At 41.1% G+C, this 57,259-nt stretch carries 64 protein-coding genes and 1 riboswitch (2 of these 65 running past the window's edge); of the genes, 18 read left to right on the top strand and 46 right to left on the bottom strand.

Features of this window, described 5'->3' with window-relative positions; all coding sequences use genetic code 11:
- The 3 genes from MUO14_RS18705 to MUO14_RS18695 all read right to left on the bottom strand — a co-directional run.
- On the bottom strand, window positions 1-389 hold the 5' portion of the coding sequence (locus MUO14_RS18705) for an NUDIX hydrolase (protein ID WP_244752075.1). Its footprint begins 88 nt before the window's first position; 389 of the gene's 477 nt are visible here — the first part of the coding sequence; its start codon is at window positions 387-389; the stop codon falls past the left edge of the window.
- A 109-nt stretch (window positions 390-498) separates the two neighbouring features.
- Window positions 499-915: a GNAT family N-acetyltransferase gene (locus tag MUO14_RS18700; RefSeq protein WP_244752074.1), complete on the bottom strand. Its 417-nt coding sequence runs from the start codon at window positions 913-915 to the stop codon at window positions 499-501.
- Between the two features lie 450 nt (window positions 916-1,365).
- Window positions 1,366-1,773: an HIT family protein gene (locus tag MUO14_RS18695; protein ID WP_244752073.1), complete on the bottom strand. Its 408-nt coding sequence runs from the start codon at window positions 1,771-1,773 to the stop codon at window positions 1,366-1,368.
- A gap of 1,521 nt (window positions 1,774-3,294) precedes the next feature.
- On the opposite strand from MUO14_RS18695, the gene MUO14_RS18690 reads away from it, so the two are divergent.
- Entirely contained in the window at window positions 3,295-4,548 is a 1,254-nt protein-coding gene (locus tag MUO14_RS18690; RefSeq protein ID WP_244752072.1) for a dicarboxylate/amino acid:cation symporter, read from the top strand.
- A gap of 583 nt (window positions 4,549-5,131) precedes the next feature.
- Here the strand turns inward: MUO14_RS18690 and MUO14_RS18685 are convergent.
- Entirely contained in the window at window positions 5,132-5,452 is a 321-nt protein-coding gene (locus MUO14_RS18685; RefSeq protein WP_244752071.1) for a DUF2399 domain-containing protein, read from the bottom strand.
- A gap of 182 nt (window positions 5,453-5,634) precedes the next feature.
- Here MUO14_RS18685 and MUO14_RS18680 point away from each other — a divergent pair, with 182 nt between their 5' ends.
- Complete coding sequence (locus MUO14_RS18680) at window positions 5,635-6,120, top strand: DinB family protein (RefSeq protein ID WP_244752070.1); 486 nt, start codon at window positions 5,635-5,637, stop codon at window positions 6,118-6,120.
- Between the two features lie 203 nt (window positions 6,121-6,323).
- Here MUO14_RS18680 and MUO14_RS18675 read toward each other — a convergent pair whose 3' ends face one another.
- The 9 genes from MUO14_RS18675 to MUO14_RS18645 all read right to left on the bottom strand — a co-directional run bounded on the left by MUO14_RS18675 (window position 6,324) and on the right by MUO14_RS18645 (window position 14,662).
- Window positions 6,324-7,679, bottom strand: a complete 1,356-nt coding sequence (locus tag MUO14_RS18675) for a GntP family permease (RefSeq protein ID WP_244752069.1) — start codon at window positions 7,677-7,679, stop codon at window positions 6,324-6,326.
- Window positions 7,680-7,683: 4 nt separating this feature from the next.
- Entirely contained in the window at window positions 7,684-8,814 is a 1,131-nt protein-coding gene (locus MUO14_RS18670; protein WP_244752068.1) for a glycerate kinase, read from the bottom strand.
- A gap of 120 nt (window positions 8,815-8,934) precedes the next feature.
- Entirely contained in the window at window positions 8,935-10,005 is a 1,071-nt protein-coding gene (locus MUO14_RS18665) for a CdaR family transcriptional regulator (protein WP_244752067.1), read from the bottom strand.
- Window positions 10,006-10,163: 158 nt separating this feature from the next.
- Window positions 10,164-10,490 (bottom strand): hypothetical protein, encoded by a 327-nt coding sequence (locus MUO14_RS24635; RefSeq protein WP_318035982.1) that lies wholly within the window; start codon window positions 10,488-10,490, stop codon window positions 10,164-10,166.
- 2 nt (window positions 10,491-10,492) lie between these two features.
- Entirely contained in the window at window positions 10,493-11,233 is a 741-nt protein-coding gene (locus MUO14_RS18660; RefSeq protein WP_318035981.1) for a YkvI family membrane protein, read from the bottom strand.
- Between the two features lie 167 nt (window positions 11,234-11,400).
- Complete coding sequence (lhgO, locus tag MUO14_RS18655; RefSeq protein ID WP_244755665.1) at window positions 11,401-12,606, bottom strand: L-2-hydroxyglutarate oxidase; 1,206 nt, start codon at window positions 12,604-12,606, stop codon at window positions 11,401-11,403.
- Between the two features lie 22 nt (window positions 12,607-12,628).
- Window positions 12,629-13,705 (bottom strand): Nramp family divalent metal transporter, encoded by a 1,077-nt coding sequence (locus MUO14_RS18650; RefSeq protein WP_318036048.1) that lies wholly within the window; start codon window positions 13,703-13,705, stop codon window positions 12,629-12,631.
- A 5-nt stretch (window positions 13,706-13,710) separates the two neighbouring features.
- Window positions 13,711-13,908 carry a hypothetical protein gene (locus tag MUO14_RS24630; RefSeq protein ID WP_318035980.1) on the bottom strand — a complete coding sequence of 66 codons (198 nt, stop codon included), beginning with the start codon at window positions 13,906-13,908 and terminating at the stop codon, window positions 13,711-13,713.
- A 61-nt stretch (window positions 13,909-13,969) separates the two neighbouring features.
- Window positions 13,970-14,662: a FadR/GntR family transcriptional regulator gene (locus MUO14_RS18645; RefSeq protein WP_244752066.1), complete on the bottom strand. Its 693-nt coding sequence runs from the start codon at window positions 14,660-14,662 to the stop codon at window positions 13,970-13,972.
- Between the two features lie 782 nt (window positions 14,663-15,444).
- Between MUO14_RS18645 and MUO14_RS24410 the strand changes: the two genes are divergently transcribed.
- Genes MUO14_RS24410 through MUO14_RS18635 form a run of 3 tightly spaced genes read left to right on the top strand, consistent with a single transcriptional unit; the run spans window position 15,445 to window position 19,543 of the window.
- On the top strand, window positions 15,445-16,452 hold the full coding sequence (locus MUO14_RS24410) for a sodium:solute symporter family protein (RefSeq protein ID WP_255822132.1): 1,008 nt from the start codon (window positions 15,445-15,447) through the stop codon (window positions 16,450-16,452).
- Between the two features lie 20 nt (window positions 16,453-16,472).
- Complete coding sequence (locus tag MUO14_RS24405; protein ID WP_255822131.1) at window positions 16,473-17,030, top strand: sodium:solute symporter family transporter; 558 nt, start codon at window positions 16,473-16,475, stop codon at window positions 17,028-17,030.
- Window positions 17,031-17,083: 53 nt separating this feature from the next.
- Window positions 17,084-19,543: a penicillin acylase family protein gene (locus MUO14_RS18635; RefSeq protein WP_244752065.1), complete on the top strand. Its 2,460-nt coding sequence runs from the start codon at window positions 17,084-17,086 to the stop codon at window positions 19,541-19,543.
- A gap of 629 nt (window positions 19,544-20,172) precedes the next feature.
- Here MUO14_RS18635 and MUO14_RS18630 read toward each other — a convergent pair.
- The 11 genes from MUO14_RS18630 to paaA are packed head-to-tail and all read right to left on the bottom strand — an operon-like array spanning window position 20,173 to window position 28,678.
- Window positions 20,173-20,412 carry a 4Fe-4S dicluster domain-containing protein gene (locus MUO14_RS18630; RefSeq protein WP_163527305.1) on the bottom strand — a complete coding sequence of 80 codons (240 nt, stop codon included), beginning with the start codon at window positions 20,410-20,412 and terminating at the stop codon, window positions 20,173-20,175.
- A 50-nt stretch (window positions 20,413-20,462) separates the two neighbouring features.
- Window positions 20,463-21,662 (bottom strand): thiolase family protein, encoded by a 1,200-nt coding sequence (locus tag MUO14_RS18625; protein ID WP_244752064.1) that lies wholly within the window; start codon window positions 21,660-21,662, stop codon window positions 20,463-20,465.
- A gap of 16 nt (window positions 21,663-21,678) precedes the next feature.
- On the bottom strand, window positions 21,679-22,533 hold the full coding sequence (locus tag MUO14_RS18620; protein WP_244752063.1) for a 3-hydroxyacyl-CoA dehydrogenase: 855 nt from the start codon (window positions 22,531-22,533) through the stop codon (window positions 21,679-21,681).
- Between the two features lie 21 nt (window positions 22,534-22,554).
- The gene (locus tag MUO14_RS18615; RefSeq protein WP_244752062.1) at window positions 22,555-24,081 is read right to left on the bottom strand and encodes an aldehyde dehydrogenase family protein; all 1,527 of its coding nucleotides are present in this window, start codon (window positions 24,079-24,081) and stop codon (window positions 22,555-22,557) included.
- Window positions 24,082-24,099: 18 nt separating this feature from the next.
- Entirely contained in the window at window positions 24,100-24,882 is a 783-nt protein-coding gene (locus MUO14_RS18610; protein WP_244752061.1) for an enoyl-CoA hydratase/isomerase family protein, read from the bottom strand.
- Window positions 24,883-24,885: 3 nt separating this feature from the next.
- Window positions 24,886-25,659, bottom strand: a complete 774-nt coding sequence (locus tag MUO14_RS18605) for an enoyl-CoA hydratase-related protein (protein WP_244752060.1) — start codon at window positions 25,657-25,659, stop codon at window positions 24,886-24,888.
- Entirely contained in the window at window positions 25,652-25,957 is a 306-nt protein-coding gene (locus MUO14_RS18600) for an EthD family reductase (RefSeq protein ID WP_244752059.1), read from the bottom strand. The genes MUO14_RS18605 and MUO14_RS18600 overlap by 8 nt, the downstream gene beginning before the upstream one ends.
- A 17-nt stretch (window positions 25,958-25,974) precedes the next feature.
- Entirely contained in the window at window positions 25,975-26,478 is a 504-nt protein-coding gene (gene paaD / locus MUO14_RS18595; RefSeq protein WP_244752058.1) for a 1,2-phenylacetyl-CoA epoxidase subunit PaaD, read from the bottom strand.
- 23 nt (window positions 26,479-26,501) lie between these two features.
- A complete protein-coding gene (paaC, locus tag MUO14_RS18590) occupies window positions 26,502-27,317 on the bottom strand; it encodes a 1,2-phenylacetyl-CoA epoxidase subunit PaaC (RefSeq protein WP_244752057.1) in 816 nt (271 codons plus the stop codon).
- Window positions 27,314-27,673: a 1,2-phenylacetyl-CoA epoxidase subunit PaaB gene (paaB, locus tag MUO14_RS18585; protein ID WP_244752056.1), complete on the bottom strand. Its 360-nt coding sequence runs from the start codon at window positions 27,671-27,673 to the stop codon at window positions 27,314-27,316. Before paaB ends, paaC begins: the two co-directional genes overlap by 4 nt.
- A 24-nt stretch (window positions 27,674-27,697) precedes the next feature.
- Window positions 27,698-28,678, bottom strand: coding sequence for a 1,2-phenylacetyl-CoA epoxidase subunit PaaA (gene paaA, locus MUO14_RS18580; RefSeq protein WP_244752055.1), 981 nt, complete (start codon window positions 28,676-28,678; stop codon window positions 27,698-27,700).
- 244 nt (window positions 28,679-28,922) lie between these two features.
- On the opposite strand from paaA, the gene paaK reads away from it, so the two are divergent.
- Window positions 28,923-30,257: a phenylacetate--CoA ligase PaaK gene (gene paaK / locus MUO14_RS18575; protein WP_244752054.1), complete on the top strand. Its 1,335-nt coding sequence runs from the start codon at window positions 28,923-28,925 to the stop codon at window positions 30,255-30,257.
- A gap of 204 nt (window positions 30,258-30,461) precedes the next feature.
- Window positions 30,462-31,313, top strand: a complete 852-nt coding sequence (paaX, locus tag MUO14_RS18570) for a phenylacetic acid degradation operon negative regulatory protein PaaX (RefSeq protein WP_244752053.1) — start codon at window positions 30,462-30,464, stop codon at window positions 31,311-31,313.
- Window positions 31,314-31,377: 64 nt separating this feature from the next.
- On the opposite strand, the gene MUO14_RS18565 is transcribed toward paaX, so the two are convergent.
- Window positions 31,378-31,908 carry a gamma carbonic anhydrase family protein gene (locus tag MUO14_RS18565; protein ID WP_244752052.1) on the bottom strand — a complete coding sequence of 177 codons (531 nt, stop codon included), beginning with the start codon at window positions 31,906-31,908 and terminating at the stop codon, window positions 31,378-31,380.
- Between the two features lie 68 nt (window positions 31,909-31,976).
- On the opposite strand from MUO14_RS18565, the gene MUO14_RS18560 reads away from it, so the two are divergent.
- From MUO14_RS18560 to MUO14_RS18525, 8 genes are all read left to right on the top strand, one after another.
- Window positions 31,977-32,936: an NAD(P)H-dependent flavin oxidoreductase gene (locus tag MUO14_RS18560; protein WP_244752051.1), complete on the top strand. Its 960-nt coding sequence runs from the start codon at window positions 31,977-31,979 to the stop codon at window positions 32,934-32,936.
- 357 nt (window positions 32,937-33,293) lie between these two features.
- A complete protein-coding gene (locus tag MUO14_RS18555) occupies window positions 33,294-34,301 on the top strand; it encodes an NAD(P)/FAD-dependent oxidoreductase (RefSeq protein WP_396265718.1) in 1,008 nt (335 codons plus the stop codon).
- Between the two features lie 98 nt (window positions 34,302-34,399).
- Window positions 34,400-35,176: an enoyl-CoA hydratase-related protein gene (locus MUO14_RS18550; RefSeq protein WP_244752050.1), complete on the top strand. Its 777-nt coding sequence runs from the start codon at window positions 34,400-34,402 to the stop codon at window positions 35,174-35,176.
- Window positions 35,177-35,206: 30 nt separating this feature from the next.
- Window positions 35,207-35,596, top strand: a complete 390-nt coding sequence (locus tag MUO14_RS18545) for a thioesterase family protein (protein ID WP_244752049.1) — start codon at window positions 35,207-35,209, stop codon at window positions 35,594-35,596.
- Between the two features lie 90 nt (window positions 35,597-35,686).
- Entirely contained in the window at window positions 35,687-36,133 is a 447-nt protein-coding gene (locus tag MUO14_RS18540; protein WP_244752048.1) for a PaaI family thioesterase, read from the top strand.
- Window positions 36,134-36,193: 60 nt separating this feature from the next.
- Window positions 36,194-36,664, top strand: coding sequence for a GyrI-like domain-containing protein (locus tag MUO14_RS18535; protein ID WP_244752047.1), 471 nt, complete (start codon window positions 36,194-36,196; stop codon window positions 36,662-36,664).
- 282 nt (window positions 36,665-36,946) lie between these two features.
- A riboswitch (SAM riboswitch) is annotated at window positions 36,947-37,055 on the top strand.
- Between the two features lie 128 nt (window positions 37,056-37,183).
- On the top strand, window positions 37,184-37,729 hold the full coding sequence (gene ssuE / locus MUO14_RS18530) for an NADPH-dependent FMN reductase (RefSeq protein WP_244752046.1): 546 nt from the start codon (window positions 37,184-37,186) through the stop codon (window positions 37,727-37,729).
- A gap of 226 nt (window positions 37,730-37,955) precedes the next feature.
- Window positions 37,956-38,054, top strand: a complete 99-nt coding sequence (locus tag MUO14_RS18525) for a YjcZ family sporulation protein (protein ID WP_244752045.1) — start codon at window positions 37,956-37,958, stop codon at window positions 38,052-38,054.
- Window positions 38,055-38,569: 515 nt separating this feature from the next.
- Here MUO14_RS18525 and MUO14_RS18520 read toward each other — a convergent pair.
- The 5 genes from MUO14_RS18520 to MUO14_RS18500 all read right to left on the bottom strand — a co-directional run bounded on the left by MUO14_RS18520 (window position 38,570) and on the right by MUO14_RS18500 (window position 44,059).
- A complete protein-coding gene (locus tag MUO14_RS18520) occupies window positions 38,570-39,637 on the bottom strand; it encodes a C45 family autoproteolytic acyltransferase/hydrolase (RefSeq protein ID WP_244752044.1) in 1,068 nt (355 codons plus the stop codon).
- A 164-nt stretch (window positions 39,638-39,801) separates the two neighbouring features.
- Window positions 39,802-40,539 carry an amino acid ABC transporter ATP-binding protein gene (locus tag MUO14_RS18515; RefSeq protein WP_244752043.1) on the bottom strand — a complete coding sequence of 246 codons (738 nt, stop codon included), beginning with the start codon at window positions 40,537-40,539 and terminating at the stop codon, window positions 39,802-39,804.
- 12 nt (window positions 40,540-40,551) lie between these two features.
- Entirely contained in the window at window positions 40,552-41,259 is a 708-nt protein-coding gene (locus tag MUO14_RS18510) for an amino acid ABC transporter permease (protein WP_244752042.1), read from the bottom strand.
- Window positions 41,237-42,052, bottom strand: coding sequence for an amino acid ABC transporter substrate-binding protein (locus MUO14_RS18505; protein ID WP_244752041.1), 816 nt, complete (start codon window positions 42,050-42,052; stop codon window positions 41,237-41,239). Before MUO14_RS18505 ends, MUO14_RS18510 begins: the two co-directional genes overlap by 23 nt.
- A 630-nt stretch (window positions 42,053-42,682) precedes the next feature.
- The gene (locus MUO14_RS18500) at window positions 42,683-44,059 is read right to left on the bottom strand and encodes a Glu/Leu/Phe/Val family dehydrogenase (RefSeq protein WP_244752040.1); all 1,377 of its coding nucleotides are present in this window, start codon (window positions 44,057-44,059) and stop codon (window positions 42,683-42,685) included.
- A gap of 315 nt (window positions 44,060-44,374) precedes the next feature.
- On the opposite strand from MUO14_RS18500, the gene MUO14_RS18495 reads away from it, so the two are divergent.
- The 3 genes from MUO14_RS18495 to MUO14_RS18485 all read left to right on the top strand — a co-directional run bounded on the left by MUO14_RS18495 (window position 44,375) and on the right by MUO14_RS18485 (window position 48,591).
- On the top strand, window positions 44,375-45,094 hold the full coding sequence (locus MUO14_RS18495; protein ID WP_244752039.1) for a C39 family peptidase: 720 nt from the start codon (window positions 44,375-44,377) through the stop codon (window positions 45,092-45,094).
- 195 nt (window positions 45,095-45,289) lie between these two features.
- Window positions 45,290-46,351, top strand: a complete 1,062-nt coding sequence (locus MUO14_RS18490; RefSeq protein WP_244755662.1) for an NAD(P)/FAD-dependent oxidoreductase — start codon at window positions 45,290-45,292, stop codon at window positions 46,349-46,351.
- Between the two features lie 581 nt (window positions 46,352-46,932).
- Entirely contained in the window at window positions 46,933-48,591 is a 1,659-nt protein-coding gene (locus tag MUO14_RS18485) for a peptide ABC transporter substrate-binding protein (RefSeq protein ID WP_318036047.1), read from the top strand.
- A gap of 305 nt (window positions 48,592-48,896) precedes the next feature.
- Here the strand turns inward: MUO14_RS18485 and gvpU are convergent, their stop codons facing one another.
- From gvpU to MUO14_RS18405, 16 genes are all read right to left on the bottom strand, one after another.
- Window positions 48,897-49,307 (bottom strand): gas vesicle accessory protein GvpU, encoded by a 411-nt coding sequence (gvpU, locus tag MUO14_RS18480; protein WP_244752038.1) that lies wholly within the window; start codon window positions 49,305-49,307, stop codon window positions 48,897-48,899.
- Between the two features lie 32 nt (window positions 49,308-49,339).
- Entirely contained in the window at window positions 49,340-50,182 is an 843-nt protein-coding gene (gvpT, locus tag MUO14_RS18475) for a YtxH domain-containing protein (protein WP_244752037.1), read from the bottom strand.
- Between the two features lie 17 nt (window positions 50,183-50,199).
- A complete protein-coding gene (gene gvpJ / locus MUO14_RS18470) occupies window positions 50,200-50,526 on the bottom strand; it encodes a gas vesicle protein (protein ID WP_244752036.1) in 327 nt (108 codons plus the stop codon).
- A gap of 45 nt (window positions 50,527-50,571) precedes the next feature.
- Complete coding sequence (locus MUO14_RS18465) at window positions 50,572-50,856, bottom strand: gas vesicle protein K (protein ID WP_244752035.1); 285 nt, start codon at window positions 50,854-50,856, stop codon at window positions 50,572-50,574.
- Window positions 50,822-51,100: a gas vesicle protein gene (locus MUO14_RS18460; RefSeq protein ID WP_244752034.1), complete on the bottom strand. Its 279-nt coding sequence runs from the start codon at window positions 51,098-51,100 to the stop codon at window positions 50,822-50,824. Before MUO14_RS18460 ends, MUO14_RS18465 begins: the two co-directional genes overlap by 35 nt.
- Before the next feature lie 18 nt (window positions 51,101-51,118).
- Complete coding sequence (locus MUO14_RS18455) at window positions 51,119-51,928, bottom strand: GvpL/GvpF family gas vesicle protein (protein ID WP_244752033.1); 810 nt, start codon at window positions 51,926-51,928, stop codon at window positions 51,119-51,121.
- A gap of 7 nt (window positions 51,929-51,935) precedes the next feature.
- Entirely contained in the window at window positions 51,936-52,196 is a 261-nt protein-coding gene (locus MUO14_RS18450; protein WP_244752032.1) for a gas vesicle protein GvpG, read from the bottom strand.
- Window positions 52,196-52,963, bottom strand: a complete 768-nt coding sequence (locus MUO14_RS18445; RefSeq protein ID WP_244752031.1) for a GvpL/GvpF family gas vesicle protein — start codon at window positions 52,961-52,963, stop codon at window positions 52,196-52,198. The genes MUO14_RS18450 and MUO14_RS18445 overlap by 1 nt, the downstream gene beginning before the upstream one ends.
- Window positions 52,964-52,989: 26 nt before the next feature.
- Window positions 52,990-53,901 (bottom strand): gas vesicle protein GvpN, encoded by a 912-nt coding sequence (gene gvpN / locus MUO14_RS18440; protein ID WP_244752030.1) that lies wholly within the window; start codon window positions 53,899-53,901, stop codon window positions 52,990-52,992.
- A gap of 24 nt (window positions 53,902-53,925) precedes the next feature.
- Entirely contained in the window at window positions 53,926-54,186 is a 261-nt protein-coding gene (gvpO, locus tag MUO14_RS18435) for a gas vesicle protein GvpO (protein WP_244752029.1), read from the bottom strand.
- 68 nt (window positions 54,187-54,254) lie between these two features.
- Entirely contained in the window at window positions 54,255-54,515 is a 261-nt protein-coding gene (gene gvpJ, locus MUO14_RS18430) for a gas vesicle protein GvpJ (RefSeq protein WP_079526327.1), read from the bottom strand.
- A gap of 31 nt (window positions 54,516-54,546) precedes the next feature.
- A complete protein-coding gene (gvpQ, locus tag MUO14_RS18425; protein ID WP_244752028.1) occupies window positions 54,547-55,005 on the bottom strand; it encodes a gas vesicle protein GvpQ in 459 nt (152 codons plus the stop codon).
- A gap of 40 nt (window positions 55,006-55,045) precedes the next feature.
- Window positions 55,046-55,546 (bottom strand): GvpT/GvpP family gas vesicle accessory protein, encoded by a 501-nt coding sequence (gene gvpT, locus MUO14_RS18420; RefSeq protein WP_244752027.1) that lies wholly within the window; start codon window positions 55,544-55,546, stop codon window positions 55,046-55,048.
- A 47-nt stretch (window positions 55,547-55,593) separates the two neighbouring features.
- Entirely contained in the window at window positions 55,594-55,854 is a 261-nt protein-coding gene (gene gvpA / locus MUO14_RS18415) for a gas vesicle structural protein GvpA (protein WP_244752026.1), read from the bottom strand.
- Window positions 55,855-56,218: 364 nt separating this feature from the next.
- Window positions 56,219-56,563: a YflT domain-containing protein gene (locus MUO14_RS18410; RefSeq protein ID WP_244752025.1), complete on the bottom strand. Its 345-nt coding sequence runs from the start codon at window positions 56,561-56,563 to the stop codon at window positions 56,219-56,221.
- Between the two features lie 149 nt (window positions 56,564-56,712).
- Window positions 56,713-57,259: the 3' portion of a YihY/virulence factor BrkB family protein gene (locus tag MUO14_RS18405; protein WP_244752024.1), read on the bottom strand. The gene runs 293 nt beyond the window's last position; 547 of the gene's 840 nt are visible here — the last part of the coding sequence; its start codon lies beyond the right edge, outside the window; its stop codon occupies window positions 56,713-56,715.

Below are 57,259 nucleotides of genomic sequence, written 5' to 3'. Positions count from 1 at the left end.
GCTGCAGGATTTAGGAAACAACATTGAATGGACTCTTCAAGGTCCACCTGTAAACAACCTGTGTAAGAAGAAGTTACATAGGCCATAGTCACAGAGTAGAATTCATCACCATTCTTTGCTATTGTAAAATAGTCCTCTCCAGAATAAACGTTGAGCAGCTCCAAATGATGGACATAAAGCTGAGTTTCCTCAAATACTTCCCTCTTCGCTGCATCTTCTGTTGACTCGCCAAGTTCCATTAACCCCCCGGGGAGCCCCCATGCCCCTTCAGGAAACCATCTCTGCTGAAGAAGAATTTCTCCCTCATTATTCACGATCACTACAACAGAACCGACAAGTATTAGCGGGCGGTGTCCAACCAGTTTTCTAAGGTTTTCTACATAGCTCATAACCAATCACCTCGTATGTCGTCCTCTCTATTTTAAACGATTATGTAATTATATGATTGGTCCCCGGCGTCCGGCAACACACAACTCCACTTCCTTTCAAAACTAATCCTCACAAACCTTTTACCATGGTATAAAAGCTTGACCCTGGTGGATAGTCCTTCAATTCACCAACGATTTTATACCCTTTCTCTTCATAAAAAGCTCTGGCCTGAAATTCAAATGTCGTAATCATTGAATAATCAGCTCCCCTTTTTCTGGCTATAGACTCTACTTTATTAAGTAACTCTGTTCCAATCCCTATCCCACGATACGACTCGGCAAACCAAAAGTCGACAATTTCAAGCCAGTTAGAATAGAGTTCTGCCGACATCCCACCAACCCATTTATTATGTCTATTCATCACAATCATATTAATCGGCTGGGTCGAGTCTTGACGTTTTATAAGACTATGATGCAAAGAAAATTCTTTGTTGTATTCCATAATCTTCTGATGAAGGTACTCCGTGAATTCATCGTTTCTTTCCATTACTACTTTCACCTTGTATTTCAACATGTCACCTCTATTTAGCTTGACCTTCTCGACTCCTTCGTCACGTATTATGCCTTAATTATACTGAAGATTCTCACCCTTTCCCCTGAATGACTATTCACTCAATAAATAAACACTACTACATTCTAACGAAAGTCGTTTGTAGAAAAAAAGCGAATTTTGTAATTAATCTAATATTATCTGTTGTTAAAATTTTACTGACACGTCAATGATCGTTTTTTGGGTAAAAGTGTGTGTTCAAACCCCTCCTATGCGTGCAAGAAGTTCGAGGCGCGAACGTTTTGAGGACCACAGCGTATGCCTTTTCTACGTGAGGACCGGAAAAACCGAGCAACGAAGACATTCGCCGTTTATCATTTGGTGACTTTTGAACATCCTCTAAAAAAAGATTACGAGCCCTTCTTGCTCGTAATCTTTATAGGGAGCTTATTTTGTCAAGTTTCGAGCGTTGCCGAATTGCTTAATCCAATAGCGAATTCCTTTACCTGCATAAGGTTCATCTTGATACCTTGGTATAACATGTAAATGAGCATGGGGGATCGATTGTCCCCCTGTTTCACCTGTATTCCATCCTACACTGTAGCCGTCTGGAGAATGTAGCTCGTCTAACCTATCTTTTGCTTTTTTCAACATTTCCTGTGAATCGGTCCACTGCTTAGCAGATAGGTCAAATACTGTTTTTGTATGTATCTTGGGAATAATTAACCCACTTCCCTCTAAAACACTTTGCTCTGATTCCTTCTGAATGAAGTAACATGTCTCATTTTCAAAAATGATCTGCTGCTCTGCATCATTTGTAAGTTGACAAAACGGACAAGTATTTTCCATAGCCATAACAATCACCCTTTCTTATTGAATGTCATACTATATGATTTTTTTCATTATGTATACGCATCATTCCACAGATAGTTTCACAAGATTTTAATAATTGAATCAATTTCATAATTTAAGCCCCTTCTGCCCCAAGGGATTCAAGACGCAAAAAAGGAAGTACCTCCCCAAATCTAGTCAAGTAGGAAATTTGAAATCATTTTTATTAGGTTAAAGGCAGTAATCTGGAAGACTCCATCTCGAGATAGGTTTCCGTTTCCTTGGGTGGAGAAGAACGGAAACACTCCAGGTGCACAAGTCCACCCAAAACGACATAATAACCGTGTCACAGAGAGCTGAAAATCTCTCTGTGACACGGTTATTATGCCACATCATGATGGATGAAACATTGGAGACTCATTCGGAATACGAATGGCTCCGTTCATCACAAAACAGGTGGGGTGGCTGGGGAAACGGCGAGCCCCCGGAAGGCTTCGCCTGAGGAGGCTTGCTGTTTAGAGGATGTTCGACTAAGTTCGGCACGTCTGTGGGGCCGCAGGAAAGCGAGTCGTTTCTCAGCCACCCCGAGCCATCATACCGTAACGGACCTAAGTGTCTCGGAGCTGAGTCTCCAGGATAAGGGGGGATGTGAAGCAACATGGATAGAAAGTGATAAAACTTCTTTATAAAACGGAAACTAAAATCTGCTGGATAAGAATCCAGTTTGAACCTTTTCAGAAAAGAGCCTTATATTCTGCCAATCTTTGACGTTTTAAAAAAAGCAATTATGAAATTGATTCAATTGTATTATTTAAAGAGGATGTTCAAAAAGTCACCAAATGATAAAGTGAAACTTCCATCATTCGGGTTTTCACTGATGATTCGTTGAGACCTACACGACGTGGGTCACACAGACATTGCCACAGGGAACTTCTTGCGACGCACAGGACGTGTTAGCGTCGTCTTTGTCACAGGATGTGACGATCTTTGTCGACGTTCTCTTTCGTCAACTTTTTGAAGACACACTTAAAGAGATAAAACTATCTATTCATAATACAAATCATAGAAGTATATACTCATATTTTATAAGAAAAATGTGGTTTTATGAGGAAAGATATAACTTTGGAAATATTTTTGTCTTTATCTAATAGATTACTTATGGTAAGTTATAAAAAGGGATAGTGTCGATAAGTTGTGTTTGCAGTCATTATTCTATACTTGTATGATTGTGAATCTATGTGAGTTAATTTGGAAAAATTATTTTTTGTTTATTATTTATATACCGTTTATAAAAGTTGCATCCTACAGGGATCAGTCGCAGAAAATATTGGCATCTGAAAACCACCTATACTTTTATAAGTATAGATGCCAACCCTCGCTGCGTCGTCCACTTTACATGTTTTTCCTACATTGGAACCACTAGTCAAGCGGTTTACTTTTAACAAAATATTTAACTTAACTCCATGACACATATAACCAGCCGAGAGACAGTATAATCGGGATAAGTAAGCGCTCTCATTAATGATACCTAAGGGGGTAAAATGTATGAAATTAACATCAAAGATTTTGATTGGACTTGTTCTTGGTGCTATTGTCGGTTTAGCTTTACATTTCTTAGCTCCGGACTTATTTGATATTTTGGATGCATACGTGTTTGGTCCACTTGGAACAATCTTTCTCAACTTAATTAAGATGCTTGTTGTTCCTATTGTATTCTTCTCCATTACTCTAGGTGTGGCTGCATTAGGAGATCCAAAAAAATTAGGACGTATAGGTGCAAAAACAGTTGCATTCTTCTTAGCCACTACCACTATCGCTATCTCAATCGCCATTGGTTTGGCTTATCTTTTCCAACCAGGTAATACTGGGATAGACCCATCTGGTGCTGAATACGAAAGTGAGGCAGCTCCTTCAGTAGTTGAAACGTTTACAAATATTATTCCTACGAACCCTATTCAGTCCATGGCTGAAGGAAATATGCTGCAAATCATTGCCTTCTCTATTTTCATTGGATTTGCACTTACGATGCTTGGTAAGAAGGTTGAGGGTGTAACGAAGGTGATTGAACAAGGTAATGAAATTATGATGTTCCTTGTTAATTTAATTATGCGCTTCGCTCCTTATGGCGCCTTCGGTTTACTAGCTTCTGCCATCGGTGAAATGGGGCTTGACGGTGCAAAAGCTATGGCAGCCTATATGCTTGTCGTTGTCCTCGGCTTGTTCCTGCATGCTTTTGTCGTATATGGTGGGGCTGTGTCTTTAATTGGTAAAATGAATCCGATTCGATTCTTCAAAGGATTCTTCCCCGCTGCAACAGTCGGATTTAGTACATCAAGCAGTAGTTCAACATTACCGATTTCCATGAAAACGGCACAAGAAAACTTGGGTGTACCTAAACCGATTAGCGGCTTTGTCCAGCCATTAGGAGCAACCATAAACATGGATGGTACAGCGATCATGCAAGGGGTTGCAACGCTTTTCATTGCTCAAGTATATGGCAGTGATCTAGCATTCACACAGCTTATTATGGTTGTCGTTACAGCGGTGTTAGCAAGTATTGGTACAGCAGGTGTACCAGGTGTTGGCTTGATTATGCTTGCCATGGTGCTTAACCAGGTATCTCTGCCAGTAGAAGGGATCGCTCTTATTATTGGGATCGACCGTGTCCTCGACATGACCCGTACAGCCATCAACATTACAGGTGATGCAGCTTGTGCAGTTGTTGTAGCAGAAACAGAGAAGAAACATGGTTTACCTGAAGAAACACCGGAAACGGACATTAGTCACGTAAGCAGCTAAGTACAACCTACGAAGGAGCAGGCCACTTAAGGTCTGCTCTTTTCTTTTACTTTTTTTACAAAAAGAACCTGACCTTTATGGATCAACTCGAGCAGCACAACTTTATCGAAAGCTATTTATTCCAAATCCTTTATACGCGGGAGCTAACCGTTTCGTACACTTTGTTTGTTAAATAAAGATGACCATGATCATTGATTTTACCAACACCCAGTTCAGCGACCTCACCTTTGATTTTGGAGGATTCTATTGGCAGCACGGCGGCCGTTTTTACAAAAGAAATGCTAGACCATTATGATACATATGAATGGACGACCCGCATTTATAAGCGGGTCCCTAAATTTTTATGGCCTGCAATCGATTTTTCATGACATGTTGTACGCCTCGATAATCACTTGGAAAAAAGCAGGATAAGGAAACCCATAACAAGGATAATGAGTCCATCTCTTCACCCCATAAAAAAACGAACCCACTGTTCACTTAAATGAACAGTGGGCTCGTTGCTATTATCATGTTTGGTATCCTGCTAAATCTGCAACCATATCACCGACAAGTGCTTCCTGATAGCCAGCCTTTTTGTTGAAGCTCATTCTATCCAATACAGGTTGTAAAAGACATCGTCAATCGATGCAAGCTTATTCAACCGCTCCCCATTCAAGTGTACTTCTGACAGGGATTTTTCATAGGCCGTGACATCCATCCTCCAATAATGAACGGAATTTGGATAGCGGTTATAGAGTCGATTTGCCATTCGCAGCCCTTCTGGATCGAGGTCACTGGAGTAATAAATGGTACAGCCATTTCGTACAAGCTGGTCCAATAATTGTAGGGCCGCCAACTTGAATTGGCCATGAGTACAAATCAACGGTGCGTTCGGTACTTGATCCAGTAAACTTGAATAGAGCAAGAGACCATTCATCGCAGCTGGTTCGATGTTAATATATGATCTTCGAGGATTTTCGTGGAAAATTTTGAGTTTTGCTAGTAAGGGGGAAAGTTCTAGTGAAATCTATTCGTATGGCTCTGAAAGGAAACGCTCTCTTTTTTATGGTAAAATGAAATTATCCTCATATTAGAAAGGATGTAAATATGTACGGATTAGATGAAAAGAGACAAGAAATTCTTGATTTCGTTGACAACATTTCAAATGAACAAGCGAGCGTAAAACCTGATGAAGAGTCCTGGTCGATTCTAGAAGTACTTGAGCACCTATACTTAATGGAACAGCTAGTCGTTTATCAAATAGGGAAAGCCCTTAAAGAAGGCGATGAACAAGATGTGAGCGAGAAGCCGATCCACCGAACTCCTGACCGCAGCCGTAAAGTAGCAGCACCTGAAGCGGTCCAACCTAAAGGTGAATTCAAAACATTGGAAGAGGCTAAGGACGGATTAGCAAAAAGCAGGGAAGCAACGATGTTTTTAGTTCATAACAAAGAGGAAGAAACATTAAAAAACCGAGCTTTTCCTCATCCTGCTTTCGGGGATATGAATCTAGTACAATGGGTTGAGTTTATTGGCTGGCATGAGTTGCGCCACTTGGATCAAATGAAAGAAGTACAAGAAAGCATTTCCTAGCTTAAAAGGACCGGGCATCTAACAGCCCGGTCCTTTTAAGTGCTAATTGTAGTTCATGTTTCTCGTAGTAAACTTCTGACGACAGTCTAGAAAAAATAATTGCACGATTTCAGCCATAATTGCATGAAACTTTCAATATATGCATATTTAGGGCCTTATTACACCTTTGCAAGCTCCAGGTGTCTCTGACCAATCCCACTCGATCACACGAAAATCAGCCACAGAATAGATGTTACTAGAATCGCCACAACCCCTTGCAGAAGAGTTGCCATTGTTTGCGCTTTGTATGCTTGTGTGATCGACATGCCACTGAACTCTTTGACTACCCAGAAGTAGCTGTCATTCACATGTGAGACAACCATTGCTCCCGCACCAATAGACATGACGACAAGAGATAATGGAACTGCCCCTTCAATCCCAAGCTGCGGCAGTAACGGTGCAATCAATGTGGATGTGATCACAATGGCTGCTGTCGAAGATCCTTGCGCACTCTTCAATGCAGCCGCAATGATAAATGGGATGAAGATAAATAGGGCACCCGTAAATAGCTCACTTCCCGCCATTCCTTTAATGAGGTCAGCAATATTTGTTGAACTGATGACCGATCCAAATGCACCGCCTGCCCCTGTGATTAACAAAATTGGCGCCGCTTCCTTCAAGGCAACTCCCACCCAGTCAGTTAGTGTTTCCTGACTAAATTTTGGAAGCAATAAGAAGGAAAAAAGTACACCCACTAATAAAGCAACAACTGGTGAACCGAGGAAGAGGAAGAAGTCAAACAAGCCTCCGGACCATCCAGCAAAAGTGATGATCGAACTGAACCCGATTAATAGAATAGGCACAACGATCGGTGCGAACGATTTAAAGGTTGATGGCATTTCACCGAAGCCTTTAATAATTTCATCGTAATCATAGTCTTCTTCGTCACCCTCCTCTATTTCAATCTTTGTCCCAGCTTTCATAGCCCAAATATATCCGGTGATGATAACAGGTATGGCAACAATTAGTCCAAACAGAATAACCGTACCTAGATAGTCATCCGCTCCAATGTTTCCCGCTGCTGCGATCGGTCCTGGTGTCGGCGGTACAAGGGTATGCGTCGCAAACAAGCCTGTGGAAAGAGCGATAGCCATCGATGCGACAGTCACTCCAGTCCTCTTCGCAAGCGCTTTCTTAAGGGACGATAAAATAACGTAGCCTGAATCACAAAATACAGGGATACTGACAATACTCCCAATTGCACTCATCGCGAGCTGTGGTCTTTTTTCACCGACCATTCTTAACACAACCTCTGCCATTCTTAGCGCCGCTCCCGATTTTTCTAAAATAACCCCGATAATCGTACCAAAAACGATCACCAGTCCTATGCCGCCCATCAGACCACCGAAGCCGCTATTTACCGCTTCAACGACATCAGCAAGTGGCAGTCCCGCTAGTATTCCGATAGCAAAAGCGCCAAAAAGCAAAGATAAGAACGGGTGAAGATTAAATTTTGCCGTTGCTAGAATAACGAATAATACCCCTAACACGATCACGAGAATTAATCCCATACCATCCATGGTCTCACTCCTTTTTTAATCTTATCAATAGATGGGTTAATTGCCTGCATGCCTCATACAGATACACCTCGCCTTCAGCCATACATTCTGCTAATGTCTTCGGGCCCGGCACGATCGAGAAACAGCCGGAAAACATTTCGTTCATTTCTCTTAAGTCCCCGTCAAGACTCCCAGATAGTAGAATCACAGGCTTATCAAAAGTTTCAGCCAGCTTAGCCACATAACCTGGGGCCTTGCCATACAACGTCTGAACATCGCTTTGCCCCTCACCCGTTATAACGAGATCGGCTTGTTGAATGGCGTCCGCAAGCCCAATGGCATCCGAAACTAGCTTCGCACCTGAATGCAGTTCAGCCCCGATCGCTAGGAAGGCAAATCCTAATCCGCCGGCTGCCCCAGCGCCTTCTTCATCAGCAAATTGCCGCCCACAGGCCTGTTCGATTAGCCTGCCATATTTCCCTAAAGCTTCATCGTAGGCTGCAATTTGATCAGGAGTTGCTCCTTTTTGCGGACCATACACGTGACTGGCTCCACGCTCTCCTGTTAACGGATTATCGACATCGCAAGCAACCTTGATCGTGACATCCTGTAACCGAGGATCCACAGAGGTAAGATCAAGAGCATCTACTTGGAAGATATCTTTTCCAAAAGACCCCACAGGTTTACCGTTTGCATCGAAGGCTTTCATCCCCAAAGCTTGCAGCATCCCGAAACCGCCGTCGTTGGTCGAACTGCCGCCAAGACCGATGACAAACTCCTTATTCCCCTTATCTAATGCATAGAGAATCGCCTCCCCGATTCCATAGGTTGTCGTCAGATCAGGGTTTCTTTTTTCGCGTGGAACCATGGGCAAGCCAGAAATGTTCGCCCCCTCAATCACAACCCCATCGTTTTCTATTTCAACAAAACTACTTTCTGAATCATCACCTAAAGGGCCACGACATGTAAATGAAACACGTTTTCCTTTTGTAGCTTTTAACAATGATTCAAGAGTTCCTTCTCCTCCATCAGCCATCGGTTTAATGATAGTTTCAATGCTAAAATCAACGGAGTAAATCGCTTTTGCCATAGCTTCAGATGCTTGAGCAGATGTTAGACTTCCTTTAAATGAATCTGGTGCAAGTACAATTTTCATAAAAAAACTCCTCAAACTTTTGTTACTTCTATTCAATCGAAAAATGACAGATAATACAATTGGCTGTCTACACGAAATTTTCTGATTAATGAAAACGTTTTCTAGTGCAAATGCACAATTCTAATTTTTTACTAACAAAGCTTGAAGAATAATCGCGTCCTTAAACACTCTTGGATCCAGTCCTACTTTTTTATGAACTTGCTCTAAACGATAGACAAGGGTATTCCGATGTATATGCATGTCAGCACTTGTCCTATTCACTTTCAAATTGGAGGCAAAATAACATTCAAGTGTAGCCACGTAGATATCTTCAAGCTTCCCGAGACAGGTTTGATATTCTTTCGTCAACTCTTCGAATATCATCGGATCAATGTGATAGAGCAACCGTTTCATTTGAACTTGTTCACTATAGGAAAACTTGTCACGACCTAACTTTATCGCATCAACCGCTTGGAAATAGGAACGACGCAGGCCAGCGAGTCCATATTCATAACCTCCCACCCCTACAGACACGTTGGTTCCCTCCAATTCTTTGAAAACCTCTTCCACGACTATAGTCTTACCTTCATGGGGAAAAGCCACAATCACCTCGTACTCTTGATGCGGAACAACAAACAGTGGTTGATAGCCCTGGGTGTTCAGAATTTGCCGAACCCGCTCACTCCATTCAAAATGATTAGTCAGATGGAGAATAACCACCTGCCAGTTGACATTTACGTTAACGCCAAGCGTATAAGTTGCTTCATTAAGTAAATAGTCCTCGTCCATTTTTATTGGGTGAAGCAGCTGTTGAACCCAATTGTTCCACTGTCTTTCTTGGTAAAAAGCTTGACGTTGAATGTATATTTGCTCAAGGGCAATCTCAACAGATCCTCGCGTCATCCCGGCCGCCTGCATAACTTCATCTGGATTTCCTGTCAACCCTACAACCCCTGCTAAGAATCCTCTATGAAAAATCGGTAAGTTTACCCCAGGTTTAACATTGGAAAGTCGCTCCACGTCATCGTCATGTATGATTTGGGGCTCTTGGCTTTCAATCACATTCTGAGCGCCCCCATGCAACTGATATAGACGAGAGTCATCGGTGCTGGCTACGATTTTTCCACTGGGGTCCATCAGGTTTACGGGGACATCGATATATTGTGAAAGCCGGGCAATGATTTCTTCTCCGAGTTGCTTTGTAAGCTCCATACCTTACTCCTCCTAATGCTGGATCTTCATTTTAACGTATTAAACTAAAAGGAAAGCCAGAGAACGGTGCCCCGTCGTTCTGGCTTTCCCCCATAGGTTTATAAAAAGCTTTATCGAAAATTCTCTTCCAACACTTTTATACTCAAGCGAACGGAACTCTATTCTTCGCCCAGTACGAGTGAGGATTTTTTCTTAGACCTGAGCCAGGAGACAGTTACTGCTCCAATTAACACGAACCCGAGATAGCCCATTAATGGGTAAACAGTGCTGACTAGATCCGTAAAGCCTACAAGACTTGCTCCAAACGAGAGAAGTCCGACGACAACTACTGCCCCCTTGAACCTGGTTGTATCTGGTTGTACAAAACGGGCTGTAAAAGAATATAGCATGCCTACCGCCGTATTAAAGATCATCGCAAGCAACGCAATCGTCATCAGAATGCCTACTAAAGGTGAAATATCCGAAGCCAATATCAGTGTCGGCATATCTATCCCTGCAATTTATTTATATTTGCATAGATACCTAGATTAATGAGTACAACTAGAATTCCAAGACAAACTCCGCCGATGATAGCCCCTTTGCCGGCAGATTTTTCATCCTTGGTGGTTGCGCCGATAAGTGTCATCATCGAAAAGCCGACCCCGATGTTAAAAGCAACATACAACAACGCACTTAGCAGCCAGTTTGAAGCGGCAGATGCTTGTGTCAAAGCAACGCTCTCTAATTCAGCTAAATTTGCATCACTAGTGAAAAAGGAATAAATGGTGATGATAATAATCAGCGCTAACATATAGGGACTAATTAAACTTATCACCGAAATTACCTTGTCTGTATTAAGACAGAGCGTTAATATTGCTAGAATCACCAAAAGGATGTTGCCGATAAGAGGTGCAATGCCAAATTGCTGCTCAAATATCGACCCACTGCCTGCGACCATGATCGTCGCTACCCCAAATAAAAAGAAGGTCAGCATAATATCAACAACGGGTCCTAAATATTTACCGCAAATATGGCGAATGACTTTTTTATGGGAGGTAACTTGTAAATGTGCCCCTAGTTGTATAAGTTGCATCCCAATAAAGGCAAACAAAAATATCGTGATTACCGCACCGAAAATCCCCCATAAACCAAAGCTTGTGAAAAATTGAACAATTTCCTGCCCTGAAGCAAATCCTGCTCCAATAATGATGCCGACATAAGCACCGGCAATTCGCAAAGTGTTTTTCATAGTTGACGTTCTCTCCTTTGAAAGGCCTTACATCTATTATCACGAATTAAGTTTATCAGACTTATCATTTTTCGACAAAATTAATACGTCTCGTAAGCCTTTTTTTCCGAGAGCACACCTCTTGATATTCCGGTGCTTGTTCTATATTACCAATAAGTGCATCAATCTTAATTACTCACAGGGCTATCATAATTTTCCATACGATTGACGATTTCCTTACCAATTTCTATTGATGCCGTGGCAGCTGGTGAAGGAGCATTACACACATGGACAGCTCGTTTATCTTTAATAATCATGAAATCATCGATTAAACTTCCATTTGAATCAAGTGCTTGAGCGCGAACCCCTGATTTTCCGGGAACAATATCTTCCGCTTCAATTTCAGGAATAAACCGCTGGACGTCTTTAATTAGTGCCTTTTTGCTATAGGAACGGTACATTTCCTTTAACCCTTCCGATAGATTTCTGCCTGCTAGTTTAAGAAAACCAGGATAAGTCGTCGCTTCCATAAAATCCTTGATTTGAAAGTCCGTTTTATTATAACCTTCCCGTTTAAAACTCAGAACGGCATTAGGTCCGATTAGTACTCTACCATCCATCATCCTTGTAAAATGAACACCCAAAAATGGAAAGTCAGGATTAGGAACGGGGTAAATCAAGTTCTTCACGAGGTGGTGTTTCTCCGGCTTCAATTCAAAATATTCACCACGAAACGGGACAATCTTCATGTCGGTCTTAATATTGGCCATTTCAGTAATACGATCACTAAACAAGCCACTGCAATTGATTAAAAAACGACTTTTGAACACTCCGCGAGTTGTCTTTAGCTCCACGCTCTTCTTCTCCGTATTAATGTCCTGAACCTCCGTATTTAGGGAAATCTCTCCTCCATTCTGTTGAATCTTATCGGCGAAAACTTCTGCAACTTGCCGGTAGTTCACAATTCCTGTACTTGGAACGCGAATGGCCGCAACCCCTCTTACATGCGGCTCGATTTCGTTAAGCTCATCCATTGAAACCTTTTCTACATCCAGTTGATTTTGCACGCCTCTGTCATAGAGATTTGCAAGTAAGGTCAATTCATCCTTATTAGTCGCAACAATCACCTTGCCGCAAATGTCATGTTCAATCCCATGTTCTTTACAAAATTCAACGATTTGCTGATTTCCTGTACGAGCCAATTTTGCCTTTAGGCTTCCAGGTTTATAATAAATACCAGAGTGGATCACGCCGCTATTTCTACCAGTCTGGTGAAGTGAAAGTTCCGATTCTTTTTCAACGATAACAATTTTAGCATTTGGATAACGCCTGCTAAGCTCCATCCCAACTGATAGACCGACGATCCCGCCTCCTATAATAGAATAATCATACATCATTGCCATTTAGCTCCCTTTTTTAAAACAAATTAACCAATTCAATAATGCCTAGATACGTGAATAATAAAAGGCTGCCTATTAGGACTCCATTCGTTATCCACCCATTTTTATACATGTTATCTACTCGTTTAGAGTTCAATAAAGTCAGTAAAGATATCGCCAGGAAAGGCATAAATATAGCACCTAGGGCCCCGTAGGCTATAACAATTCCTACTGGCTTGTCCATGAACAAAAGCAGCATCGGCGGAAAAGTCAGCCATAACAGGTAGAAGCGATAAGCAGGCTCCTTCTCAGAAACCGGCTGATCCATATTCCGTTTGCGAACAAGCCTCATAAAATCAGCAAATAAGTACGGCACCCCATTCCAGACACCTAACAATGAAGAAAAGGCGGCTGACCAAGCGCCAATTAGGAATAACCAGCGAGCTACACTTCCAAATTCTTCACTAAACATCGTTCCAAGTGTAACGAGTCCCTCTTCCCCATTAATTTCAATACCTGTACCGTATAAAAATTCTGCACCGATAATCAGTAAAGACAACGTGAAAATCGCTGTAATTAAATAAGCAACAGATGTATCAAGTTTCATCATCGACACCCATGACTTGCCATGCCAATTCTTCTCACGAATCCAATATCCGTACGAGGCCATCGTAATGGTTCCACCAACTCCGCCTAGCAATCCTAGAACCAGCAGAAATGAACCGCCATCCATACGCGGAATAGTTCCGCTCATAATATTACCGAGGTCAGGTGTTAGCATAATGGCCGATCCGACAACGGTGACAAACATAACCCCAACTAACACGGTCATAATACGTTCAAATACATTGTAACGACCCGTCAAAACAAGCAGAAGCCCGACGACCCCGTGAATCATGGCCCAGGCCCATAAAGGCATAATGGGAAACATAGTGACCATCATCAATGCTGAGGTTGTCATTGCTGCAGCCCCATAACTGAATCCCCATAAAAGAGAATAAACTCCAAAATAGCCTGTTGCCCACTTCCCCATGGACCGCCATCCTTCTAGAATCGTTTTGCCCGTCGCCAGCTGCCATCGTCCCATCCCTTCCGTCAAAAAGAATTTAAGAATAGAACCTACGATAATAGCCCAAATAAGTGTTGTTCCAAAAGAAACCCCGCAACGAGCGCCGCAACTAAGTCCCCAGTACCGACGCCCGTAGCCGCTGTAACAATACCCGGTCCGACAGTTTTTAATTTTCCGCCGAATGTAGTTGGTGGTGTGGGAGTCTGCGTTTGAACTGACTCTTGAGGTTGTACTTCTTCAGTATTCACAATAACTACCTCCTATGAAAGCGTTTTAAAAATTTCCTATATAAACAGAAATGAGATGAAATCATAAATACCGCTGTTTGACATTTTGAAGATGTTCTCTCATCGCCTTGCCCGCTAAATGAGGACTGCCATCCCGAACTGCCTTGTAAATGTTTCGATGTTCCTCCAAGATCTCCTGGCTTTTTCCTGGGACAGCCAACGATTGAGCACGGCTATCCTCTAGTCCAACTAAAACTTGATCGGAAACCATGTTCATCACTTGAGCAATGACCCGGTTCCTCGCTGCTTTAGCAATTAACATATGGAAAGCCAGATCCTCCTCAGCAGCCAAACTTTTCTTTGAAACGGCTTTTTCAAGTTGATGAAAGGCTCTGTCCAATTGTTCAATATCCTGCTGCTCTCTTCTAAGGGCTGCATAGTAAGCTATATCGACTTCCACAGCCTGCCTTAATTCCATAAGTTCAACCATATCTACCGTTTGCCCGCGGATGATCGCATTAAGTTTCGAAATGATATCCTCTGTATCATTTTTTAACAGATAAACCCCGCTTCCTTGTCTAATTTCTACAATTCCAGCAGACTCTAGAACACTATAAGCCTCTTTAATAGATGTTCTTGACACAGCCAATGTTGAAGCTAAAGTCCTTTCAGAAGGCATTTTCCCCCCTGGAAGAACCTCTCCTTTTTTGATCGTCTCTTTGATTTGATGGACAATCCCATGATATATACGTTTTTTTCCGACATTAGATAACATTAGCTTAATTCCTCTTCTTTTATGAATTTGACAGACAAGTGGTTGGTCCAGTTAAGCGTACAATAAATGTTTTTTTAATTCAATGATTTTTCTGAATAATACAAGTTTTTCTATAAAAGTGGTAATTTCATATTTCGGAGCTTTAAGGAAAAGAAAAATTGATGAATACCCTCCTTAAGGACAAGGAGTTACGTATGTTTCCGAATTCAACTAATTAAACCCGTGAAAATTATCAGAAAATTCTTTGCACTTAATGTTGCTTTATGATAATATAACGTTTATAATACGTAATTTTATTTTTCGTACCATAAAGAGAGGGGGGCTAGGAAATGAATAACCAAAAGATATTTAATAATTTTAATAAACCTTAATGGAATTGTTAGAAAGAAAAGGATCCATATTGTTTTAAATCTGCTTTGGATGTGACAACCCTTTTACTTATTACATCACCGACAGCACACGACAGCGCCACCATTATATAACATAATTTCAGCCAACGTTTATTTAACGTATAAACATAAGTGTAAGGGCTTACACCATAATACCGTGGATGCTATTAGTCCAGAATAGAACTCCTTTTAAAAGAAACAATCAAGAGTTAAAGATCAAATTTATTTGTGTTGAATATCCTTTTATATTTTTTAACATGGAAATGAGGAGATAACAGTGTTAGAAATGGATGGTATCATTATTGAACTTGCCTGGATTGGAACGGTATGCGCCGCTCTCTGCTGCATCATCTTTGGAGTGATCACGTGGAATAAGGGGGGAGATGATTCTAAATGAATCTGTCAGTGCTTATTCCACTGTTAATCGTTTACATCGCCATCATGTCCGGACTTGCCTATTACGGTTACCGAAAAACAAATACGGAAGCGGACTACCTAGTTGCAGGACGTAATATTAACCCAGTTGTAATGGCACTTTCCTATGGTGCTACTTTTATCAGTACATCTGCTCTTGTAGGTTTTGGCGGCGTTTCTGCTATATACGGATTTGGCATGCTATGGTTGGCCTTTTTAAATATTGTTTTGGGAATTTTTGTAGCGTTTGCCCTATTTGGCACAAGGATCAGAAAACTTTCAGCTGATATGGATGTGTTTACTTTTCCTTCTTTTTTAGGGGAGCGATTTAATTCTAAATTCATCACTGTATTTTCAGGGATTATGATTTTTGTGTTCATGCCGGCCTATACGAGTATTGTTCTAATTGGCGGCGGTCGATTTTTAGAAGAAACACTGGCGATTGATTATAATATAGCCCTGTTAGTATTGGCGTTTATTGTAGGAGTTTATGTAATCAGCGGCGGACTTAAAGCCGTTATGTACACGGACGCATTTGCGGCAGTCGTTATGTTGGTCATGATGGTCATCTTTTTGTTTGGAACTTATCAGGCAGTTGGCGGTTTGACAGCAGGACACAGTGGGTTAACAGCCTTGAAAGAACTCGTTCCTGATGCACTGGCAGAGCAAGGGCATCAGGGGTGGACATCTATGCCGGTCTTGGGTTCGTCAATCTGGTGGACGTTGGTCAGTACATTGATCATGGGGGTTGGCATTGGTGTATTGGCCCAGCCGCAGCTTGCGATGAGATGCATGACCGTGAAAGATGATCGCGCCTTATATCGTTCAGTACTTGTTGGGGGTATTTTTATATTTTTTATGACAGGTGCTGTCTTTATGATTGGTCCGCTCAGCAATCTTTATTTTTACAATGCGACGGGTGAGATCGCTTTGAGTGTTGCGGGGGAAATGTTGATCTTGTCATCCCGACATTTATCAATAACATGATGCCGGATTGGTTTGTTTATTTGTTTACATTAACGGCGTTGTCAGCGGTCATTTCAACGGTAAGTTCGTTGATTCACGTCCAGTCCGCTTCTTTCAGTGAAGATATCTTGAAAAACATCGGGGTCACCTCAATCTTCGGCAACAAGATCAGCTTATCTCGGTTTGGTGTGATCATCGGTATGTGTGCTGCCGTCATATTGGCCTATATCTTACCAGGCGGGGTTATAGCTCAGGCAACTTCTTTTTGGTTTGGTATCTGCGCAGCCGGTTTTTTACCGGTGCTCGTCGGTGGATTATATTGGAAAAACGCCTCAAGGACTGGGGCCATTGCAAGTATCGTTGTCGGCTTCACAGTAAGTATTATTGGTTTTCTATTTTTCCATCTAAAAGAAGCTGCAGCAATTGGGTTATCCAACGCATTGTTCGGAGTGGATACTTTACTAGGATTTCCGACGACTCATATTAATCCGTTATTTTACGCTTTGCCCCTTTCAACCGTTGTATTTATCCTTGTAAGTTTGAAAACGGGCGAGCAGGTGGATGTAGAAGTAACCGAGGAATCCGTAGTTTCAAAATAAATGAGATGTAAAATGGATGAGGATTGAATATAAAAAAGATGGGAGGATCTCAATTGCTATTGAAAAAAACGATCTTATTTTTATTGATGAGCGTCATGTTTTTTTCGTCAAGTCAAGTAGAAGCTAAACAACAGACAAAAGACAAAAACGTAACCGTTAAAAATGGTACCGTAAAAATTGTTAGAGATGATTATGGGGTCCCGCATATTTACGCAAAGTCTACGGATGACTTGTATCGTGCTTATGGCTATGTTACAGCTAAAGACCGCTTATTCCAACTTGTTATGTTTCGCCGCAGCAACGAAGGAAATGTATCGGCCATTTTTGGTAACAAGTATTTAGAGCACGACATGAGAATGCGGAGAGACGGTTATAGTGATAAAGAAGTAAAGAACATGATTTCACAAATGGACCCCTTTTCCCAAAAAGTAATTAAAAATTATGCCAAAGGGATTACCAAATATATCAAAGAAGCTAATCAAGAACCCAATCGTTTACTATCAAAAGAATTCCACAAATACGATATCAAACCTAAATCTTGGACAGGTGTTGACGTACTAAGGTTATACATGGCTTCTATGACGGTCTTTATGGATCAGGAGCAAGAGTTAAAGAATGCGGCAACCCTGGCGAATTTAAACCAGCAACATGGAGCTGATAAAGCTAAAGAAATATTTAATGATATTTTCCCGAAAAATAATCCGGCCTCTCCTACTAGCATTATGAGTGATGAAGAAACAGGTCAAAAACAACAATATGGTAACGGAAAGGTCAGACAAATCTCTGAAGCCGCGATTGAAGCTGCTGACCAAATCACGGATAGACGTAAAGAATTCGAGAAAACCTCTCACGAGTTAGGGGTCCCGTTAAAAGTCGGCAGCAACGCCCTAATTGTTGGCTCAGAAAAATCTGAATCTGGTAACGCCATGGTGTTTGGAGGTCCACAGGTCGGGTTAACCGCTCCGGGTTTTATGTATGAGGTGGGACTGCATGGTCCAGGGATTGATATTGAGGGATCTTCATTTATTGGATACCCATTCATTATGTTTGGGGCAACCAATAAATTCGGCTTTTCATCCACTGCCGGCTATGGCAATCAAGTCGATATATTTAAAGAGACCCTAAACCCAAATAACCCTCACCAATATCAGTATAAAGGCGAATGGGTAGATATGAAAAAACGCGTCGAAGAGTTTCAAGTCCGTGATGAGAACGGAGACATCAAAGAGGTTGAAAAGGTGTTTTATGAAACTGTTCACGGTCCTGTAATTTACCTGGACGAGGAAAAGCAAGTAGCCTACAGTAAATCGTGGAGTTTTCGTGGAACAGAAGGGCAAAGCTGGTCCGCTTATTTACAAACCAATTGGGCACATAATCTAAATCAATTCAAGAAAGCAGCCCGAAATTTTACGATGTCACTGAATTGGTTCTATGCTGATAAACAAGGGAATATTGGTTATTTCCATGTAGGTCAATACCCTAAACGGGATCAGAGACTTGACTTTAGACTCCCAACTCCTGGAACCGGTCAATATGAATGGGACGGATTCAAAGATACAGCAAATAATCCGTCTGAGATCAATCCGGACGTCGGCTTTGTTGCTAATTGGAATAATAAACCTTCTCCAAATTGGCAGAATGCTGAATTAAGCTTTAATTGGGGAGCTGACCATAGAGTCCAACAGTATATTGATCAGGCGAAAAAAGCTGACAAATTAAACTTACAGGAGATCAACGACATTAATTACCACGCAAGCCTTGTTAATTTAAGAACAAAATGGTTTAAACCTTACCTACTAGATACTCTGGAGGAGAACATTGACAAAAATCCAGAATTAAAAGAGGTTTACCAGTATTTGAAAAACTGGAATAACCTCAATGAAGATCTAAATGATGATGACTACTACGACAGTCCAGCTACAACTATTTTCGAAGCTTGGTGGTCCAACGTTCCAGCTAATCTATTAAAAGACGACCTTGGCAAAAGCTACGGAGACCTAAAAGGAACTATTGACCATCGCTATGGCTGCAGTTTATGTTTAAGAGTATTTCGCGGAGATGAAGCACAAAATGCTGTTCAATATGATTGGTTAAACGGAGAAAGTCGTGAGCAAATTATAATGGAAAGCTTACATCAGGCGCTAAACGAACTAGAAAAAGATTATAACGGAAATATGGATGACTGGTTGACAGAAGTGAGGACAACAACGTTCGGAGCACAGTCACTGATCGGAGCACCACATGGATTAGGATCAGATATACCAATCCCCGTTATGAATCGAGGAAGTGAGAATCATTACGTGGAATTAACAAAAAAGGGACCAGAAGGCTTTAACATCACTCCTCCAGGTCAAGTTGGTTTTATTAGTAAAGACGGTTCTGTTCACCAACATTACAATGACCAAATCAAGATGTACGCCAACTGGGAGTTTAAACCGATTCTTTTCACAAGACAGGACGTTATCAATAATACGGAATCGACCCATTACCTGCAATTCCCGAAAAAGAACTAATGGAAAAAAGCGGCTGCCTCAAGTGGGCAGCCACTTTCTATTACTCTATAAATTAGTATTTTTTTCAAGTGTTATATAATAGAAATAAGGAAGTTAAATTATACGTAAAGTAGTGAAAAAACGAACTATAAAAGTTGAATAGTATAAATGCAGATCATTAGCGTAGTCAAAATACGTAGACTCCTGCGGGAACAGCGCGAGCCGAAGATCCCACAAGAAAGCGTCCTTTGCTTTCCGAGGAAGCTCGTTGTTTAGAGGATGTTCGGTTAAGTTCGGCACGTCGTGTGCCAACACCGAACGACCCCACGTCCTGCGGGGCCGCGGAAAGCGAAGTTTTTTGACGGAGCGATGGTAGACACCCTTTCTTAGCACACAAATAATCCGAACTGACCTCAATAAAATCGTTCGGATTATCGTATGCTTTAATCAGTTTCGTTCTCGTCCCAGCACCTTTCCTGAATGGTGGTCATTAAATTGTCTGCGTTTAGATATAGCTTCCTAACTTGAAGCGATAACGCCCTGTCTCAAAAATATATCGACCGATCTCAGGCATATACCTTCCTAACTCACAGTCATTACGATTTAACGAACAACCATTACGCCCTAACGAAGAATTCCTTCGTTTACAGTTACCCCGCTTCAAAAAACTTACGATTTAATTGAATATAGTCATTTTCTTCCTCAGGAACTTCGTCTTCCATATAGATCGCTTCTACGGGACACGCTGCCTCACATGCCCCGCATTCAATGCATACTTCCGGGTCAATATGAAACATGTCTTCCCCTTCTTCAATACAATCTACCGGACAGACTTCGATGCATTCGCCTGCCTTTTCATCTTTGCAAGGTGATGTAATCACAAAAGCCACGGTGAAGACCTCCTTCTTAAGAAAAATAGTCGAAACCCAAAGAATTCACTTTAATCCCTTTTTACAATCATCGAAATACCTTGACCTACGCCGATACACATCGTAGCTAAGCCGCGTTTACTACCCCTCTTTTTCATTTCATGCAGCAATGTCGTTAGAATTCTTGCTCCGCTGGCTCCTAATGGATGACCGTAAGCAATCGAACCTCCATTGACATTGACAATATCCTGATTCAAGTCCAACTCACGGATACACGCGAGCGACTGGGAGGCAAATGCTTCATTTAATTCGATCAAGTCAAGATCATCAACATTCATGTCAGCCCGTTTAAGCGCTTTTTGTGTGGCATGAATGGGACCAATGCCCATAATTTTGGGTTCCACTCCAGCTGTAGCTGAGGTAACATAAGTAGCAAGCGGTTCTAAGCCAAGTGCCTCTGCCTTTTTCCGACTCATTAATAAAACAGCCGAAGCTCCATCATTTACCCCGGATGCATTGCCAGCTGTAATACTTCCATTTGAAAATATCGACGGGAGTTTATTTAATTTTTCCAGTGTAGTGGACGGTCTTGGGTGTTCATCTTCAGCCACCTCATATGTACCTGCCTTCCTGTCATGAATCGATATGGGTGTGATTTCTTCCTTTAATCGTCCACTTTCCATCGCTTCTTTGGCTCGCATTTGACTTTGAAACGCAAACTCATCTTGATCGGCACGGGAAATGTTATAGGATTCAGCCACATTTTGAGCTGTTTCAGGCATCGAATCCGTTCCATACATTTCATCCATGGACGGATGAGTAAAACGCCAGCCGATTGTCGTGTCCTGGAGTTGTTGATCACCGCGTTTAAATCCTTTGTCTGGTTTCCCCATAACATAAGGCGCGCGCGTCATACTTTCTGTTCCTCCGGCGATCATCACGTCTCCCTGCCCGACAGCAATCGCCCGGGCAGCGTACGTTACCGCGTCCAATCCGGAACCGCACAACCGGTTAATCGTCGTGCCCGCTACTGTAGTTGGATATCCAGCAAGTAATGTGGCCATCCGGGCAACATTTCGGTTCTCTTCCCCTGCCCCATTGGCATTTCCAAGGATGACCTCCTCGATTTCGTCAATCGGAAGCTTTGGATTGCGTTCTCTTAAGGAACGAAGAACATGGGCACCCAAGTCATCCGGGCGAACGCTTTTTAAAGCACCATTATATCGTCCAATCGGGGTTCTCACTGCATCCACAATCACAACTTCTTCCATGAACGTTTAGCCTCCCTTACTCTTGATAGTTATATATGCCGCGGCCGCTTTTTCTCCCTAACCTGCCTGCTTGAACAAGTTGTTCCAATAACGGAGCGGGACGGTATTTTTCACCTAACGTTTCGTGTAAGTACTTTAAGTTATTCAGGCGTGCGTCTAATCCGACTAAATCTCCAAGCTCAAGAGGTCCCATTGGATAGTTCAAGCCTAGTCGAACTGCTTTATCAATATCTTCTGCAGTAGCCACGCCTTCCTGCAGCATCTGAAACGCTTCATTTCCGACAAGGGCACTGATTCTACTCGTCACAAAACCAGGAAACTCATTCACTTCAACGGTTTCTTTCCCCATTTTTTCTGAAGAATCTCGAATAAGGTCAACCGTTTGATCACTCGTTTCCAACCCCTTCACAATCTCCACAAGCGGCATACGATGGACAGGGTTGAAAAAGTGCATGACGACTACTTGCGGCGCTCGTTTTGTATACGAACCGAGCTCTGTAGGACTGATCGTCGACGTATTCGAAGCAAAAATCGTATGCTCCGGTGCATGTTCATCCGCCGTCTCAAGGATTTGTTTCTTCAACTCACGCTTTTCCGGCACAGCTTCTATTAACAGATCAGCCGTACTTACAGTCGACTCAAGTTGTGAAGATGTGTAGAGATGATCCAGTAGTTCACTCGCCTGCAGTTCCGTGATTTTTTCCTTTTCAATCCCTTTTCGCGTCGTCTTTTCAGCAAACGTATAAGCTTCCCGCAACTGATTTTCCGACACATCGATTAATGTGGTATGAAAGCCGGCAAGGGCGGAGACATACGCAATGCCTCGCCCCATCACACCAGCCCCTACCACGGACACATTTTGTACAGCCATGGTATAAGCCCTTCCTTTCTTTTACACCCCAAACGGATTTAAAGGTTTTGGTCCGTAATAGGAAAGAACACTTTTATCTTCCATATAAAGATCTAGCGTTTCTACACAAAGTTCTCTGCCGAATCCAGATTGTTTATATCCTCCGAATGGAGTACCAGGAAATGCCGAGAATGGAGTATTGACCATCACGATTCCGGCTTCAATCTGATGGGATACGCGAGTAGCTCTGCCCTGGTTTGTCGTCCATACCGCCGACCCTAATCCGTACTCTGTGTCGTTGGCACGTTGGATAACATCTTTCTCATCAGTAAATTTTTCTACCACAACGACCGGCCCGAATATTTCTTCTTTCACAGCTTTCATATCTGGTGTTACGTCTGTAATAACAGTAGGTTCATACCAGTGACCGTTTTCAAACCCTTCAATATTCATTTCTTTACCACCTGTAGCAATGGTAGCTCCTTCTTCTCTAGCGGACTGGACATATCCATCGATGACCTCTAGTTGGTTACGGCTGATAATCGAACCAAGGTGCGTTCCTTTGTCAAAAGGATCACCGGACTTCAACTTCTCTGTTTTCGCAATAAATTGTTCCATAAATTCATCATAAATCGATTCATGGACAAACATGCGTGAACGCGCTTCACAGGATTGACCCGTGTTAAAGAAAATACCAAATAAAGAACCTGGTACAGCAGCGTCTAAATCTGCATCTTCAAAAACGATATTTGGTGATTTTCCGCCAAGCTCGAGGGTAAGGCGTTTTAACGTCTCTGAAGATTTACTCATAATATCTCTTCCAGTCGGCGTTGAACCTGTAAAGGCAACCTTGTTGATGTCTTTGTGTTCGACGAGATAGTCCCCGACAACTTTACCTGACCCCGGAATGGTGTTAACGACGCCTTCTGGCACACCCGCTTCATGGCAAATTTCATTAAGAATGATAGCTGTAATTGGTGTCAGACTAGCTGGTTTGATGATCACCGAGCATCCAGCAGCAATAGCCGGGGCTATTTTCCAAGCTGCCATCATCATCGGATAATTCCAAGGGATAATTTGTGCACAGACTCCAACAGGTTCTTTATGTGTATAGTTAAAGAAACCATTAGGCATATTATTTACTGCACCACGGTGACCTACAATCGCCCCAGCATAAAATTCAAAATCCTCGATGGACTGATTAATTTGAACTTGAGCCGCTCCCACTGATTTACCACTGTTTAGAACTTCCATTTCCACTAGTTCATTAAATCGTTCACGCATTATTGCTGCAATTTTATTTAGCACCCTTGAACGTTTACCTACAGGATACTTATTACGCCATTTTCCTTGATCGAATGATTGCCTCGCCGCTTGTATGGCTTTCTCTGCATCTTCTTGATTCGCCTTTGCAACCGTTGCTACTCGTTCACCTTTTGCCGGATTATAGGTTTCCATTGTTTCATTTGAACGGCTTTCCACACGCTCACCATTAATAATCATCGCATAATGATCACGTTTCATTGCTCCAACTTCTGTTACTGCTTCTGCTGTTACTGTATTTGTCATGTTTCCACACTCCCTTTATTAGTTTCCAATAAAATCTGGTTTGCGTTTTTCTTTAAAAGCCTGCAGTCCCTCTCGATGATCATGGGTCTTCCCAGCTATACGCTGTGCTTGCGCTTCTTTTTCAAGCATTTCTTCAAATGTTAAGTTCATTCCATCCATCATATAACGTTTAATTAATGCCACAGATTGAGTTGGAAGGGACGATAGTGTTTCGGAAAATCGGCTTACTTTCTCCTCCCATTCAGACGGATCGATCACTTCGGTTGCAAGCCCCATTTCATGCGCTTCTCTTCCAGTAATAGGCTTACCGAGCACAGCTACCTCCAGTGCTTTCGCATAGCCGATAAGACGGGGCAGAATATATAGGAAACCCGAATCAGGTATTAAACCTATATTAATAAAGGCACTTACAAATTTGGCTTCTGGCTGCACTAAACGAAAATCAGCCGCTAACGCTAAACTCATTCCTGCCCCCGCTGCAGTACCATTAACTGCAGCAACAATGGGTTTAGGTGTCTGTTTAATCGCTTTCATCATGGGATGATAGCGATTACGGAGAAAGGTAGCATGATTGGTATGTTCATTCACTCCACCCAAATCTTCTCCTGCACAAAATGCTTTTCCCTCTCCAGTGATAACGATACTTCTCACTTCATCATCTTTGCTTGCTATCCTTAGAGCTTTGATCATCTCTTTATTCATTTGCTCTGTAAATGCGTTGTAGGCAGATGGACGATTTAATCCAATTCTAGCGACACCCTTTTTCAGATCGTAAGAGATTGTTTGAAATGTATTTCCCATTCGTTACACCCCTTTGAAAGAAGGGTTCCGCTTTTCTGTGAAAGCTCGCATTCCCTCTTTTTGGTCTTGAGAGGCAAAGGCCAAATAAAAGTTTTTTCGTTCTAATTTCAATCCATCTATTAAAGGTGCATCCACAGCCTCGTGGACTGCCTCTTTTATAAGCCGAATGGCTACAGGTGCCTGTTCAACGATTTGACTGGCAAGCCTCATTGTTTCCTCTTCTACTAACTCAGGTGCAACAACCCGATTAATTACACCGTACTGCAATGCTTCCTGGGCATTCATTGTTTGACCTAGCCAAATCCATTCGAGTGCTTTAGCTCGCCCCATTGCTTTTGTTAAAAGTTGTGTCCCCCCTGCTCCGGGCATGACTCCTAATGTAACCTCCGGAAAGCCAAATTTTGCATTCTCAGCAGCGACAATGAGGTCACAGTGAAGGGCTAGTTCAAAGCCTCCCCCTAGAGCAAATCCATTTACCGCTGCGATAATCGGTTTTTTAATCAGTGTTATGCGATCCCAGACGGCAAAAGGATTTGTAAGCTCCAACGATAACGGGGAGTCTTCCATCATTTCCTCAATATCAGCTCCCGCAGCAAACGCCTTTTCGTTTCCCTTCAATACAATAGCTCGAAGCGAATCATCCCGGTCAAACGCTTCCATTTGTTCGACTATTTCATCAACCATTTTCCGATTCAGAGCATTAGCCACCTGAGGGCGGTGAAGCTGAATGACCCCTGCTTTATTTTCTGTAAAAGCTCTAATATAAGTGTTAGTCATTCAGTTCCTCACCGATCATTAACGTAACAATGTCACCCGCGAATTTCATTACGTCTTTTCCGGAGGCCTTCCCCTCATCCGTCTTCATTCCCTTTTGGAGAGATTCATGGTCATCGTAAAACATTTCACAAAGCAGGTAATACTCACTCTCTCCCATTGGTGAGCCGACAATTTTTGTTACTTTCATATCTCTTAGACCAGGGATCTCCTTTGTAATCGGGGTATGTGTATTAAAATAGTGCTCATCAAACGCCTCTTTATCCTCGGGTTGTTTGTATAATGCAATTAGTTTTACCATATTAAAAACTCCTTTCTTTAGTAAACAATAGAATAATTAACCACTGGTTTCATGGCTTCAAATGGATTCTTACAGGATCCGCAATATAAAATGCTGCGGCAAGCCGTAGGTCCAAACACGTTTTCCATAGATGTAAAAGCTGATCCACAATAAGGGCAATTTACGGACCACTCCTCCCCGGGTCGATAGTTTTCAGGGGGTGGCGAGACTCCATGTTTTTTTAATTGTTCTTTTCCTTCATCTGTAATGGCATCAGTTGACCACTTCTTCTGAAAGGAAAAAGCAACCAGACAGTCCTCTACCCAATCAATATTCCCAACCGCTGATTTTACATTTTTCTCTATGAAATCAAGGGCAGGGCACCCTGCGAAAGTCGGCACCATGGTAATTGATACCTTGCTTTGATCTATCGTAACTTCATGGACCATCCCGAGATCTACTACACTAACCGAGGGAAGCTCTGGATCATCAACTGTTTTTAAAATAGCATGAATCTCCTCGTGCTTTTGTTCATCATTCACGTCGATCCCCTCCTTTAAAGGACTTACCACACCGCATTCCGGTCGCTATCATACACTTCAGCAAGGGTTTGTAAAGCCTGCTCTAAATCAACGGTATGCTCGCCGTCTCTCCCACTACCAAACTTTTTATCTAGTGGTTGTGACGGTGGAGTTTTTATCGTAGCCTCTACTTCCTTCAACCATTGCTTCTTCAAAAAGTCTTCCCCAGCGATTAAACGATATTGTTCCATCTCTTTTGCTTTAGGTCCCAATTCTAAAACGTCTTTACATTCTTTCCACGCTTCCTCTAAACGTAATTGAATTTTTGTTTGAGCCTCTTCCGTGGATTCCTGAAGTTGTGCAATCCACATTTTCCAATGCGCCAGATGATAGGGCTGTTCCATTAATACTTTTTGAGCGGTATTTGCCAGTGGTTCAAAGGAGCTTGTCGCAAGCGCCTCTAATTTAACTTTTTTCATAGTTTCATATAAAAATTGACGGACGACAGTTAGTGCCCAATCGTAATACGGCTCTTCTAAATATGACCCATCTCCATTTCTCTTCTCAAAATAGACGGCATTTCGTCTATTCTCAGGAGGGCGTTCGTGAGCAAGCGTATCAATCTCACCTTCCCCTAACTCTTCTAACAATTGATAATAGAGAAATGCGTGACCCATGGTGTTTTGTGTAATAGATGAATAAGCAACATCCGCTTCAATATGAGGGGCTAGCCCCAGCCATTCAGACCCTCGGAATGAAATGATAAAGTCATCATCGGCTAACTGATAAAGTAATTCAGCTAATGCATTATAATAAGAAGTGTCTTGTTTCGCTTGGTCCGCTGTTTCTACAGGTTTCATGATTTTTTCACCTCTTTCCAGGACATGATTTCTTTTTCATCTAACATCCCCTGTTCTTTTTCGCCCCATTTTTTCCTTAAGTAACCATAACCTTTTGTGTTGCGGTAATCTTTATTATTTAAACGTTTGGTCCATTGTTGTCGTTCTTCACTAGTCATCGAGCGAATATTATCGCGCTGAACCACCCAGACATCGAGCACTTTTTCCCGACGCATGAAGTTTTCCTGCGCCATATTCAGCGCCATCTCCTCATTTGGAGCCAGTAAGCTAAACTGGTGTTGGATTGGCGACTTTTCATTTTTTTTACTGAACACTTCATATTCTTGGTAAAAGTTAGATTCATCCTGTTTTTCCATCATCATTCTCTCCCTTCCTATACCCTATGAGACGACAACCTGTGGAGCCAATGCCTGCCTGACCCAACGATTGTTTTCATAGGCAATTTCCCTTAAACGCAAACGTTCCTTTGATCGTGGTCCTTTATTGCTAATAATTTGCTTAAATTCATTCCAATCAGGCTGTTGGTACAACCAATGGCCTTTTGTTTCGTCGTAGTGGACGGTTTCATCTGGAACAGTTAATCCTAAGGAAAAAACCCGCGGTAAATATTTGTCTAAAAAAGCCTGACGCAATTCTTCATTGGAACTCTTACGAATGCGATATTTAGTTGTAACCTCTTGCTTTGAGGAACCTGTGGTTGATGCAGACTCAGGACCAAAAAACATTAAGAGTGAAGGCCACCAACGATTAAGTGATTCTTGTAATATTTTCCTTTGCTCCTCAGTGCCTTCGGCTAACGCCATAATAATCGCTTCACCATGTTGAGCGTGAAATACTTCTTCTTGACAAATGCGTTTAAGAGCCCTTTGGTATGGTCCATATGAGGCGTCTAACATATTTGTTTGCGAAATAATCGCTGCCCCATCCACCAACCATCCAACCATGCCAGCATCTGCCCAAGTTTTAGTTGGCATATGGAACACGTTATGGAATTTCAAATCTCCATTTAATAGATCCTCCATTAAGTTTTCTCGGGTTTTCCCATAAGGTTTCATTAAGTCCTCAGCCACTCGCAGAAGAAGCTGTCCGTGTCCCATCTCATCCTGTACTTTAGCCATAATTCCCAGTTTTCTTTTTAAAGTAGGTGCTTTAGGCACCCATTCCTTTTCGGGCAACGCTCCCATAATTTCACTTATACCATGCATGGAGATGAGTTTAATAAGCGTTTCACGGTACTCTTTCGGCATCCAATCATCCGCTTCTATCTTTTCACCTGCTTCAACACGCCGCATAAACTCAGCATATTTATCTTTATCTTCATCAATATTCTCTGTGGCTAAGGTTCCTCCATAGTTATACATCATATCATCCTTTAATTACGTTTGTTTAACGTCATTATAAATAAACGTTATATAATAATCAAGACTTAAATATTTATCCATTTGGATTCCACTGCTTAAAACGCTCTAAATACAGTGTATATAATGAGTTAAACTTATTTGTGAATTTTCCTAATATATTGACAGCGTTTTCATAAACAGATATCTTATATATGACGGTTTTTAATCTTACGTATTTTATATATCATGAAAAGGAGATGCTTACATGTCCACTTTTTCACAAGAAGAAAACTGGAATCGCTCAAAAATGGAACGATTGCAACAGGAACGTTTGAAAGAGACGATAGAGCGCGTTTATCACCATGTCCCTTTTTATCGCAAAGCTTTTCAGCAATTGAATGTCACCCCTGACGACATTCAATCATTAGAAGATATTCAACAATTACCGTTTACAAAGAAACGTCATTTACGTGAGAATTATCCTTTTAGTTTGCTTGCTACTCCTATGGAAGAAGTTGTCCGAATACACGCCTCTTCTGGTACTAGCGGAAAACCAACCGTAGTGGCCTATACAAAGAATGACATGGAGCATTGGGGTGAAATTGTGGCCCGTTCTATCTTCATGGCCGGAGGACGAAGAGGTGATATTCTTCATAATGCTTTCGGTTATGGTTTATTCACGGGCGGATTAGGCATCCATAATGGCTCTGAACATCTAGGATGTGCCACCGTTCCTATTTCAGGAGGAAATACAAGTAAACAGATCACACTTATCCAAGATTTCTGCCCGCGTGTAATCTGTTCTACTCCTTCTTATCTATTAAACATTGGAGAAACTATGAAAAGTAAAGGGATTGATCCTGCTTCCACTTCCTTAGAATTTGCTATCCTTGGTGCTGAACCTTGGTCCGAAGAAATGAGGAATAATATTGAGGAAATGTTCGGTATTAAAGCAGCAGACATTTATGGCCTAAGTGAAGTGATGGGGCCCGGGGTAGCCATGGAGTGTATCGATTGCCAAGAGGGCCTTCATATAGCAGATGATCATTTTCTTGTTGAAGTCATAGATCCCGAAACCTTAAGACCTGTGCCAGACGGAGAAGATGGAGAACTAGTATTCACAAGCCTTACGAAAGAAGCACTGCCCATTATCCGGTACCGTACAGGTGATATTTCCTCTATTACACGTGGCAAATGTGCTTGTGGCAGAACAACGACAAAAATGAGTCGTGTAAAAGGCCGAATTGATGATATGTTGATTATACGCGGAGTAAATGTTTTCCCCTCTGAAATTGAGCGTTACATCTGTGACATGGACGAACTCGCCCCTCACTACCAAATTCATCTGCAAAAAAAAGGAGTGATGGACCATGCAGAACTGCATGTCGAGGTTTGTGAAAACTTTTTTGAGTTACTGCCTATGGAGGATTTCAACCATCCAACAGCTCAAGAACTTACAAAAAGAATTCAAAGGTCTATTAAAATGGAGGCACTTGTATCCATGGATGTATACTTAGAGAAGCCTAAAGCCATTCCTAGATCGGAAGGAAAGGCCAAACGTATTGTTGATTTGCGTTCAAACGTTTCCACTCCCCTTTAAAAAGATAATATTTTTTACAAAGCGAAGGAGATCCTTCGCTTTTTTCTTTTAAAAATATTGTGATAAAAACTATAAAATAGTATGACGTTTTTTCATTTTGTAGTAAAATATTTATCAGATCAATTTCACTTTACTTTTTCCTTTGTTGTATAATTAGGGTGAAAGAGTGTAAATAATATCAATGTATAAAAGAAGGGGCATCATATGGATAAACTATTTAATACTCGTTCAATGATTTTCACGTTATATGGAGATTATATTAGCCAGTATGGCAATGTGATCTGGATCGGGAGTTTAATTCGGTTACTTAAAGAATTTGGTCATAATGAACAATCCGTTAGAGCAGCCATTTCCCGTATGAGCAAACAAGGATGGGTACAGTCCGAAAAAAAAGGAAATAAAAGTTATTATTACCTGACTGAACGTGGCAAGGACCGTATGGATGAGGCTGCGAACCGAATTTATAAAATAGAATCGCCTTCCTGGGATGGAGAGTGGAGATTGCTCCTTTACACAATTCCTGAGCAAAAGCGTCATCTGAGAGATGAACTGAGACGTGAACTAGTGTGGAGTGGTTTCGGCCTTTTGTCTAACAGTTGTTGGATTACCCCTAACCCCCTAGAGGAGCAAGTTAACAAACTGATTGCCAAATATGAAATCGGTTCTTACGTTAATTTCTTTCGTGCCACATATGAAGGAATGAGTGATAATAAAGAGCTAGTGGAGCAGTGTTGGGACCTTGACGAAATCAACGAACGGTACTCTCAGTTTATCCAAGATTATAGTCAAAAATATATCATAGATAAGAATAAGATCGAAAAAGGGGACCTGACTGATGGGAGCTGCTTCGTGGAACGTACCTTGCTTGTACATCAGTACAGAAAATTTCTATTCATTGACCCTAGCCTCCCTAAAGAACTTTTACCAGAAGATTGGCTAGGAGACTCAGCGGCTTCTCTATTTAGAGATTATTATCAAATGCTCAGAGAACCTGCTACTCGTTTTTTTGAATCTGTGTTTGAACCAGGAGAACTAATAAGTAAAAAGAATTCATAGTTGTAGCTACCATTTCATGAATAAAAGAGAAGGGCACGCGGATTAATCCGCGTGCCCTTCTCTTTTATTCAAAGACCTTTTCAAGTACCTCTATTTGTTTGAATTCTTGACCCTTTTGAACATAGGTGCTTATGGTTTCATCAATCATTTCCATATCTTTATCCGATAAGCTTCTTACAACTTTACCAGGGGACCCTAACACAAGAGAACGAGGAGGAATAACTTTCCCTGAAGGCACCAGACTGTTCGCTCCAATAATAGAATATTCTCCAACCTCAGCCCCATCTAAGACAGTTGCCCCCATCCCAACGAGTGCCCCCTTTCTTAATGTACACCCGTGTACGATTGCATTATGGCCAACTGATACTTCATCCTCGAGAGTTAACGGGAATTGCTCGTACAGATGACACATCGAATTTTCTTGTATATTGCAACGTTCACCAATACGAATTGGCCCTTCATCTCCCCTTAATACCACGTTAAACCATATACTTGATTTAGCTCCAACCTCAACATCTCCAATAACTTTAGCGCCGTCTGCAATATAAGCGGTGTCATGAATAAGCGGTGAAAAATCCTTGTAACGGTAAATCATATTTATTCCTCCCCTTTATTCGTGTTATACTTTTTAATATAACATAATTTTAACGGAGGTGTTTAATTATGAATGATTTAACAAAAAAACTAGGAGTGAATCTCCCCTTTATCCAGGGAGGGATGGGGAATATCAGTCATGCGTCACTGGCAATAGCTGTCTCAGAAGCTGGGGGATTAGGCACGATCGGCGTTGGTACATTAAATCCTGATATTGTCGAGCAAATGATTCTTGATATTCGCCGTAAGACCTCGAAGCCATTCGCGGTCAATATTCCCCTCACTGTTCAACCCTACGTAAAAGAAATTCTCTCTCTAATTATCAATCACCAGGTACCTGTAGTCTCTTTGTCGGCAGGGAATCCCGTACCTTACATTGAGCCGTTGAAAGCGGAAAATGTTGTTGTGATGTGTGTAGTCGCAAATGACAAACAAGCCAAGAAAGCTGAAGCGGCAGGAGCTGATATCATCATAGCTGAAGGGTATGAAGCGGCAGGAATTAATTCATTAGAGGAGCTCACAACATTCACATTAATTCCTAAAGTAACATCATCTGTGAATATTCCTGTAGCAGCTGCAGGCGGCATTGGAGATGGACGAGGTGTTCTAGCCGCTATGACTTTAGGAGCGCAAGGGGTGCAATTAGGCACAAGACTAATTGCTACGCAAGATGCTCAGGTACATCCAGCTTATAAGGAAGCTTTATGTGCTGCAGGGTCTGACGGTACAATGATTGTTGGTCGACATTATAAGCAAATCAGGCGTATTTTAAAAACACCTTACGGGGAGCATTTACTTGCATCGGAAAAAGAACAATTGCCTCTTAACACTTATCTAGAAAAAACAGATGAAACCCATCATATTAGGGGAGCTATCGAAGGAAAACTGAATGAAGGACATGTGAATGCTGGTCAAATCTCCACCATTATCGAAGACATCCCCACTGTTCGAGACCTTTTCACACGATTGATCCGAGAAGCACAACAAGCATCGGAAAATAACTTTCCTTTTCATCAAATGAAAAATTAGATTGGTAAAAAGCGATTAAAAGTCTTTTTAGAAGTTCAAACTCTTTTTTAAAATTGAAATCGTGTGGATATAAAATCCCGTATCATTTTTGATATGGGATTTTTTAGATATTCATTACTCAAAAGAGTTCACCCTTTTAGAACAGCCACCAATAAGTTTGTTTAAAATGATTGCCTTTTTATATTGACAGAATATTATTAATTACGTATTCTTTATATAACAAAATAAATACACAACGTATTATTTACGTTATATTATTGATTAATTAGACTGCACAAATTGAAAGTTGTTCACCCATACCATTAAAGAAAATTTCTAGATCAGGTGTTAAAACTTGAAGAGATAGGAGAGATGAGATTGATGTCTGAAAAAAAGACTTATGATATTACGATAATTGGTGCAGGTCCAGTTGGTCTTTTTACAGCTTTTTATGCAGGAATGAGAAAAGCATCCGTTAAAATAATAGATAGTTTACCTCAGGTTGGCGGCCAATTATCAGCTTTATACCCTGATAAACATATTTACGATGTTGGTGGTTTTCCAAAAATTAAGGCCCAAGAATTAGTCAACCAATTACATGAACAGGCGCAAACTTTTTCACCCACTATTAGCTTAGAGGAATCAGTAGAAAACGTGGTTCGTTTAGAAGACGGGACTTTTAAACTCGTTACTCCATCACATATTCACTATTCACGAACGATTATTATTACGGCTGGTGCTGGGGCATTTCAACCTCGAAAATTAAAAGTGGAAAGGGCAGATAGTTACGAAGAAAATTGTCTTCATTATGCCGTCAAAGACCTAGACCGATTCAAAAATCGCAGGGTTCTTGTTTGTGGCGGTGGCGACTCTGCAGTAGATTGGTCTCTGGCCTTAGAATCAATTGCTAAGGAAGTCACACTTATTCACCGTCGTCCATCCTTTCGTGCTCATGAGCATAGCCTCTCCTTGTTAGAAAAATCTAGCGTAGGTTTGAAAACCCCTTTTGAAGTTAGTCGATTAATCGGCAGAGACGACGCACTCGAACAAGTACTAATCCAAGAAGTTAAAGGGGATAACACTCATTTACTTGACGTTGACGATCTTATTGTAAATTTCGGATTTGTCACTTCTTTAGGTCCTTTAAAAACATGGGGGCTTGATATTAAAAAAAACGCGATTGACGTTAGTTCACGAATGGAAACAAACATTCCAGGGATTTTCGCTGCTGGAGATGTATGTACCTATGAAGGCAAAGCTAAGTTAATCGCAACTGGCTTTGGTGAAGCTCCTATTGCTGTCAATCATGCTAAAAAACTGGTGGATCCTAAAGCAAAACTTCAAGCTGGACATAGCACGAGTTTATTTGCTTCTTCCAGTAAATAAATCATTCTGTAGAAAGGTCACAGAATTAGGTTCCCTCTTCCCCATTTATGAGCATCAAATCCTGACTAGGAAAACCATGTTGTTTTAGGAGGAAAATCATGACTAAGGTTAATACGGAAATTAAAGGGGCCCTGGCCACGATTACGTTAAATAGACCCGAACTATTAAATTGTTTTGACTATGATATGCTTCAGCAATTAGAAGAAGCGCTTCAAACGCTTCAACTTGACGGAAATATTCGTGCGATTATTTTTACGGGGGCAGGTGAAAAGGCTTTTAGTGCCGGGGCTGATTTAAAAGAAAGACAAACATTGACTGAACAAGAAGTCAGGCGAAATGTAGCCAAAATACGGAATGTGTTCACCCTTGTTGAAGAAATGCCCCAGCCTACTATAGCAGCGATTAATGGGTACGCATTAGGAGGTGGATTTGAACTTGCATTAGCTTGTGATCTACGTTTAGCCTCTAATCACGCAAAAATGGGATTAACGGAAGTTAGTTGGGCCATCATCCCGGGCGCAGGGGGAACTCAACGCCTTACAAAGTTAATTGGTCCTGCCTACGCAAAAGAACTCATCTTAACTGCTCGGAAGATAGAAGCTGAAAGAGCAGAAGAATTAGGAATAATCAATAAGATGGTGTCAAAAGAGGAGTTACTAACTCAAGCAATTTCTCTTGCAAATGAAATAATGTCTAATGGGCCATTGGCTGTGACGCAAGCTAAATACGCGATTCAACATGGAAATGATGTCGATACTTACACTGGCTTAGCTATAGAAGCTAAAGCCTATGAAGTTGTTATTCCTACTGAAGACCGACTTGAAGCCTTAAAGGCATTTAAAGAAAAACGACCAGCCCATTTCGAAGGAAAATAAATATTAATTATATGAAAGGGGAGTTTGGCAATGAAGAGCGGACTGCAGGTGGGAGATACAGCTATAATAAAGGCAGAAGTAACCTCGGATATGTTTGCACAATTCGAGGGAGAAATTGTCCATCCCGCCTATTCTACAGTAACAATGGTATACCACATGGAATGGGCTTCTAGAAAACTAATTCTTCCGTATCTAACTCCGAAAGAAGAAGGTATGGGAGCTTCCGTACAGGTTAAACATTTAGCCCCTTCTGGACAAGGGGAACAGTTAGAAATTACAGCAACTGTAACTGAGATTAGACAACACTCTATTCTATCTAAAGTTATTGTTACAAATGAAAGAGGAACAATTGGTGAGGGTTACGTTAAACAAGCGATTCTATTAAAAGAATACATTAGCAAACAATTAACGGCAAAGTAAGGGTCATACTTCATTTAATATTTGACGTCCAACCAATAGAATAGGAATCCTTCAGGAAAATGAAGTGTATTCAAGCAAGGAGGAACAGTCTTGAAACCTGTAATCAACGAAAGTGATCTGCACCATCAGTATAAAGCAGAAATAGTTAAAGTGATGGAGAATGAGCCTTATGCTCAGTTCTTGGGAATTAGATTAATGGAAATCAACGAAGGTAAGGCTATTGCCGAATTAGATGTCGAGAATCATATGTTAAATTCACATGGAACCGTTCATGGAGCCGTTACATTTGCTATTGCTGATTATGTATTTGCAGCAGCGTCCAACTCTTACGGAAAGACATCTGTCGGGATTTCAAACACGGTTAACTATATGGCAGCCGGAAAGAAAGGAACACGGCTTCAGGCAACAGCTATTGAAGAAAAGAAGAATCATAGAATGGCTTGGTATAAGATAAAAGTCGAGAGCGAAGATGAATTAATTGCTACAATGGAAGCATTGGCCTACCGTAAAAACCATTATTTCGTGCCAGTAGATTAAATAGGAGCAAGTTGTTCCCCTTAACCGACATACTGAAAGAACTTGAAAGGAGCAAGAACCATGAAGCATACTATTGTTGAGAGAGATGCTTTTCAAGTCGCAGGCATTAAAAAAGAAATTTCATGTGATAACGAGGACAAGGATATCCAACTACTCTGGGGAGAGGCCACCAAAAGTGGAATCGCCGATTTACTGGTTCAATTAAATAACGGACAAATTAACGGTCTATTAGCAATCTACGACAACTATAATGAAACGCAAAACACATGGGACTATTGGATCGCTACACAATTCCATGGTAACGTCCCCGATGAATTATCGAGCTTTGAAGTTCCTCCTTCAAGGTGGGTTGTATTTGAAGTACACGGACTCATTCCAGAAGCTATAGAAAATGTATGGAAGCAGATTGATTCAGGATGGTTGCCCTCTAATGGATATGAAACAGCGGATATAGCATCACTCGAAGTCTATAAAGAATTTTATCCCTACCATTCAGATTCGTATTCTGAAATCTGGGTTCCAATAAGATAGGCTCTATAAGGAGTACTGATTAACATTAGAAATAGAATAATAATTAATTAACTTTAATACAAAGGTATTGGCATCATTAATCAAAAATAGCGGGACTCGATGTCTCCTGTCTGGCGATGTCTGGTATGTATTAAAAAGTGATTTGTCACAGGATACCTCCGTAACTCAACAAGATACCCCGCCATTATTTAAGACGCCCATTTTCAGAATTCATTTACTCTTTTCAAAAATTACCTTGACATTATTAGGAGAATCATATTAAGATTAGACTCAAATTTAATAAGCTTATCTAGAGAAGCTGAGGGATCTGGCCCTGTGAAGCTTCAGCAACCTCTGATTGATGTCAGAAAGGTGCTCCGTCCAGCAAGATCTTTATCTTGGGAGATAAGAGCGGCATTTTTATAGCTAACCCTCTTTTCTCATTAAAGAAAAGAGGGTTTTTATATGTGTGGAATAGTTCCAACCAATGAATAAAACGTAGAATAGTTGAGCATTTATTTTAAGAAAGGGAGAGGTCATATGAGTGAAATTGTACTGTTATCTGGAAGCCCTTCTGAGCAATCAAGGTCAGAGCTTGTATTAGATTATTTAGCAAAATTGGTCGATCAGGAAGGACGATCTACAGAGAAGATTTCCGTACGCAATGTGTCACCGGAAGATTTATTTTATGCACGCTATGAAAGTGAGGCGATTGAAGAAATTGCAACGACGATTCAACAGGCAAAAGGAGTTATTGTTGCTTCCCCTGTATATAAAGCGTCGTACTCTGGAATTCTTAAGGCTCTAATTGATTTACTGCCACAGGATGTGTTAAAGGACACCCCCGTCTTCCCAATTATGACCGGTGGCAGCAAGTCCCATTTGCTTGCGATTGAATATGCGTTAAAACCATTACTGGCTACGTTAAAAGGACAAAATTTAAAGGGCGTGTATTTGCTTGACAATCAAATTAATAAGTCTAGCCGAGCACGACCGATAACGAATGAAGATTGTGACCAACGCCTGAAGAAACAACTTGTATACTTCCTTGAGATGATTCAAAAGCAAGTCCCTCTAGCCTTTTAAATTTGGGAAGTATTTTCGCCAGCAAAGATTATAGCCAAACAACTGGATGTCGTCATCATTTGGTTGTAAATAAGCGCTTCCCCTTTAACGGGTAAATTGCCCCCCTAATCCATAGCCCCTCACGTAACCACTGGTCTATGCAAACGCCTATTTTTTGTAAAAATGGTGTGCTGTACCTTCCAATAGGTGATGTTTTAAATATGCTAACTGAAAAGGGGGTGTAGTTATGAGTGGATATGCTGGTGGAGGATTTGCTATGATTGTAGTCCTCTTCATCCTACTAATCATCGTTGGAGCAGGTGGCTTTGGCGGATATGGTTATTAGGTTTAAATAGAAGAAGCTGTTAGGATGGCCCCTTAGGTTAATAGTCCGTGTAAAAAAGGCTGCATATCTCCTGGCGAGGAGTATGCAGCCTTTTGATTATTTATTTGCAAAGATTATTCTAGCTATGATTAGTTTACTGTCAATATTTAGTCCTGCTACAACCTCTTTATTTATGTCCATTTGGTATAAAGCAAAATTGTCATAGAAATGAACGATAAGAAGGTCCCCAACGAATTTCAAGGGTCAATCATGTGTAATAACCGAGAGAAATGTGAAAAATTACAGTTGAACATTCCCCTTGATTTTCCAACCATGCTTGCGGCTTTACAAAAGACTATAACGATGGCTACCCGGATCTCGATTATATATAGTAAAGACGAGTAAAGTTCTTATGCTAATAAACTAAACCCATTAGAAAGAGCAAGCTTCATTATCATTCATGTGAGCGTGCTCTTTCCTTGTCCATACTCATTGCTGCGATTCTGTTTCGTTCTATATGCAAAACAATACTTCAGCTACTTTCTCCCTGTCCAATAGGCCCCTTCATCCGTGTGAACAAACGGGATATCTGTATCTACTTCTCCAGTAATCCGTTCCAACTTCACATCATCACCCAGCAACCATTTTGCAAAATCAAATTCGACTGGCTCCGCGTCTCCACCAAGCGCGAACCAGGTCTTCATTTCTTTCGGCAAGTAACCAGATGTATGAATCGTTCCTGCCCAGTTGCTGTATTGTTTCGAGAAAACACCTTTATCTGTATCGTTCATCAGACGAAAGGCATCGTATGCTCCATTCAGCTCATCTCTATGGTCATTGATTGCATCCATGCGCTTCACCGAATCAACGAGATGGTTACGGTTTTCTTTGGTCATGATTTCAAAGTGGTTCGTGCATACGTTAGATTGACGTACTTCTATTCCTCTTGGGGAGGCTTCGATTACATACGTTTGATTGCTTTTGTCAAAAACGGTATAGCTGAAAGAGTGACGGTGCGGAATGTCTTGAAGCATGGTGACCGCTTCCTCTACGTTCGCACATGATTCTAATATCATTCGCCCGATCGCACAACAGATAAAGCCATCACCTGGTTTTTTCCGATGCATAAAATTGTAGCCAAGCGTCAATCCGTGTTCATTCATTCCATCCATACGACCAGTAATGCGTTGTGTAGGCCCAGCTATAGCATAGCCCACGTCGGTCGGCTGGAAGAAACTGTAGCGTCCTTCATAGGTTTTCGGCATATAATCATAGTTACGAATCATATAGCCGTCTCCTGTCATAATTGAACAGCCCGAACGCTTATAATCGACACGATAACCGCCAAATTCCATCATCACCCGCTTCATCGGCCATTCTAAGGCGTCACGCAAGCCAAGCAGCTCGTCCCATAATCCAGGGGCAAACCTTGTGATCGCCTCCTTCACCTCTATTTCTTCAACGATAAACCTCGGCTTCCTGACCTTCCACTGCTTTTCGCGGTTTTTAACAGTTAAGGAGTTTTTGAGCAATTCTCCTTGCTTATATCCGAAATTATAATGAGTACCTCGAAATTGTAATAGATCGCTGTGTACTTTCTTCAACTATGATCCCTCTTCTGTTGTATGTCCTAGTCGTATTCAGTTTAAGGGAATTGTCAGGGGCGGTAAAGTGATGTGCACTGGATCAGTATTGAGGGAGCAAGCATTTGTCCATAACCCCGCTCAACCCTGTCCTTAAATAAAAAGACATCTTTGTTAAGATGCCTTTATTGATTAATCAAATTAAGAAACTGTCTTGTTCGCTGTTCTTTTGGATGTTCAAATAAATCGATCGGTGCCCCCCGTTCGACGATGGCTCCTTCGTCCATAAAAATAACTTCATCTGCTACTTCTTTAGCAAAATTCATTTCATGTGTAACGACGACCATGGTCATCCCTTCGTTCGCGAGTCCCTTCATCACACGTAAGACTTCGCCGACCAGTTCAGGGTCAAGGGCTGATGTTGGCTCATCGAAGAGCATCACTTTTGGATCGATCGCCATTGCGCGTGCAATACCGACACGCTGCTGCTGACCACCTGATAGCTGATAAGGATAGACGTTCATTTTTTCTTGCAATCCTACTTTAGTTAGCAGCTCTGCAGCTTTATCACGCGCTCTCGCTTTATCGACTTTTTGTACAGTTACAGGCCCTTCCATCACATTTTGTATGGCGTTGAAGTGTGGGAAGAGATTATACGTTTGGAAAACCATCCCTGTCTGCTTGCGAAAATCACGAATTTGTTTTTTACTCACTCTTTTAGAAAAATTAAGGGTTTGATTGTCGATTGTTACAGAGCCGCTCTCGGGTTGTTCGAGTACATTTAAACACCGTAGCAATGTGGTTTTTCCAGAACCTGAGGGTCCGACGATGACGATTACTTTTCCTTGCTGGACATGTAAACTGATGTCTTTCAGCACTTTGAGATCGCCAAACTGTTTATTAACATGTTCCATGGATAACATAAATAGATCTCCTTACGTTTTCACATACCGATTTAATCGATTTTCGATTTGATCTTGAATAAGGGATAGGATGAAACAAATCACCCAGTAGATCGCGGCCGCCTCGACATAAACGAGGAGCGGCTCATATGTTGCAGCGACGATTTCTTGTGCTTTTCTGAACATCTCACTGACAAGGATTGTCGAAGCTAGTGATGTTTCTTTAACAAGACCGATAAATGAATTGGACAAAGGCGGGATCGATACGCGTGTCGCTTGTGGCATGATCACACGGCGTAATGCCTGGAAATAGGACATCCCTATCGATGAGGAAGCCTCCCACTGTCCTTTTTCAATCGATAAAATCGATGCTCGTATCGTCTCAGATGCATAAGCCCCTGTATTTAATGACAGAGCAATCAGGGCACCAACAAAAGGATCGAACTTTAAGAACTCAATACCTAAAGACCCTAAACCAAAGAAGACGATGAATAATTGCACAAGCAGCGGAGTCCCGCGGATGATCGACACGTAAACACGGGCGACCCCGCTTAACACCTTAATTCCCGATATCCGGAAAATAGCCGTCGTAATCGCTAGAACCAATCCAATAAAAAAGGAGAGAAATGATAATGGAATCGTGTAAATAAGAACTCCTTTCAACAAGGGAAGAAAGGAGTCTTTTAAGATTTCGATTGATTCTGGACTCAGAAGTGTACTACTTAACTGAAACATCTTCATTAAACCATTTGTTTGAGATTTCTTTCAGTGTTCCGTCTTCTTTCATGCTTTTCAATGCTTCGTTAACAGCATCTACAAGCTCAGGATTATTTTCACGGAACATCATGGCCGTTTCTGAGGCATCTTCCTCTTTATCCACGATTTCAACTGGTACGTTTTCCCCTTGTTGATTCAAATAATCAAGAACAGACAGTCGATCATTGACAGTTGCATCTACACGTCCATTAGCAAGAAGCTGCATAGCTGGGTTAAATCCTTCCACACTCTCAACTTCTGCCCCATAGCTTTTGGCTATCTCAGAATAGTTACTGGTTAATGACTGTGCCGACGTTTTACCTTCTAAATCTTCAAAGCTGCCGATTTCTTTATTATTCTTATTCGTCACTAGCACGGCAGCAGTGTAGGTATAAGGAACAGAAAAGTTGTATTTCTCTTCACGATCCGGTTTAATCCCCACCTGGTTTGCGATCATGTCAAAACGCTCGCTGTTTAACCCGGCAAACATCGCGTCCCATTTCGTCTCTTTAAATTCCGCTTCAACGCCCATACGTTTAGCCACTTCACGAGCGACATCAACATCATAACCCGTCAGTTCATCCTGATCATTATGAAATGTATATGGGGCGTATGTTCCTTCTGTGCCTATCGTTAGGACGCCTTCCTCTTTGATTTGATCATATAGAGATTGATCACTAGCCGCTTCATCTCCACTCGTATCTGACTCACTTGATCCACAAGCAGCTAAAATTAAAATAAATAAGGACACAACCATCCATCCAACAAATTTTTTCATCTTTTCCCTCCTCAAAATATTAATCCCTATTATCTAAGTCGGATTACTCGCCTTTTTAAGATCATACAAGGTGAATCAATCCTCGTCAACAAAATAACTCACCATTAGTATGGGGCTAAACTCAGTAAAAAAACAGGTTGAACTAAAAACCTCCAGACTTCTATATTCAGAAATCTAGAGGTTTGTTCCCATACAGTTTACTTTTCCGATACATAACATATAACTATAGATTAATCATATGACGCAAACACATGGCCAGTTATTACATCCGGGAAGGAGTCTTTACTGATCTAAAACATTAGTTTAAACTTTATGGCAAACTGCATTAAACCCGCATCTCTTCCCATTTTACCAGGGTGATTTACATAAGGTCTAATCCGATTTAAAAATAGCTGATCGCACATTCTATTCGGGCCGAAATTCGGATAACAAAGGTCATGTTCCATACAAATTTCATCTAGCTGATTTACAGGAGCACCCGGCCCACTGCATACAGGTCCTCAGTATCGATAACCAGGAAAACAAGGCATACCATCCCTCTCCTTTACAATATCCTCCCTACTATACTATGTGGCTAAAAGAGGAATTGCTTAGGATAGATGCTTAGAACCCAAGAGGTTTGTTCCTACATTAATACAATTTACCTTGTCGGTACATGACCGTAGAAAGCTTCATAACAGAATGGATGTAGCAATTTTGACGAAGGGCGAAGGGGTCGCCAAAGAATTGCGGCAAAATTGTATCCATCGTCTTCTTCATTTTATCAAATAGCAGGTCGTATATTTCTTCTTCCTTATAGAATTGTGTCTCACGGCCTTGCATCCACTCCAAATAAGAAACAATTACACCACCAGCATTAGCAAGGATATCAGGAACGATGAGCACACCTTTATCACTTAAATACTCATCTGCTTCTTCTGTAATTGGCGCATTCGCCCCTTCAATAATCATTTGCGCTTTAATTTGTTCCATATTACTCACATGAATTTGATCTTCAAGCGCCGCCAGCATGAGCACATCAACATCCATTTCTAACAAGTCGTCACGATTATGGAGGGTTGCTTTTATATTCTCTTCAGCAAGGTTTTCCTCAGATGCTGGAAGGTCCCCATCATGCCCTTTTGCATAATTAATTAATCCTGGGATATCTAAACCATCCGAGTTATACAGCATCACATTATGGTCACTGACGGCAACAATTTGATTTTGCAGGTAATTACATTGATAGGCTTCTAGAGCTGCCACAGACCCCAGATTCCCAAACCCTTGGACGGCAATGGTAAGTTTACGGTCGGTGTGGACTAGTGCCGTTTTTGCAAAAATATTGTCTGTGTTTTTTAGCCACTGTTCATTATCGTGTAAGAAATCGTGCATCATATAACGGAAGGTAAAATAAACACCTTTACCGGTGGCTTCTCTGCGTCCTAATGAGCCGCCATTAATAATGCTTTTACCTGTAAAACTTCCTCTGTACGGTTCTCCTGGGTGAGTATCTTTGTACTCTGCCATCATCCAGTCCATTTCACGATCACCCGTACCTACGTCAGGCGCTGGGATATCCTTATCTGGTCCGAGAATATCATTATGATACTGGACATATTTCTTGCAAATTAGATTTAACTCTTTAGGGGTGTACTCTTTAGGATTAATCACCACACCTCCCTTGCCACCGCCAAATGGGACCTCATGCAACGCATTCTTCAAGGTCATCAGCCTAGCAAGGTTTGACACTTCTTCTTCATTAACTGAAGGGTGGAAACGGATCCCGCCTTTATAGGGACCCAGTGTATTATTGTGCTGGATACGAAAGGACGGAACCCTAATGATCGTTCCATTTTCTAAGGCGACTCTCAAAAACGACTTATGTATTTGGTTCGGTGTTGAAAGAATAGCTACGAGCGATTTAAAAGCTTGCTCTCTCGTTTGTGCCTTTAAATCAGGGAGAAACTCTTCATCTTCAAGCAGCGCCTGTAACGATTGTTCAATAACGTTTCTTTTTTCACTCATCAAAATTGAGCCTCCATTCTTTTTGACTCATTCCATTTTAGGTCAATTATACTATAATGTATTCCCGTATTTATGAATTTAAAACAAAAGACATGAAATAATGACTATTAAAATACGGAATTTCATAATTCAACGAGAAATAGCCAAAAAACTTTGCACTTCCTTCTAGTTTTCCTCCCTTTAGTTTGGTAATCTATAACTTGCCAACATAACTTGTACGTGAGATTCATTTTTAGATTTGATTTATATTAATGATAGCAAGGAGCGATTAACATTCTTCTTAAGTACCTGTCTATGTTCCTGCTTCTGCTTACTATGATCTGTATTTACAGTCTTGTTTTTGTAGAATGGGGAGAATACAAAGAGATAGAGCAGGACAATTCCCTTGAGCCTCAAACGTCTGAATCATTGATAAAGCTGAATCAAACCGTAGTTCAAGACGAAAAAGCAAAACCTGAATCCCTTCTCGATGTTCCGCTCCTCAATCAAATGGATGCACCTCGGCTTTATAACGGCTGCGAAGTGACCAGCATGGCGATGATTTTGAACTATTTTGACATAAATGTTACTAAAAATGAATTGGCCCAAAAAATAACTTATGTTCCACTCACTTATGAAAATGGTCTTAAAGGGAACCCTAATGAAGGATTTGTTGGTAATATGAAAGACGGTCCAGGTCTGTCGATTTATCATGGGCCGCTGGCAGAAGTAATTAGAAATTACGTGGGAGACCGTTTAATTGACTTTTCAGGAAGTGATCCCGATAAGCTATTTCATTATCTCGATCAAGGACTGCCTGTATGGGTGATTGTTACTTCAACATTCGGTCCCGTCAGCAGTTTCAAAACGTGGAATACACCGAGTGGGAAAATGAATGTCACATTTGATTTACATAGCGTGGTATTAACTGGCTATGATAAAAACAACTTCTATATTAACAATCCATATGGGTACAAAAACCAAAAAGTAAACAAGGAGGAGTTTATTAAAGGCTGGAAACAATTAGGTAGCCAGGCGATTGTAATTACGCGATAAACTGACATTTATTATAGTCTTCTTCTCTTATTTTTGGTAATGTTTAAATAGAGGTATCCGAAAGCGTTTTCGATTGGAGATCCCCTCCCCACGGACTAGTCTTTTTGTGTCTTTAGACGATTAAGGGAATATCAGATCGAGCCAGGCGTGATTTCTTAGGATAGTAATTGATTTTTAAAAAGTGGGTGTTAAATGATGAAAAGATTAGTTATATTGGGCGGCGGCTATGGCGGACTTAAAATATTGATGAATTTAATTTCAAATAATCTGCCTGACGATGTACATATTACCGTTATTGATCGAAATCCATACCATTCCTTAAAAACGGAATTTTATACCATCGCGGCTGGGACGGTTGCCGACCGAGATGTACGGATGGAGTTTCCTTCAGATGACCAAGTCGACTATGTGTTTGGCGAGATCGAACAAATTGACATTGAGCAACAGCAAATTTCCATAAAACAATCTAGCGAAGCGATTCCCTACGACTATTTAGTCCTCTCCCTTGGCTGTGAGGATAATTACCATGGCATTGAAGGGGTCGAGGAATTTACCGAAAGTGTTCAAACCTTCGACAAAGCGCGTAGTACTGGCCTCGCAATCGGGAATTTAAAAGCCTATGGAAAAGTGACCATTGTCGGTGCTGGGTTAAGCGGCATCGAAGTGGCTTCAGAAGTAAGAGAAAGCAGGCCAGATTTGAATATACGATTACTGGACAGAGGAGCTTCTGTTCTGAAGGCATTCGACTCAAAAATCCAAGAGTATGTGGAAGAATGGTTCGCCAAAAACGATGTAGAGGTCATCCACCATTCTAATGTTGAATATGTAGAAAAAGATGGCGTTTGTAATAATGGGGTCTGCTACCTTAATGATGTTACGGTTTGGACAGCTGGTGTCAGACCAAATTACTTAGTACGTGGACTTCCTTTTGAAAAAGATGAGCAAGAGAAAATTGTCTTGAACGATTATTACCAAGTTCCCACCCAGAAAAACGTCTATGTCGTAGGGGACTGTGCTTCATCCTACCACTCCCCAAGTGCCCAGTTAGCCGGCCAGCAAGGTGAACAAATCGCTGAGATATTAGGGTCTATCTTCAAAAACGAAGAGCCGGTGAAACCAGAGGAAATTAAGCTGAAAGGTACACTTGGCTCACTTGGTAAGTCTGATGGATTCGGCAATATGATGAAGCAGCCTGTAACAGGTAGACTGCCTCGTTTAGCGAAATCCGGGGTGCTTTGGCTTAGTAAACGACACTAAAAAATGACTCCTTATTAAATTGATAATGTAGCCCGTTATCGTGTTAACATAAGTAGAGATATCGTAGCATAAAAAGACCGGGTGTTGATGCATTCGGTCGAAACACTATTTGCCGCAAGAAGAGCGGCTGACCAAACAAATAGAATTTAGAAAAAAGTAACTGTCCTATCCTTAGTCGGGCTGGACGGTTGCTTTTTTCTTGTTTCTACACGAATTTAAGTGACTGAATCAAAATAATTATTTTTGCCCACAAATTTTTGATACATCTATTATCCTACCCTACTGAAAAAACCTCTATTGATGAACCATACCTTTGCTAATCAATCCAATAAATGGTTCAATTATCCTACACGTTTTCAATTAAGAAATAGAGCATTATTTCTGTTCAATACTCTCCATCTCTCTATCTTCAAATTAGTTAAAAACCTGCCAGTTATGATTAACTTGCTTTTCACCCGTCTACAAACAAACTTTAAAGCTTTAACCTTCTACAGGCTCCTAAAATTTTGAATTTACTGATAAATCTGTTATTATAAAGATTGTCTTTTTAAAATACATAAAATGGAGGTTGGTTGGAAGTGATGATGCTCAGAATTCTGTTATTCAGTTTGTTAATAATGGGGACATTTCTCTCAGCTTGTTCAGGAGAATCAACGTCGTCAAACTCCGTGATGAGCTCAGATGAAAATGGAGAGCCGGATGATAAACAGGTCCTAAATATCTCGGAAGAAAGCGAAATTCCTACTATGGATCCATCAATGGCTACAGACGTTGTCGCCTTTCAGTGGCTTGCGTCTACCATGGATGGCTTATATCGATTCGGTAAAAATGGCGAAATTGAATCTGGTATTGCAAAAAGTCATGAGGTTAGCAGAGATGGGAAAATTTGGACATTTAATTTGCGAGAGGATGCCAAATGGACGAATGGGGATCCTGTGACAGCCCATGACTTTGTGTATTCCTGGAGGCGCGCGGTAAATCCGGAGGTAGGTTCGGAGTATGGTCCTTACATGTTTAGTGGTGTTGTGGAGAACGCTGAAGCTGTATCTAAAGGAGAGAAACCCGTTGAAGAACTTGGTGTAAAAGCTATTGATGACACCACCTTCGAAGTCCAGCTTGAGAAACCAATTCCTTACTTTAAGGAACTTACGACGTTCACTACGTTTCTCCCCTTAAACCAGAAATTTGTCGAGAAACATGGGGAGGATTTTGCTTTAACAGCAGATGCCCTTCTTGCAAACGGTCCGTTCACTTTTACAGAATGGGAAGCTGGAGAAGGATGGGTTCTTGAAAAAAATGAAGATTATTGGGATGAAAAAAATGTCAAACTAGAAAAAATCAATGTAAACGTAGTCAAAGAAGTATCTACATCCGTTAACTTATATGAATCGGGGGATCTAGACCGAACAGGTTTGACAGCTGAATTTGTAGATAAATATGGGTCTTCTCCTGAATTTTCTACGATTAGAAAACCTAGTCTATTATACATTAAAATGAATCAGGAGAATGAAGTCTTAAGCAATGAAAATGCTAGAAAAGCGATCCAACGTATTATTAACAAGGAAAACGTAGCTAATGTTATTTTAAATAATGGAGCTACACCTATCGGCGGGACGATGCCTGCGGAGTTCGTCTCCCATCCAGAATCAAACAAAGACTTCCGTGAAATTAACGGAAACCTAGTTCCATACGACACTGAAAAAGCTAAAGAACACTGGAAAAAGGCAAAAGAAGAACTAGGAATGGAAGAAGTAGAGTTAAATCTCTTAGGGGATGATATCGGAGTTTCCAAAAAAATGACGGCCTACTTCAAGGATCAGCTTGAACAGCTGGAAGGATTGACGATTAATGTTCAATCCGTTCCTTTTAAAGAGCGTTTACGACGTAATTCAGAAATGGAATACGAACTGCAAAACTATGTCTGGCTGCCGGATTATCTTGATGCCAATACATTTATGAATTTATGGGTCACAGATGGGGCCAATAACAAAACAGGATATGCCAGTGAAGAATATGATCAGCTGATTAAGCGCGCAAACAACGAATTAGCTCAAAAACCTGTGGAACGTTTTGAAGCCTTCTTAAAAGCTGAAAAGTTATTAATTAAAGAAGATGCCGTTATTGCGCCAATCTACCAGAAGGGTTCCGCTAAGCTGCAGAAACCTTATGTAAAAGGGACGTACCGAAATCCTATGGGGTCTGGTTATATTTATAAGTATTCATATATCGAAGCGAAATAAAGCTATCCATTCAAACTGAAAAAACTTCCTAGTTCCGCGTCGCAAGATCCATAAACCCGAGCTTAAAGAGGTGAAGGAACCTCTCTCTGCTCGGGTTTTTGCTTTAAGACAGAATCTAGTTCGAGAAGAGTCTCCTTAACTTGGTTAGAGTCCTCGAGGGGTTGGGAAGAATTCTTTTGATTTTAGTAGATTTTTCTCAGGATATAACGGCAGAATAATTTTCTAAAGAAAGGAACGCACCATTAACCAAACCTGGTACGTTCCTTAGGGATCGAAAAAGACCTCTCTCCTCTTTTGCAAATCAATCATTCTTTTTTGTTACTGCTGCTTTTAGGTTTAGGTTCTGAGATCTTACCTAAAAAGAAACTGTCTACTTCACTTAGTTTCCCTCTCCAAAGAATTTTTCCCTTTGAAGGTGTCGGTTTGCTGTCACCACAATAAACTCGTGTATTTTTCAAATGAATAAAATGAGCTTCCCCGTCGCTATTGGACTGGGCAGATTCACCAGCTTGAGCAAGCTGATCACTCAACTCCTGAGATAGGTCACTGCCATCCTCAAATGATTCGCTTAGATTCTCAAAATATTCCTTAGCTGAAACCATTGTTCCGGAAACAACTGCCCCGTTAACAAGTAGTGAAATATCCAATTCAAATCCGTGCTTATTGGAGGCCTTCACAAAGAATTCCAGTATATTGTCTTTTGCTGCTTCACTCATGGTTATCTCTCCCTTATCGAATACTCAGGTCCTTATGCGGATGTGTCATCATTACTTGATAATCCTGTCTCTTCATCATTCGTTTCCTTATCTTGATTATCTTTTTTCTTCGCTTTAGGCTTTTTGGTACTAGTGGATTTCTTCGTGCTTTTCTTCTTAGGAGTATTTTTCACTTTAGCATCTTTACTTTCCTCTACGCTTTCTTCCTTTTGTTCATCCTCATCCTTCTTCTTGCTTTTGCTGGATGATTTAGTTTGCTTGGAGTCTTCGTCTTGCTCTTCTTCTTCACCTTGGTTCTCTGCGTCTTCTTCCTCCCCTTCATCATCGTCGTCTTCCTCTTCATCAGAGACATCGGAATTGCTCATCTCAAGGAACTTATCCATCTTTTCTTCTAGACTCTGCAGTCGTTCTTGAAGCATTTCGTTTTCTTCTTTTAGGTTCTCATAATCATTGTCCTCATCTTCGTCTTCACTTTCATTCTCTTCATCTTTGCCTGTTTCACTCATCTCAGGCTCGTTATCCACATCTTCTGAGATTTCACTGTCTTCTTCATCCTCATCCTCAGAGACATCATCATCCCGATCCTTTTTTAGAAGGCTTGATGTGGATGATTTCAAGTTCTGATAAGCTTGGTTTGATTTTTCCATCCCTGAATCTTTAACACTAGTAAACGTGTCCTTAGCCATGTTACCAAGCTTCGAGCTCTGACCCTTCAAAGCCTCTTTGCTAACTTTTGCTATGAGCTTTTTCCTGTGTTTAGGTGTGGATAAATAACCGACGGTCGCTCCTACAATTCCGCCCGTTGCTGCTCGTCTAATAGGCCCACCTTTGGTTGTACTATTTGTATTCTTCGTTTCATTTGTTTGCTCAGCCATGGATGATCCCTCCCTGTTTATTCTTTTTCAGTCGTATTCAAACGGTTCGTGCCCATCTGGCTTTCCAGTGCATCGAGCCGCTCTTTTAATTTCTTGTTTTCTTCTTCTAACGCCTGATTGTTTTCCGTAGCTTTTGAACTCAAGTAGGGGTCTGTTTCCCACCAATCCATCCCAATCTCTTTCGCTTTATCAACGGAAGCAACGATCAGACGAATTTTAATGGTCAAAAGCTCTACATCAGCAATACCTACTCGTATATCACCTGCTATGACGACACCTTTATCTAATACTTTTTCTAGCACATCTACAATCGTGCTGGATTGCATAGGTTGTTCTACTGCCATAACCTTGCGCCTCCCTTTCTCGTACTCTTTACAATCGAAGGATTCCTACAACAGGTTACCTAACGGGCCAAGATCTATATTTAAATCTTCAGCATCAAGGCCAAAGACCTCTTTCAGCTCTTCCATTTTTTCTTCTAAATTCATTAAAGCGACACCAAGATCCTCAACCTGTTCGTCTGTTAAAGTACCGCCTTCTACACGCCTCATCGCATGCCGTTCAACAATTTGCCGTAGTAACTCAATGACAGTCATGACAAGCTGGGCAAGTCCATCTTCTGCGCTATCCGGATCAAGATTAATCCGTCCATTTGTTTGGTTGGCCGGTTGCATCGACTAGATCCCTCCTTTGCTCATCGAAGTTGTCTGATGTTACATCCTTTCGATTATTCTCATATGATTGAACCAGTGTTTCGACTGAAGAAATTAACACTCGTAAATCCAAATACACAAGGTCAACCCCGGCAATCGAAATAATTAAATCCCCTTTGATCGCCACTCCTTTATCAAGAATGACATCTAAAATATCGATCAGTCCTACCTCTTTATTCTCAACGGTTTCTCTTATTGATGACATTTAACCATTCCTCTCATGTTAAGAAAAACTGGAGAAATGGTAAGCTGGCCATGGTCCTGAAGCCTCTAGCCGTAAGCCCGAACCATCTAATTCCTTCTCCTGAGATTCTATCTCTTCTAAAAAGGATTCCACTTCAGCTACAGGAAGCAGATAGACACTGTTCCAGCTCATATTCTCCTTAAGACCTGTGACGTCTTTACCCCAATTTTTTTTCACATCCGCATGGACGGAATAGGCTTTTAACTGTTCATGAACGTGGTCACATATGCGGGTCTTTTCTTTTTCGAGCTCTTTTTCAATGAGATGATCAATCTTCTTTCTTTCAAAAAATTGTCGACCTGGGGGCAATTCTTTGATCTCATTTCGTTTCTCTTCAATCGCAGCATTGTTTTGACTGACTTGCTGTTTCAACTGATCTTCATCACAGTAGATTTTCAAGTTCCATTCTTCATTACCTTGTAGCAGCTTGAATGAACTTTCAACCTTATCTTCATTCGATTCAATCGATTGTTGTAAACTCTCTTCACTGTTGTAAATCGTACAAAATTTCAGGGGAATAACAGTATAGTTCTTATAAAGTAATGTTAATGTCTCATGATGATGAAAAGCCTTCTTCTGCAGCCATTCCAAATCATTATTGATCTTTTGTTCAATCGTTTCTTCAGCATAATCATTTGGATCAAGATCGCAAACCACCGCGATGATCTTATCATTGATTGAAAGGGTGTAAAGACTTCCTTCACCATCAAAACCTTTAATCGACGGAAGTGGTTGTTGGTCTGCTTCTGCTGCTGGTATTAAGCCATATAAATAGATCTTCTTATCCATTATTGATTCACTCTTTCTTTTGTTTCGTCAGCTCTTCCCACTGCTCCATTTCTTTACGTTTAGCAATTTCGTATCTTTGCAGCAGTTCCTCTTCCTTTTCTTTATAAGCGTCTTCTGGAATTTCCTCCAATTCATACATCATTTGCAGTTGCACGAGCTTCTGTTGAATGGTTGGAAGGTCATACAATTCCTTATCGGCTTCTTCCTGTACCTTTTCACCGATTTTCTTGACTACATTCATTGGCCCGGTCACCAATTTATGCAGCATCAGGTTTCCTCTACGCTCAACCGAATATCGATGAAATTGTATGCCGGCCATGGACCCGTATAATTAAACTCGACCTTATCCTTCCATTCCTCATGAGCTTCGTTAACCTTCTCGTCGAATGCTTCCTCTTTGTCCCGATCAACTAGAAAGGATGCATTGAGAAGCATCTTCTCTCCAATCGGATCATTTGCTTTAGCTGCCTCAGCTGTTTCTTCCAGTGGTGTATAAACACTTGATTTAACTTCATCTTGCATGCTTGCAAATATCTTTTGAGCAGCCCCACCGAGTTTGATGCGATCATAATAACCAGCCGCTTCGGATTTGCCGCGAACCGTTTGGGCCATTTCCTCCACCTCCGGATTATCATTCACCCTTGACTCCAGCCAGTCTTTTTTGCCGACGACTTTTAAGCCAAGTTCAATTTTGCCTTTAATCTCGGGGAAAAGCTTTTCAAATTGCGGGTACAAGTTTTCAAGCAATACAGCTACGTCTTTTTTTGAATGAAAAACATTTCCGAAACTAATCGGAATAACCGTATCATTGTGAGACATCACAGTCGAAATGACATTCTGATGCATCATCAAGTTCTCCCGGTTGGGATGATAAATTTTCATCGGAACTTCGGCTGCAACCATTGCCGCATCTTTATAATGGATCGTAAAGGTTTCCCTTTCTTCTCCCTCAAGATCAATCGTTCCAAATTGCCCCTCCTGGTTGGTTTGAATGCCACAAAAAATATAAATTCCGGTTTCGCTTTGTTGATCCATTGCTATCTCTCCTTTAATTGCTTCCTTTAAATATGGCTGCACTCACTAAGGATCAACTTCTCAGCCTCTTCCAAAGGGTGTTCAGTCTCTAGACAACGGCTCACTGTATGACTTAATAGATCAATGCACAATTGTTGGAACTCCTTGTCCTCACCCTCTACTGGAATGGCCTCTTTTGAAGACAGCCTTGCAATCATAAGCGAGGATCGTAGGCTTGGACCATTACTGTCAGCCTTCGTGCACTGCTTTCGTAAATTTGCTACAAGTGTAGTAATCGCCTTTGCTTCACTTTCCTCGACACCTATTTTTTCGGAAACTATGTCTGCTTCCCGATCAAGATCTTGATAATCTACAGAGATCGTTATTAACCGATCCAATAAGGCATCCTGTGTTTCATAAACCCCCGCGTATTCCGACGGGTTACTCGTGAAAACAACCGAAAAATCCGGGTGTACACGAACGAAGGGCTCCGTTAATTTAGACCCGTATAAAGGAATCACGCCTTCTTCTAAAATGGAAAGAAAGATGTTATTTGTTGTCGGAAGGGAGCGAGTAAACTCGTCATACACAAGGGTGTACCCATTCTTGGCCGCTTCAAGTAACCGTCCATCCCTCCATGTTTCTGTAACGTTTTCATCCTTTTTATAAACAGATCGCACATATTGGTCGACAACTTTTTGACTCGTATAGCCTGTAAAGTCACCGATCAAATCTTTGTTATTCAACTCGTGATTCCCGTGCATCAACATGACTGGCCGCTTTCGTTTCTTAGCAAGTGCCAGAGCCAAGGAAGTCTTTCCTGCTCCGGCAGGTCCTGTGAAATGAACCGGATAACCAGCTTTTAAATACCTTAACGAACGAGATAAAAGATCCTTTGTCTTAGCGTCCTGTATCAGTGCTTTCGAATCATGATTAATCTTTTCCTTTAAGACAGTCATTCAGGTTTCCCTCCAGTCACCTCTTTAGCTTTCGATTTTACTCCGGTAACGGATATCTACTCTCTTAAATGAGGTGACTTCTTTGTCTTGATTTACTAGGACATCGTACGTTCCAAGCATTTCGTCCTTTGCGTACTTCTTCATATATTCTTTCTCTTCAATCACTTCTACTGTAACCCTAAAGCCCTCTTCCTCTGCCTTCTCAACAGATGTGATTTTATGAGGCGGGGCTATGTGTTCAGCAAAAAACTCATTTACATTCTGCATGATTTTTTTAATTTCCATAGTCTGCCTCCACTTGGTCCATAGTAAAAGGGAAGGGGCCCTTTTAAGATAGGCGCCCTTCAAAAAAGTTAAATGCTAAATTGTGCATTTCTTTCGTTCGGTTGTGCTGGGAGACCTTCTTCTTCCACGTCATCCCGGAGCAACCCAACAGCTTCAGCGTAACGTAACCACGTATCAACACTGGCAATTACGACCCTTGCCTCAACTGTTAGAATTTCGATTCCTACAACAGACACTCTTGCATACGCATCAATCACAATACCTTTGTCGAGAATTCGGTCAATTACCTCAGCTAAACTTGAACTATCAGCAGTCTTTTGAACAGCCACTTTACATTCTCCTTTCAAATTAAAATAAGAATCAGCCTATTTTTTTAATATCGTTTACCGACTTCAAGTCGGTTGATTTTTTCACGTCGGCTGGACCTTTAATATTCGTTGCGCTTTTAATATCCGAAACGCTTTTAAGATTTTCTACACCTTTTACCTTGTCACTTTTATTGCTTGAAGAGATTTTCTTTTGAAACTCTTCCCCAGCTTCCTTTACGTTGCTAAGCTTGTCACGAACAGATAGCAAAACATCCTGGACCTTTTCTTTCGCATCGCCCGCCTTACCATGAACATTGTTCGCATTGTTCTCTTTCACTTCTGCCAATTTCTCAGAAGCTTGATTTACTTTTGATTGAACCTTTTCTTCCATCTTTTGTGTTGCTTGATCTTGAAGTTTATCTTTCGCCTTCTCTTTCCATTCAGATGGAGCTTTCTCCACTGCTTTTTTCGCTGCCTTGAAAGCAGCCTTTTTAACTGGTTTAGCGCTCATTAAATCCCCCCTTCCCAGGTGTGTATGAAGTTTTTGGTGACTATCCCTTGGCCTCAAGCAACGCGTTTAATTTTTCTTCAATTCGTTGTAAGTTTTCGTTCAGGTTTTTGTTTTCCTCTTTTAATTCCTTGTACTGCTCTGAATAGCCATCCTCATTATTTTCCGTACTTGATGTCCTATCTTTTGTTATCTCTTCTTCTTGGCCTTGACCTAGCAGCTTACCTTCGTATTTATTCCAGTAACCTGTGGCTGTTTGCCGTAACGTGATCATCGCCTGCTCGGTAATGATTTCTTGTGCGGTTCTTCGGAGCTCCCTCCCAGCACCTCTGATCACCTCAGATTGTCCAATACGTCCGGCAACTTTTTTCCCTGTATCAGGGCTTGCCAACAAACCCACGCTAGCTCCGACAACCCCACCAATCAAAGCTAGGTTCATAGAGTTTTGGCTGTCAGTGGATTGCTGCTGATCATTTTGCTGCTCATCATCATTCGAGTTTTTATCCTCAGTTGTTTGCTGTTCGCCCTTTTCTAGATTTGCCACTTGGCTCACCTTCTTTCAACTTTTGCTAGGTATGAATTGTTTGATCGTTAGAAGCTGAATTGTGCATCACGCTCGCCTTTTTGTTCCACCATACCTTCCTCTTGAGCCTCATCACGCAGTAATCCAACGGCGTTTGCATACCTTAGCCACGTATCTACACTAGCAATAACAACTCGTGCTTCAACGGTAAGGATTTCTATTCCTACTAGCGAAACTCTCGCATAAGCATCAATGACAATTCCCTTGTCGAGAATTCTGTCAATGACTTCGGCAAGACTGGAACTATCTGCAGTTTTTTGTACACTCATTTTTGATTCTCCTTTCAGAAGTTTGGTAGTGAAAAGTTTGGCTTTGTCATTTATTAATTATAGTTGGATAGTAACACTTATAATTAGACTTAAAACATCAAATGAATTAAAATGGTTTTTATATTCCATAATTTTCATTAAACATTATTTATTACTTGCCATTTGTAACATTAAATCACTGTAGAATAGGTTTATTTTGGGATCACATTATTTAATAAGACAAATATAACAATTGGATTACATCTTGCTAAGATTCCGCTTTTAATTTTCCTTCTAAAGACCTCATCTCTCTAAAAGAACCGTTCGATTAATCGAACGGTTCTTACAACTCACTAAGTGTTTAAAATGTCATTTTTGCAAGGCTTTAGAATTCAACTTCATCTTGATTCGTTACGACTAATAGACTCTTACCCTTATCTAATTCCTCTTCTAGTTGTTCAGCCTTAGAGGCATCAAAGCCGATTTCTTTCATTTTGGAACGCAATTTATCTCCTTTGCCTCTGAACACATTCTTCATAGCCGTGCCTACACCCGTGACCTTGACGCCAATCTTATTGGCATCTGTTTCTTTTCTGTTGCGTCTGTCATGATCGTTATCATGGGCTAGAACAAAAATATCTTCATCCCGAATCCCATTATTTCTAAGTTTATCAATGGATTCGCTCAACTGATCATCGTCATGGAAAACTTTAAATTTTGGTGTTGTCAATTTAATCGCCTCCTTGAAAATGTAGTTACCCTGTTTAAAAATAACTTAAACAGACCCAGTTGAACGATTACTAGATTATCGGGCATACAAGTTCAACTCAAGAAAGGAATGAGTAAGGCTCGACAGGTCAAGTATGATAAATCCTCTCTCTACTTTACTGTTTTTATTACGTTTGCTTCCCTTATAATCGCATTGATTTCACCGCCGATTAAGATCATCAAGGATGAAAGGTAAAACCAAATCATCAAAATTACAATCGTTCCAAGGTTGCCATAGATAATAGAATAATTACTAAATCCTACATAGTATGAAAACCCTAGTGAAGCCAGCTGCCAGCCAATGGTAGCAAATAGGGCCCCTGGGATAATATCCTTCAACTGTAGCTTTTCGTTTGGAGCAATAACATACAAAAAAGCAAATACCACGAGTAAAATGATAAAGCTAACCGACCAACGTAGAATGTCCCAGGGCAGAAAAGAAGTAGATATTCCTAAATGAGAGAACACGAAAAGACCTATGGATCTCCCGAATACCGATAGTAGCAGGGAAATAATTACTCCAGTAATCATTCCCATCGTCAACGCAACCGCTACACATAGAGAATGGATCAGTGCCCTGCTTTCTTCAACACGGTAGGCACTATTTAGTGTTCGAATAAGCGCACTGGTTCCCATCACTGAGAGCCATATCGTTATC

Origin of the sequence: Halobacillus shinanisalinarum, assembly GCF_022919835.1 — a bacterium.
Lineage (GTDB): Bacteria > Bacillota > Bacilli > Bacillales > Halobacillaceae > Halobacillus_A > Halobacillus_A shinanisalinarum.
The sequence above is the reverse complement of the archived record's forward strand: the minus strand, read 5'-3'. Positions and strand labels throughout refer to the sequence as shown.

What these genes read in the sequence shown, in the direction of transcription:
- MUO14_RS18500 (WP_244752040.1), bottom strand. Translation starts at nt 44,059, where the DNA reads ATGAGTGAAAAAAGAAACGTTATTGAACAATCGTTACAGGCGCTGCTT.
- lhgO (WP_244755665.1), bottom strand. Translation starts at nt 12,606, where the DNA reads ATGTATGATTATTCTATTATAGGAGGCGGGATCGTCGGTCTATCAGTT.
- ssuE (WP_244752046.1), top strand. Translation starts at nt 37,184, where the DNA reads ATGAGTGAAATTGTACTGTTATCTGGAAGCCCTTCTGAGCAATCAAGG.
- gvpJ (WP_244752036.1), bottom strand. Translation starts at nt 50,526, where the DNA reads ATGGCAGTAGAACAACCTATGCAATCCAGCACGATTGTAGATGTGCTA.
- MUO14_RS18460 (WP_244752034.1), bottom strand. Translation starts at nt 51,100, where the DNA reads ATGTCATCAATAAGAGAAACCGTTGAGAATAAAGAGGTAGGACTGATC.
- MUO14_RS18690 (WP_244752072.1), top strand. Translation starts at nt 3,295, where the DNA reads ATGAAATTAACATCAAAGATTTTGATTGGACTTGTTCTTGGTGCTATT.
- gvpO (WP_244752029.1), bottom strand. Translation starts at nt 54,186, where the DNA reads ATGGAAATTAAAAAAATCATGCAGAATGTAAATGAGTTTTTTGCTGAA.
- MUO14_RS18515 (WP_244752043.1), bottom strand. Translation starts at nt 40,539, where the DNA reads ATGTTATCCATGGAACATGTTAATAAACAGTTTGGCGATCTCAAAGTG.
- MUO14_RS18605 (WP_244752060.1), bottom strand. Translation starts at nt 25,659, where the DNA reads ATGACTAACACTTATATTAGAGCTTTTACAGAAAATAAAGCAGGGGTC.
- MUO14_RS18445 (WP_244752031.1), bottom strand. Translation starts at nt 52,963, where the DNA reads ATGGATCAACAAAGCGAAACCGGAATTTATATTTTTTGTGGCATTCAA.
- MUO14_RS18450 (WP_244752032.1), bottom strand. Translation starts at nt 52,196, where the DNA reads ATGCTGCATAAATTGGTGACCGGGCCAATGAATGTAGTCAAGAAAATC.
- MUO14_RS18505 (WP_244752041.1), bottom strand. Translation starts at nt 42,052, where the DNA reads ATGAAAAAATTTGTTGGATGGATGGTTGTGTCCTTATTTATTTTAATT.
- MUO14_RS18565 (WP_244752052.1), bottom strand. Translation starts at nt 31,908, where the DNA reads ATGATTTACCGTTACAAGGATTTTTCACCGCTTATTCATGACACCGCT.
- MUO14_RS18465 (WP_244752035.1), bottom strand. Translation starts at nt 50,856, where the DNA reads ATGCAACCGGCCAACCAAACAAATGGACGGATTAATCTTGATCCGGAT.
- MUO14_RS18485 (WP_318036047.1), top strand. Translation starts at nt 46,933, where the DNA reads ATGATGCTCAGAATTCTGTTATTCAGTTTGTTAATAATGGGGACATTT.
- MUO14_RS18455 (WP_244752033.1), bottom strand. Translation starts at nt 51,928, where the DNA reads ATGGATAAGAAGATCTATTTATATGGCTTAATACCAGCAGCAGAAGCA.
- gvpA (WP_244752026.1), bottom strand. Translation starts at nt 55,854, where the DNA reads ATGAGTGTACAAAAAACTGCAGATAGTTCCAGTCTTGCCGAAGTCATT.
- MUO14_RS18615 (WP_244752062.1), bottom strand. Translation starts at nt 24,081, where the DNA reads ATGACAAATACAGTAACAGCAGAAGCAGTAACAGAAGTTGGAGCAATG.
- MUO14_RS18525 (WP_244752045.1), top strand. Translation starts at nt 37,956, where the DNA reads ATGAGTGGATATGCTGGTGGAGGATTTGCTATGATTGTAGTCCTCTTC.
- paaC (WP_244752057.1), bottom strand. Translation starts at nt 27,317, where the DNA reads ATGAAACCTGTAGAAACAGCGGACCAAGCGAAACAAGACACTTCTTAT.
- MUO14_RS18675 (WP_244752069.1), bottom strand. Translation starts at nt 7,679, where the DNA reads ATGGATGGTATGGGATTAATTCTCGTGATCGTGTTAGGGGTATTATTC.
- MUO14_RS18620 (WP_244752063.1), bottom strand. Translation starts at nt 22,533, where the DNA reads ATGGCTGTACAAAATGTGTCCGTGGTAGGGGCTGGTGTGATGGGGCGA.
- MUO14_RS18510 (WP_244752042.1), bottom strand. Translation starts at nt 41,259, where the DNA reads ATGAAGATGTTTCAGTTAAGTAGTACACTTCTGAGTCCAGAATCAATC.
- gvpN (WP_244752030.1), bottom strand. Translation starts at nt 53,901, where the DNA reads ATGACTGTCTTAAAGGAAAAGATTAATCATGATTCGAAAGCACTGATA.
- gvpU (WP_244752038.1), bottom strand. Translation starts at nt 49,307, where the DNA reads ATGAGTGAAGCAGCAAAAGACAATATACTGGAATTCTTTGTGAAGGCC.
- gvpQ (WP_244752028.1), bottom strand. Translation starts at nt 55,005, where the DNA reads ATGAGCGCTAAACCAGTTAAAAAGGCTGCTTTCAAGGCAGCGAAAAAA.
- MUO14_RS18550 (WP_244752050.1), top strand. Translation starts at nt 34,400, where the DNA reads ATGACTAAGGTTAATACGGAAATTAAAGGGGCCCTGGCCACGATTACG.
- paaB (WP_244752056.1), bottom strand. Translation starts at nt 27,673, where the DNA reads ATGGAAAAACAGGATGAATCTAACTTTTACCAAGAATATGAAGTGTTC.
- paaX (WP_244752053.1), top strand. Translation starts at nt 30,462, where the DNA reads ATGGATAAACTATTTAATACTCGTTCAATGATTTTCACGTTATATGGA.
- MUO14_RS18495 (WP_244752039.1), top strand. Translation starts at nt 44,375, where the DNA reads ATGATCTGTATTTACAGTCTTGTTTTTGTAGAATGGGGAGAATACAAA.
- MUO14_RS24635 (WP_318035982.1), bottom strand. Translation starts at nt 10,490, where the DNA reads ATGCCGACACTGATATTGGCTTCGGATATTTCACCTTTAGTAGGCATT.
- MUO14_RS18545 (WP_244752049.1), top strand. Translation starts at nt 35,207, where the DNA reads ATGAAGAGCGGACTGCAGGTGGGAGATACAGCTATAATAAAGGCAGAA.
- MUO14_RS18535 (WP_244752047.1), top strand. Translation starts at nt 36,194, where the DNA reads ATGAAGCATACTATTGTTGAGAGAGATGCTTTTCAAGTCGCAGGCATT.
- paaA (WP_244752055.1), bottom strand. Translation starts at nt 28,678, where the DNA reads ATGTATAACTATGGAGGAACCTTAGCCACAGAGAATATTGATGAAGAT.
- MUO14_RS18560 (WP_244752051.1), top strand. Translation starts at nt 31,977, where the DNA reads ATGAATGATTTAACAAAAAAACTAGGAGTGAATCTCCCCTTTATCCAG.
- MUO14_RS18670 (WP_244752068.1), bottom strand. Translation starts at nt 8,814, where the DNA reads ATGAAAATTGTACTTGCACCAGATTCATTTAAAGGAAGTCTAACATCT.
- MUO14_RS18490 (WP_244755662.1), top strand. Translation starts at nt 45,290, where the DNA reads ATGAAAAGATTAGTTATATTGGGCGGCGGCTATGGCGGACTTAAAATA.
- MUO14_RS18645 (WP_244752066.1), bottom strand. Translation starts at nt 14,662, where the DNA reads ATGTTATCTAATGTCGGAAAAAAACGTATATATCATGGGATTGTCCAT.
- MUO14_RS18695 (WP_244752073.1), bottom strand. Translation starts at nt 1,773, where the DNA reads ATGGCTATGGAAAATACTTGTCCGTTTTGTCAACTTACAAATGATGCA.
- MUO14_RS18610 (WP_244752061.1), bottom strand. Translation starts at nt 24,882, where the DNA reads ATGGGAAATACATTTCAAACAATCTCTTACGATCTGAAAAAGGGTGTC.
- MUO14_RS18660 (WP_318035981.1), bottom strand. Translation starts at nt 11,233, where the DNA reads ATGAAAAACACTTTGCGAATTGCCGGTGCTTATGTCGGCATCATTATT.
- MUO14_RS24410 (WP_255822132.1), top strand. Translation starts at nt 15,445, where the DNA reads ATGAATCTGTCAGTGCTTATTCCACTGTTAATCGTTTACATCGCCATC.
- paaK (WP_244752054.1), top strand. Translation starts at nt 28,923, where the DNA reads ATGTCCACTTTTTCACAAGAAGAAAACTGGAATCGCTCAAAAATGGAA.
- MUO14_RS18600 (WP_244752059.1), bottom strand. Translation starts at nt 25,957, where the DNA reads ATGGTAAAACTAATTGCATTATACAAACAACCCGAGGATAAAGAGGCG.
- gvpT (WP_244752037.1), bottom strand. Translation starts at nt 50,182, where the DNA reads ATGGCTGAGCAAACAAATGAAACGAAGAATACAAATAGTACAACCAAA.
- MUO14_RS18625 (WP_244752064.1), bottom strand. Translation starts at nt 21,662, where the DNA reads ATGGAAGAAGTTGTGATTGTGGATGCAGTGAGAACCCCGATTGGACGA.
- MUO14_RS18680 (WP_244752070.1), top strand. Translation starts at nt 5,635, where the DNA reads ATGTACGGATTAGATGAAAAGAGACAAGAAATTCTTGATTTCGTTGAC.
- MUO14_RS18700 (WP_244752074.1), bottom strand. Translation starts at nt 915, where the DNA reads ATGGAAAGAAACGATGAATTCACGGAGTACCTTCATCAGAAGATTATG.
- MUO14_RS18665 (WP_244752067.1), bottom strand. Translation starts at nt 10,005, where the DNA reads ATGGAGCTTACAAAGCAACTCGGAGAAGAAATCATTGCCCGGCTTTCA.